At 64.6% G+C, this 54456-nt stretch carries 48 protein-coding genes; 23 read left to right on the top strand and 25 right to left on the bottom strand.

Going from position 1 to position 54456, the window contains the following annotated elements:
- Positions 1-59 precede the first annotated feature (59 nt).
- Complete coding sequence (gene rarD, locus BBA01S_RS34545; protein ID WP_027820417.1) at positions 60-953, bottom strand: EamA family transporter RarD; 894 nt, start codon at positions 951-953, stop codon at positions 60-62.
- 441 nt (positions 954-1394) lie between these two features.
- On the opposite strand from rarD, the gene egtD reads away from it, so the two are divergent.
- A complete protein-coding gene (gene egtD / locus BBA01S_RS34540; RefSeq protein ID WP_027820416.1) occupies positions 1395-2375 on the top strand; it encodes an L-histidine N(alpha)-methyltransferase in 981 nt (326 codons plus the stop codon).
- Positions 2376-2485: 110 nt separating this feature from the next.
- Here egtD and BBA01S_RS34535 read toward each other — a convergent pair whose 3' ends face one another.
- Positions 2486-2782, bottom strand: coding sequence for an acylphosphatase (locus tag BBA01S_RS34535; protein ID WP_027820415.1), 297 nt, complete (start codon positions 2780-2782; stop codon positions 2486-2488).
- A 188-nt stretch (positions 2783-2970) separates the two neighbouring features.
- On the opposite strand from BBA01S_RS34535, the gene hpnA reads away from it, so the two are divergent.
- The 4 genes from hpnA (at position 2971) to BBA01S_RS34515 (ending at position 6150) form a co-directional block, all read left to right on the top strand.
- On the top strand, positions 2971-3993 hold the full coding sequence (gene hpnA, locus BBA01S_RS34530) for a hopanoid-associated sugar epimerase (protein WP_027820414.1): 1023 nt from the start codon (positions 2971-2973) through the stop codon (positions 3991-3993).
- 178 nt (positions 3994-4171) lie between these two features.
- Positions 4172-4786, top strand: a complete 615-nt coding sequence (locus tag BBA01S_RS34525) for a hypothetical protein (protein ID WP_027820413.1) — start codon at positions 4172-4174, stop codon at positions 4784-4786.
- A 327-nt stretch (positions 4787-5113) separates the two neighbouring features.
- Positions 5114-5563: a mobile mystery protein A gene (locus BBA01S_RS34520; RefSeq protein WP_245641678.1), complete on the top strand. Its 450-nt coding sequence runs from the start codon at positions 5114-5116 to the stop codon at positions 5561-5563.
- Positions 5554-6150 (top strand): mobile mystery protein B, encoded by a 597-nt coding sequence (locus BBA01S_RS34515; RefSeq protein ID WP_027820411.1) that lies wholly within the window; start codon positions 5554-5556, stop codon positions 6148-6150. Before BBA01S_RS34520 ends, BBA01S_RS34515 begins: the two co-directional genes overlap by 10 nt.
- 56 nt (positions 6151-6206) lie before the next feature.
- Here the strand turns inward: BBA01S_RS34515 and BBA01S_RS34510 are convergent, their stop codons facing one another.
- Entirely contained in the window at positions 6207-7382 is a 1176-nt protein-coding gene (locus BBA01S_RS34510; protein ID WP_407668360.1) for a glycosyltransferase, read from the bottom strand.
- The gene (gene hpnC, locus BBA01S_RS34505; RefSeq protein WP_027820409.1) at positions 7382-8251 is read right to left on the bottom strand and encodes a squalene synthase HpnC; all 870 of its coding nucleotides are present in this window, start codon (positions 8249-8251) and stop codon (positions 7382-7384) included. The genes BBA01S_RS34510 and hpnC overlap by 1 nt, the downstream gene beginning before the upstream one ends.
- 530 nt (positions 8252-8781) lie before the next feature.
- Between hpnC and ispH the strand changes: the two genes are divergently transcribed.
- From ispH to BBA01S_RS44095, 3 genes are all read left to right on the top strand, one after another.
- Positions 8782-9726 (top strand): 4-hydroxy-3-methylbut-2-enyl diphosphate reductase, encoded by a 945-nt coding sequence (gene ispH / locus BBA01S_RS34500; RefSeq protein WP_027820408.1) that lies wholly within the window; start codon positions 8782-8784, stop codon positions 9724-9726.
- Positions 9727-9737: 11 nt separating this feature from the next.
- Positions 9738-10889, top strand: a complete 1152-nt coding sequence (gene hpnH, locus BBA01S_RS34495; protein WP_027820407.1) for an adenosyl-hopene transferase HpnH — start codon at positions 9738-9740, stop codon at positions 10887-10889.
- Between the two features lie 172 nt (positions 10890-11061).
- Positions 11062-13392 carry an O-linked N-acetylglucosamine transferase family protein gene (locus tag BBA01S_RS44095; RefSeq protein ID WP_084162722.1) on the top strand — a complete coding sequence of 777 codons (2331 nt, stop codon included), beginning with the start codon at positions 11062-11064 and terminating at the stop codon, positions 13390-13392.
- 64 nt (positions 13393-13456) lie between these two features.
- On the opposite strand, the gene BBA01S_RS34485 is transcribed toward BBA01S_RS44095, so the two are convergent.
- The 3 genes from BBA01S_RS34485 to BBA01S_RS34475 all read right to left on the bottom strand — a co-directional run bounded on the left by BBA01S_RS34485 (position 13457) and on the right by BBA01S_RS34475 (position 16913).
- On the bottom strand, positions 13457-13663 hold the full coding sequence (locus BBA01S_RS34485) for a YbdD/YjiX family protein (RefSeq protein ID WP_027820406.1): 207 nt from the start codon (positions 13661-13663) through the stop codon (positions 13457-13459).
- A gap of 37 nt (positions 13664-13700) precedes the next feature.
- Positions 13701-15788, bottom strand: a complete 2088-nt coding sequence (locus BBA01S_RS34480; RefSeq protein WP_027820405.1) for a carbon starvation CstA family protein — start codon at positions 15786-15788, stop codon at positions 13701-13703.
- Between the two features lie 174 nt (positions 15789-15962).
- Positions 15963-16913, bottom strand: coding sequence for a glycerophosphodiester phosphodiesterase family protein (locus BBA01S_RS34475; RefSeq protein WP_156966183.1), 951 nt, complete (start codon positions 16911-16913; stop codon positions 15963-15965).
- A 151-nt stretch (positions 16914-17064) separates the two neighbouring features.
- Here BBA01S_RS34475 and BBA01S_RS44090 point away from each other — a divergent pair, with 151 nt between their 5' ends.
- Both BBA01S_RS44090 and BBA01S_RS34465 read left to right on the top strand, forming a co-directional pair.
- Positions 17065-18558, top strand: a complete 1494-nt coding sequence (locus tag BBA01S_RS44090; protein ID WP_042298380.1) for a cache domain-containing protein — start codon at positions 17065-17067, stop codon at positions 18556-18558.
- Positions 18555-19244, top strand: coding sequence for a response regulator (locus BBA01S_RS34465; protein WP_084162721.1), 690 nt, complete (start codon positions 18555-18557; stop codon positions 19242-19244). The genes BBA01S_RS44090 and BBA01S_RS34465 overlap by 4 nt, the downstream gene beginning before the upstream one ends.
- 100 nt (positions 19245-19344) lie before the next feature.
- Here the strand turns inward: BBA01S_RS34465 and BBA01S_RS34460 are convergent, their stop codons facing one another.
- Entirely contained in the window at positions 19345-19953 is a 609-nt protein-coding gene (locus tag BBA01S_RS34460; RefSeq protein WP_027820402.1) for an MlaC/ttg2D family ABC transporter substrate-binding protein, read from the bottom strand.
- A gap of 208 nt (positions 19954-20161) precedes the next feature.
- On the opposite strand from BBA01S_RS34460, the gene hpnN reads away from it, so the two are divergent.
- Positions 20162-22792: a hopanoid transporter HpnN gene (gene hpnN / locus BBA01S_RS34455; protein ID WP_027820401.1), complete on the top strand. Its 2631-nt coding sequence runs from the start codon at positions 20162-20164 to the stop codon at positions 22790-22792.
- Positions 22789-23895: an MlaA family lipoprotein gene (locus tag BBA01S_RS34450; protein ID WP_027820400.1), complete on the top strand. Its 1107-nt coding sequence runs from the start codon at positions 22789-22791 to the stop codon at positions 23893-23895. Before hpnN ends, BBA01S_RS34450 begins: the two co-directional genes overlap by 4 nt.
- A 111-nt stretch (positions 23896-24006) precedes the next feature.
- Here BBA01S_RS34450 and BBA01S_RS34445 read toward each other — a convergent pair whose 3' ends face one another.
- The 9 genes from BBA01S_RS34445 to BBA01S_RS34405 all read right to left on the bottom strand — a co-directional run bounded on the left by BBA01S_RS34445 (position 24007) and on the right by BBA01S_RS34405 (position 33061).
- Complete coding sequence (locus BBA01S_RS34445) at positions 24007-24492, bottom strand: acyl-CoA thioesterase (protein WP_027820399.1); 486 nt, start codon at positions 24490-24492, stop codon at positions 24007-24009.
- A gap of 550 nt (positions 24493-25042) precedes the next feature.
- A complete protein-coding gene (locus tag BBA01S_RS45375; protein ID WP_052392023.1) occupies positions 25043-25633 on the bottom strand; it encodes a hypothetical protein in 591 nt (196 codons plus the stop codon).
- Between the two features lie 263 nt (positions 25634-25896).
- Positions 25897-26607, bottom strand: coding sequence for a phosphorylase (locus tag BBA01S_RS34435; protein ID WP_245641677.1), 711 nt, complete (start codon positions 26605-26607; stop codon positions 25897-25899).
- Between the two features lie 17 nt (positions 26608-26624).
- The gene (gene shc, locus BBA01S_RS34430) at positions 26625-28670 is read right to left on the bottom strand and encodes a squalene--hopene cyclase (RefSeq protein WP_027820397.1); all 2046 of its coding nucleotides are present in this window, start codon (positions 28668-28670) and stop codon (positions 26625-26627) included.
- Between the two features lie 15 nt (positions 28671-28685).
- On the bottom strand, positions 28686-29936 hold the full coding sequence (hpnE, locus tag BBA01S_RS34425) for a hydroxysqualene dehydroxylase HpnE (RefSeq protein ID WP_027820396.1): 1251 nt from the start codon (positions 29934-29936) through the stop codon (positions 28686-28688).
- Complete coding sequence (gene hpnD, locus BBA01S_RS34420; RefSeq protein WP_027820395.1) at positions 29936-30787, bottom strand: presqualene diphosphate synthase HpnD; 852 nt, start codon at positions 30785-30787, stop codon at positions 29936-29938. The genes hpnE and hpnD overlap by 1 nt, the downstream gene beginning before the upstream one ends.
- Before the next feature lie 336 nt (positions 30788-31123).
- Positions 31124-32080, bottom strand: coding sequence for a sensor domain-containing diguanylate cyclase (locus tag BBA01S_RS34415; RefSeq protein WP_027820394.1), 957 nt, complete (start codon positions 32078-32080; stop codon positions 31124-31126).
- Positions 32077-32700, bottom strand: coding sequence for a chemotaxis protein CheC (locus tag BBA01S_RS34410; protein ID WP_027820393.1), 624 nt, complete (start codon positions 32698-32700; stop codon positions 32077-32079). Before BBA01S_RS34410 ends, BBA01S_RS34415 begins: the two co-directional genes overlap by 4 nt.
- The gene (locus tag BBA01S_RS34405; RefSeq protein WP_027820392.1) at positions 32693-33061 is read right to left on the bottom strand and encodes a response regulator; all 369 of its coding nucleotides are present in this window, start codon (positions 33059-33061) and stop codon (positions 32693-32695) included. Before BBA01S_RS34405 ends, BBA01S_RS34410 begins: the two co-directional genes overlap by 8 nt.
- Positions 33062-33683: 622 nt before the next feature.
- On the opposite strand from BBA01S_RS34405, the gene BBA01S_RS34400 reads away from it, so the two are divergent.
- Together BBA01S_RS34400 and BBA01S_RS34395 are read left to right on the top strand one after the other, a co-directional pair.
- Positions 33684-36047 (top strand): hybrid sensor histidine kinase/response regulator, encoded by a 2364-nt coding sequence (locus tag BBA01S_RS34400; protein WP_027820391.1) that lies wholly within the window; start codon positions 33684-33686, stop codon positions 36045-36047.
- Positions 36048-36148: 101 nt separating this feature from the next.
- Complete coding sequence (locus BBA01S_RS34395; RefSeq protein ID WP_027820390.1) at positions 36149-36943, top strand: hypothetical protein; 795 nt, start codon at positions 36149-36151, stop codon at positions 36941-36943.
- Positions 36944-37014: 71 nt separating this feature from the next.
- Here BBA01S_RS34395 and BBA01S_RS34390 read toward each other — a convergent pair whose 3' ends face one another.
- The 3 genes from BBA01S_RS34390 to arsC all read right to left on the bottom strand — a co-directional run bounded on the left by BBA01S_RS34390 (position 37015) and on the right by arsC (position 39737).
- The gene (locus BBA01S_RS34390; RefSeq protein WP_027820389.1) at positions 37015-37569 is read right to left on the bottom strand and encodes an NADPH-dependent FMN reductase; all 555 of its coding nucleotides are present in this window, start codon (positions 37567-37569) and stop codon (positions 37015-37017) included.
- 340 nt (positions 37570-37909) lie between these two features.
- Positions 37910-39286, bottom strand: coding sequence for a GntT/GntP/DsdX family permease (locus tag BBA01S_RS34385; RefSeq protein ID WP_042298378.1), 1377 nt, complete (start codon positions 39284-39286; stop codon positions 37910-37912).
- 97 nt (positions 39287-39383) lie between these two features.
- Positions 39384-39737 carry an arsenate reductase (glutaredoxin) gene (gene arsC / locus BBA01S_RS34380; protein ID WP_027820387.1) on the bottom strand — a complete coding sequence of 118 codons (354 nt, stop codon included), beginning with the start codon at positions 39735-39737 and terminating at the stop codon, positions 39384-39386.
- Between the two features lie 622 nt (positions 39738-40359).
- Here arsC and parA point away from each other — a divergent pair.
- Together parA and BBA01S_RS34370 are read left to right on the top strand one after the other, a co-directional pair.
- Positions 40360-41022 (top strand): ParA family partition ATPase, encoded by a 663-nt coding sequence (gene parA, locus BBA01S_RS34375; RefSeq protein ID WP_027820386.1) that lies wholly within the window; start codon positions 40360-40362, stop codon positions 41020-41022.
- 24 nt (positions 41023-41046) lie between these two features.
- Positions 41047-42108 carry a ParB/RepB/Spo0J family partition protein gene (locus BBA01S_RS34370; protein ID WP_027820385.1) on the top strand — a complete coding sequence of 354 codons (1062 nt, stop codon included), beginning with the start codon at positions 41047-41049 and terminating at the stop codon, positions 42106-42108.
- 110 nt (positions 42109-42218) lie between these two features.
- Here the strand turns inward: BBA01S_RS34370 and BBA01S_RS34365 are convergent, their stop codons facing one another.
- Complete coding sequence (locus BBA01S_RS34365) at positions 42219-43574, bottom strand: replication initiation protein (RefSeq protein WP_027820384.1); 1356 nt, start codon at positions 43572-43574, stop codon at positions 42219-42221.
- 632 nt (positions 43575-44206) lie between these two features.
- Here BBA01S_RS34365 and BBA01S_RS47220 point away from each other — a divergent pair.
- Together BBA01S_RS47220 and BBA01S_RS34355 are read left to right on the top strand one after the other, a co-directional pair.
- Positions 44207-44488 carry a hypothetical protein gene (locus tag BBA01S_RS47220; RefSeq protein ID WP_156966182.1) on the top strand — a complete coding sequence of 94 codons (282 nt, stop codon included), beginning with the start codon at positions 44207-44209 and terminating at the stop codon, positions 44486-44488.
- Between the two features lie 928 nt (positions 44489-45416).
- Entirely contained in the window at positions 45417-46622 is a 1206-nt protein-coding gene (locus BBA01S_RS34355; protein ID WP_027820382.1) for a DNA-binding protein, read from the top strand.
- 96 nt (positions 46623-46718) lie between these two features.
- On the opposite strand, the gene BBA01S_RS44080 is transcribed toward BBA01S_RS34355, so the two are convergent.
- From BBA01S_RS44080 to BBA01S_RS34340, 3 genes are all read right to left on the bottom strand, one after another.
- Positions 46719-47729, bottom strand: a complete 1011-nt coding sequence (locus BBA01S_RS44080) for a tyrosine-type recombinase/integrase (protein ID WP_042298377.1) — start codon at positions 47727-47729, stop codon at positions 46719-46721.
- 94 nt (positions 47730-47823) lie between these two features.
- On the bottom strand, positions 47824-48228 hold the full coding sequence (locus tag BBA01S_RS34345; protein ID WP_027820381.1) for a DUF2471 family protein: 405 nt from the start codon (positions 48226-48228) through the stop codon (positions 47824-47826).
- 118 nt (positions 48229-48346) lie between these two features.
- Positions 48347-49069, bottom strand: a complete 723-nt coding sequence (locus BBA01S_RS34340) for a helix-turn-helix domain-containing protein (RefSeq protein WP_084162720.1) — start codon at positions 49067-49069, stop codon at positions 48347-48349.
- Positions 49070-49194: 125 nt separating this feature from the next.
- On the opposite strand from BBA01S_RS34340, the gene BBA01S_RS34335 reads away from it, so the two are divergent.
- Together BBA01S_RS34335 and tdh are read left to right on the top strand one after the other, a co-directional pair.
- Positions 49195-50394 (top strand): glycine C-acetyltransferase, encoded by a 1200-nt coding sequence (locus BBA01S_RS34335; RefSeq protein WP_027820379.1) that lies wholly within the window; start codon positions 49195-49197, stop codon positions 50392-50394.
- Positions 50395-50424: 30 nt separating this feature from the next.
- Positions 50425-51456: an L-threonine 3-dehydrogenase gene (gene tdh, locus BBA01S_RS34330; protein ID WP_027820378.1), complete on the top strand. Its 1032-nt coding sequence runs from the start codon at positions 50425-50427 to the stop codon at positions 51454-51456.
- Between the two features lie 13 nt (positions 51457-51469).
- Here the strand turns inward: tdh and BBA01S_RS34325 are convergent, their stop codons facing one another.
- A complete protein-coding gene (locus BBA01S_RS34325) occupies positions 51470-52126 on the bottom strand; it encodes a YceI family protein (RefSeq protein ID WP_042298376.1) in 657 nt (218 codons plus the stop codon).
- Positions 52127-52341: 215 nt separating this feature from the next.
- On the opposite strand from BBA01S_RS34325, the gene BBA01S_RS34320 reads away from it, so the two are divergent.
- The 3 genes from BBA01S_RS34320 (at position 52342) to BBA01S_RS34310 (ending at position 54355) form a co-directional block, all read left to right on the top strand.
- Entirely contained in the window at positions 52342-53016 is a 675-nt protein-coding gene (locus BBA01S_RS34320) for a TetR/AcrR family transcriptional regulator (protein ID WP_084162719.1), read from the top strand.
- 79 nt (positions 53017-53095) lie between these two features.
- The gene (locus tag BBA01S_RS34315) at positions 53096-53587 is read left to right on the top strand and encodes a nuclear transport factor 2 family protein (RefSeq protein WP_027820375.1); all 492 of its coding nucleotides are present in this window, start codon (positions 53096-53098) and stop codon (positions 53585-53587) included.
- Between the two features lie 312 nt (positions 53588-53899).
- Positions 53900-54355, top strand: coding sequence for a hypothetical protein (locus BBA01S_RS34310; RefSeq protein WP_245641679.1), 456 nt, complete (start codon positions 53900-53902; stop codon positions 54353-54355).
- Positions 54356-54456: the final 101 nt, after the last annotated feature.

Raw genomic sequence — 54456 nt, 5'->3', positions numbered from 1 at the left:
GCGCCTGGCCGGCCGCGCCTGGCCGGCCGCGCCTGACCGGCCGTGCCGACTGGCCGCGCCTAGCGGGAGTGGCGCACGAGCCGCGCGCCATGCAGCGCCGTCAACGCGACGGCAATCCAGATCGGCACGTAAGTCGCAAGCTCGCGCAGCCCCAGATGCTCGCCGAGCAGCGTGACGGAGACGACTACCAGCAAGACCGGCTCGACATAGCCAAGGATGCCGAACAGCGCCATCGGCAGCAAACGGCTGGACTTCAGGTAACTCGCGAGCGCCACCGTGCTGATCACGCCCAGCCCCGGCAGCAGCACCCACGCTACCAGCGCATGCTGGCTGAGCAGCGCGAGCGAGCCGCCCGCGTGCACTTCGATGAAGGCCACCGGCAGCAGCAGCACCATTTCGACCGCAAAGGTCACGAGCGAATCCGCCTGGATCTTGCGGCGCAGCACGAAATACGGGGGGTAGCCCAGCGCCGTGAGCAGCGTCGGCCACGAAAACGCGTGCGTGGCCCAGAGTTCGTGCGCCACGCCCACCGCCGCGCAGGCGACCGCGAGCCATTGCAGCGGCTCCAGGCGCTCGTGGTAGTAATAGCGCCCGACCAGCACCATCACGAGCGGCAGCATGAAGTAGCCGAGCGACACTTCGAGCATGCGTCCGTGCAGCGGCGCCCACAGGAACACCCACAACTGCACGCCGAGCAAAGCGGCGCTCGTCACCAGCATCAGCGCGACGCGCGGGTTGCGGATCGCGCGCGTCACCAGTTCCAGCAATTGCGGCAGGCGCTTGCGCAGCACCAGCAGCGCGAGCGCGCCGGGCGCCGTCCAGATCACGCGCCACGCGAAAATGTCGAGTCCGCCGAGCGGCGCGAGCAACAAGGTGTACGCCGGGAGCAGCGTGAACAGCGCCGAAGCGCCCACGGAAAGCGTGAGGCCGCGCTTGAGATCGTGATGGTTCATCGAAGGATTGCGGCGCGGGCCGTTTGAGAAGTCTGCACGTCGTGCAACGCGTGCGAGCGCGACAAAAATCGGGACGAAGCGTCCCGGCGCGCGGCCATGCCAACCACGGGCGGCGCGGGAAAAAACGTTGTCATGTGAATCGGCTATTGAATTAGGCGTGCTGTCTGCCACTGCGCGCCAGCGGGCATTCTAATGCGCCGCAAGCTCGCTGCAAGCCCCGCCGGTGCGGCGGGCACGGCCGATGCGCCCGCTGCTCAAGCAGCGAATTCCGCGATTTAGTCCGTGAATTGCCCGCCGCGATGGACTAGAACGGAAGTCTTTGCTGGAGAACCGCCCTTCGTCCGGCGCGCGCATTGATCGGAACATTCGCCAGCGAATTCGCCGATCGATGCATCGATACCGCGCCCCGGCCGCCTGCCGTCCCATGCATCAGGAGCCCGCATGACCCTGCCCGCCTCCCGTCCCGAACCGCTCAATCCCGCCCACGCGAGCTTCGCCGCCGATGTCCGCAGCGGCCTCATGCACGCACCGCAGAAAGAATTGCCGTCGATGTACCTGTATGACGAAGTCGGCTCGGCGCTGTTCGAAGTCATCACGGTGCTGCCCGAATACGGCGTCACGCGCTCGGAAGAGCGGCTGCTCACGCGCTACGCCAACGAGATCGTCGAAGCGCTGCCCGCCGACGTCACCGTCGCCGAACTCGGCAGCGGCAGCGGCCGCAAGACGCGCCGCATCCTCGAAGCGCTGTGCCGCAAGCGCCCCACCTCCTACTGCCCGATCGAGATTTCGCGCACCGCCTTGCAGCTATGCCGGCGCGAACTGGCCGATATCGAGCGCATTTCCATCGTCGGCTACGAGCGCGACTATCTGGCCGGTCTCGCCGAAGTCAGCCGCCAGCGCAAGAACGGCGAGCGCCTGCTGGTGCTGTTTCTCGGCAGCACGATCGGCAACTTTGCGCGCCTCGCGGCCACGCGCTTCCTGCGCGAGATCCGCGCGATGCTGCGCCCCGGCGACACGCTGCTGCTGGGCACCGATCTCGTGAAGCCCGTCGCCACGCTGATCGCCGCCTACGACGATGCCATCGGCGCGACCGCCGCGTTCAACCTCAACCTGCTCTCGCGCATCAACCGCGAGCTGGACGCGGACTTCGACCTGCACGACTTCGAACATGTCGCGCGCTTCAATCCCGATGCGCGCAGCGTCGAGATGCACCTGCGCGCGAAGCGTCACCTCCATGCGCACGTGGGCGCGGCGCGGCTCGACATCGAGATGCAAGCCGGCGAGACGATCTGGACGGAGAGCAGCCACAAGTACCACGCCGACGAGATCCCGGCGATCGCCGCCGATGCCGGTTTCACCTGCGCGCGGCAGTGGGTCGAGAAGGAATGGGGATTCGCGGAGAGCCTGCTGGCCGTGGCTTGAAGTCGCTTGAAGTCGCTTGACGCGGCCTGACGTGGCTTAACGCCATAAAAACGAAAAAGCGGTGCGCTTTTCAGGGCGCACCGCTTTTTTCTTGCATCAGGGCGGCGTTATCAGTGCTGCTCGAAACGCTCGTAACGCTTTTCGGTGTAGCGCTCCTCGCTTTCCACCGACTTCACGCGCGCGGCGGGCGGCCCGTGGCGCAGCCACGAGAGCATGCGGTCGACCTGGTTCGCCGAGCCCTGGATCACGGCTTCGACCGAGCCGTCCTCCAGATTGGCGACATAGCCGCGAATGCGCAGCGCGTGCGCCTGACGCACCGTCGCGTGACGAAAACCCACGCCCTGCACCGTTCCGCGCACGCGCACGTAGTAGGTTTCAACGCGCGCATCCAGATCCGGTTCGCTCATGTTTCGATCTCCTGTTTCACCTGCGTACGGCATACGGTCGGCATTGTAGACGCGATTTCCGCGCGCCTGCGCCGGCGCGCGTGAGACCCGCGGTGCACGCGCGCCACGTACAATCCGTGCCACTGCGGCACCCGGGCAGGCCAATCCCCGGCCCGGCGCCCATCATCGAACCCGAATGCGAAACCAGAATGACCGACACTTCCCGCGCTAACAAAGACCTCGTGCTGATCACCGGCGCGTCCGGCTTCGTCGGCTCGGCCGTCGCCCGCATCGCGCTGGAGAAAGGCTTTGCCGTGCGCCTGCTGGTGCGCGCAACGAGCCCGCGCAAGAACCTCGAATCGCTCGACGTCGAAATCGTGACCGGCGACATGCGCGACGAAGCCTCGATGCGCAAGGCCCTGGACGGCGTGCGCTACCTGTTCCACGTGGCCGCCGACTACCGCCTGTGGGCGCCCGATCCGCTCGAAATCGAGCGCGCCAACCTGGAAGGCGCCGAAGCCACCATGCGCGCCGCGCTCGCCGCGGGCGTGGAGCGCATCGTCTACACCAGCAGCGTGGCCACGCTCAAGGTCACGAGCTCGGGCAATTCCGCCGACGAAACCTCGCCGCTCAAGGCCGATCAGGCGATCGGCGTGTACAAGCGCAGCAAGGTGATCGCCGAGCGCGCCGTCGAGCGCATGATCGAGCAGGACGGCCTGCCCGCCGTGATCGTCAATCCGTCCACGCCCATCGGCCCGCGCGACGTGAAGCCCACACCCACGGGCCGCATCATCGTCGAGGCGGCGACCGGCAAGATGCCCGCGTTCGTCGATACAGGCCTGAACCTCGTGCACGTCGACGACGTGGCGAACGGGCACTTCCTCGCGCTGGAGCGCGGGCGCATTGGCGAGCGCTACATCCTCGGCGGCGAGAACCTGCCGCTGCAACAGATGCTCGCCGATATCGCCGGGATGGTCGGGCGCAAGCCGCCGACCATTGCGTTGCCGCGCTGGCCGCTGTACCCGCTCGCGATGGGCGCGGAGGCCGTGGCGCGCATCACGAAGCGCGAGCCGTTCGTGACCGTCGACGCGCTCAAGATGTCGAAGAACAAGATGTATTTCACCTCGGCGAAGGCAGAACGCGAGCTGGGTTACCGCGCGCGGCCCTATCGCGAAGGCCTGAAGGACGCGCTCGCATGGTTCGGCGAAGCGGGTTATCTGGGTGCGAAATAAGGCTTGAATCGAAGCTTGATTCGAAGCTTGAATCGAGGCCCGATACAAGGCTTCTCGCGGCGCAAAAGCGGGACGCACCATCATTTGTTACAACTTTTGTTGCGACCTCCTTACAACGACCGCCGACCTGTTCCCGCGCTCTGTGGGTAAAATCGCGGGTCTTACCAGAGAAGCTCGCATGAATCTTCAAGACCAGATCGGCGCGATCGACGTGGGCGTCGATCAACTCATTCAGGCCGCCAGCGCCGCGCACGCGCCGGTTGCGGCCGACGCAGCGGCCCCGCAACCGGGCGGATCGGACACGCCGCACACCGCCGCGGATATCGAACCGCAAGCGCCCGCCGACGCTGCTGACACTGCTGAAGCTGACGCCGCCGTGGAGCCGACGCAGCCCGAGCCAGCCACGCTCGTCACGCAGGACGCCGCAAGCGAAGCCGGCGAGACCGCCGAAGCGCCGGCTGCAGACGCGCGCGCCACGCTGGAAGTGGGCCGTCCCTCGCAGAACGAAATCACCATGACCATCAACGGTCAGACGGTGTCACTGCATCCGATGCAGGTGAGCCAGCTGATCGAAGAACTCGCGAACGTGCGAGCGTCGATGCAGCCCGAGCCGCCGCCTGGCATCCCGCCCGGCTGGCGCTTCGCCTCGACGAAGAATCCGATGATGGCCGTGCAGAAGCAGACCAACGGCGATCGCCTGCTGGTGATGCGCCACACCGGCCACGGCTGGGTGCCGTTCACGTTCTCGCCGGACATGGTCGTGCAGATGTACATGATGCTGACGCAGCGCTGAGCGGCCATCGGCATCGTTCCGGCCGATAAAGGCCGCCGCGTGGAGCAACAAGCTGCATCGCAACAAGACTGGTTTTTGAGCTGAATGACGCCAGACCCGCAATCCCATCAGGGATTGCGGGTCTTTTTCTTGACGACGCGCAAAGCGGATTACTTCATATTTGCTAGCCTGAAAGGCAGCAAATTACGGATTTTCACTTCATCATAGAGAAGCAAAATTTCACATCATGCTTCTCTATAGTGAAGCACATGATTGGAACCTGCTTCACTATAGGCTATTATTTCGTCACTTCTTGATAGCCTATAGTGAAGCGAGATGGACTCTAAAATGAGACAGCTTCGGCTTGAGCAGATTCAGGCAGCAGCCGCGGCGTACAAGGATCTGACAAGCCGACGTCCCCCACAACGCGGATGGCTAAAGGCCATCCGGGAATCGCTAGGGCTCACCGAGCGGCAGCAAGCCGCCAGGTTGGGTATTACCGGTTCGAGCCTTCACAAGTCGGAGTTGGCGGAAGCAGAAGAGCGAATCACGCTCGGACAACTACGCAAGCTGGCTGAGGGACTGGACTGCGAGTTGGTCTATGCACTGGTTCCTAGAAAACCGCTGACTCAAGTGGTCGAAGACCAGGCCCGCTCAATCGCCCTCCAGGAAGTCAGTAGCGTCGCGCACACCATGAGTCTGGAAGATCAGCGTCCGGCAACGGAACGGCTGCGCAAACAGGTCGAACAGAGAACGGCGGAACTACTCCGGGGCCGCTGGTCGGATCTATGGCGATAAATCCGGATGAACAGGACGGTCAAACACCGCTCGATCCTGACGAACTGGCAGGGCTAATACCTGCTCACCTGTCGACCCACGGCGACCTGAATGACTGGGAGCAGGAGAACATCTTACGGGCCGTGCAATGGGCACGGCGTCAACGCAAGGCCGAGGTTCTCAGCGAAGCGTTCTGTCGCAACCTTCACAAGAAGATGTTCGACGCGACCTGGTCGTGGGCAGGTACATTCCGTAAGTCCGACAAGAACCTCGGATGCGACTGGACGCAGATCAGCGTCAAACTAAGAAACCTCTTCGACAACACACAGTGGTGGATCGAAAACGGTACCTTCCCGGCCGATGAGATTGCCGCACGATTTCATCGCGATCTGGTCTGGATTCACCCTTTCCCAAACGGCAACGGCCGGCACGCGCGCATGATGGCTGATGCGCTACTGCGCAGCCTGAAGCAGGAGCCATTTTCGTGGGGCAGCGGCGGGACGCTGGTTAAAGCCGACAACGCCCGGGCGGAGTACTTAACCGCCTTGCGGGCAGCAGACAAAGGCGATTACGCGCTGCTGCTGGTCTTCGTGCGAAGCACGACGTAGCCGGCTTTTTTCATTCTTGCGCAGCGCGCCCTGCGACGCGCTACGCGGCTTTTACCTCAACGTCCCTGCACCGGCGCCTGCACGCGCGCCTTCCACTGGCCGCCCTTGCCGCGCCAGAAGCGCCACGCCGACGCGAAGGTCGCGCCCACGTAAAACAGCGCGACGAGCGGCAGGAACGGCGCCCACAGCGGCGAGCGACGATAGTAGGCCAGCATCGGCGAGTACGCGCAGCACATCAGCGCCCACGCAAGCCACGCGGGCCAGCCCTTCGCGCCCAGCACGAGCGCCACGACCGGCGGCGCCAGGTAGATCACCGTCATGCCGACGATCGTGCCCAGCAACTGCCACGCCGAGTAATGCAGCTGCGTGAACGCGGTGCGCGCGATCATGTTCCAGATGTCCTTCCACGAATCGTAGGGGCGCAGCGACACGCTCTTTGCGGCCACGTCCAGACGGATCGGGTGATGCCCTTCGCCGCGATGCTTGATGCGTGCGGCCAGGCTGCAATCGTCGATGAGTTCGGCGCGGATCGACTCGATGCCGCCCGCTTCTTCCAGCGCCTTGCGGCGCACCAGCATGCAGCCGCCCGCAGCGGCCGCGGTCTTGTTGCGCGCGTCGTTGACCCACGCGAACGGATAGAGCTTGGCGAAGAAGAACACAAAGGCCGGAATCAGCGCCTTTTCCCAGACCGAGTCGCAGCGCAGACGCACCATCAGCGAAACGAGGTCGCGCTTTTCGGCCTGCGCGCGCACGACGAGTTGCGCCAGCGCATCGGCGGGATGGCCGATGTCGGCGTCGGTGAGCAGCAGGTAGTCGGCGTCCAGGCCCAGCGTGCGCACGGCTTCGATGCCCTGCGACTGCGCCCAGACCTTGCCCGACCAGCCCGCGGGCAGCGGCTTCGCGGTGATGACGGTGAGCTTTTCCGGGCACTGGAGCGCAAGCGCCGCGGCGCGCGCGGCTTCGGCGGTGCCGTCGGTGCTGTGGTCGTCGATGACGATGACATGGAAGTCGCCGCCGTACTCCTGGCGCAGCAGCGAAGTGACGGCCTCGCCGATCGCATCGGCTTCATTGCGCGCGGGCACCACGGCGCACGCCGACGGCCAGCCCGACGCAGGCTCGATCACGGGCAGCGGATCGGCGGGCCGCGAGCGCCAGAAACCGCCGCGGCCGAGCAGCAGCACCAGCCAGATCAGCAGCGAAAGACAGGAAACGGCGAAGAGAGTCGTGGTCATCATGCGTTGTTACTCTTGATCGAAGGCGCGCGCACGCCGACGCGGCGCGACAGCCACATGGCCGCCGTGCGTATCAGCACCCCGGCCCAGTCGGAAGCGCGCAGCGCTGGCCGCGCGCGAAATACGTCATAGTCGGCTCGCTCGATCACGTCGAGCATGCGCAGCCCGCCGTGAACCACGCTGCACAGTTCGAGGCTGAAGCGCCCCGGCACGCGCAGCGCCAGCGGCGCGCCGCTGAGCATCAGCGCGCGCACCTGGGCAATTTCGTGCCGCATCAGCGCGCGCCAGGCGTCGTCCACCACGCCTGCCGCGATCTGCGCCTCGGTCACGTTCAGGCGCTCGCGGTCGGCCTGTGGCAGATAGACGCGCCCGCGCCGCCAGTCGGCCGGCACGTCCTGCAAGAAGGTGATGAGCTGCAAGGCGGTGCAGATCGCATCGGAATCGGCGAGGTTCTCAGGCGTCGCTTCGTCGATCAGATGCAGCATCAGGTGCCCGACCGGGTTCGCCGAGCGCCGGCAGAAGTCCATCAGTTCCAGACGATCGGCATACCGCGTGGTGTCGATGTCCTGATCGAACGCCGACACCAGATCATAGAACGGCTGCAGCGGCAGGCGGCAGCGGCGCACCACGTCCGCGAGCTTCGCGAACAGCGTCGGATGCACCGGCGCGGTGCGCCCTTCGGCCACGGCGTCCAGGCCATCGCGGAAATCGGCCAGCCGCGTGTGACGCTCCTCGCGGCTCCAGTCTCCTTCGTCGGCGATGTCGTCGAGCGTGCGCGCGACGTGGTAGATCACGCCGACAGGCGCTCGCAGCGCCTTCGGCAGCAACAGGCTCGCTACCGGAAAATCGTCGTAGTGGTCGGGTTCCATCCAGGCGTCCTGATTGGGGTCGGGCCCGCATCGCGCCGGGCGCTCCGGCAGCGGGGACGTTAGTTTAAGGGTTCCCGCCTCATGTTGCACCGCGCCAACCCTCGTCTGGCCCTCGTTAAGAAAAATTGCACGACGATTACTTTCACAAGTCTTTCAGTTGAAGACGTGCTGCGTGACCGTCATCCCGCCGTCACCGGCTTGCCGCGGGGCTGTCATCGCGCTGCCACGCGGCCGCACGGGGGCTCGGGCGGGGTCACGGGTGAGGCCAATACGGCAGCGAAATCGGGGCAAAAGCACCGTCCGAATCGGGGCAAAAGCGAATGAAAGGCGATTATCGTCGCGTGCGCGCCGCACCTTCTCGTGCGCCACGCAGCAAAGGTGCGGCGATGGGGTTAAAATGCGCGTCTGGTTTTTCCGCCCTCCCCCAGGCGGACGTACGCATTCATTAGCACCTTATTAATATGATCGCCGCGGCGAGCAGGCCTGACAGGGTTTGCACGTAATTCGCGGCAGTCGGAGTTCGCCACCCTATGCGAGTCATCCTTGCCCAACCCCGCGGCTTTTGTGCGGGGGTTGTCCGCGCTATCGAGATTGTCGATCGCGCATTGCAGAAGCACGGCGCGCCGGTCTACGTGCGCCATGAGATCGTCCACAACCGTCACGTGGTCGAGAACCTGCGTAACAAGGGCGCGCGTTTCGTGGAAGAACTCGACGAAGTGCCCGAAGGCGCCGTCGCGATTTTCAGCGCGCACGGCGTTGCCAAGACGGTCGAACGTGCTGCCGAAGAACGCGAACTCGACGTGCTGGACGCCACCTGCCCGCTCGTCACCAAGGTTCACGTGCAAGGCCGCCAGTACGTCGCGGCGGGCCGCACGCTCATCCTGATCGGTCATGCCGGTCACCCCGAAGTCGAAGGCACGATCGGCCAGATTCCCGGCACCGTGCTGCTGGTGCAAAGCGAAGCGGACGTGCAGAAGCTGGATCTGCCGCTCGACGCGCCGCTCGCGTACGTGACGCAGACCACGCTGTCGGTGGACGATACGCGCGGCATTATCGATGCGCTCGTCAAGCGGTTCTCCGACATCGTCGGCCCGGACACGCGCGACATCTGCTACGCGACGCAAAACCGTCAGGCCGCCGTGCGCGATCTGTCGTCGCAAGTGGACGTGCTGCTGGTCGTAGGCGCCACGAACAGCTCGAACTCGAACCGTCTGCGCGAAATCGGCAGCGAATCGGGTCTGCCGAGCTACCTCGTGGCGGACGGCTCGGAAGTGAAGGCCGAGTGGTTCGCAGGCGCGCAGACGGTCGGCATCACTGCCGGTGCGTCGGCGCCTGAAGAAATGGTGGAAAACGTGATCGACGCGCTGCGCGCGTTGGGGCCTGTCGAGGTGTCGACGATGGCGGGCCGTGAAGAAAAAGTCGAATTCAAGCTGCCGTCGAAGCTGTTGCAACCGCTCGTCGCGCGCGAAGTTTAAGGAGGACACTCTTGTCTATTCCGCTGCTCCAAAAAGTCCGCGTTGGCTCCTACATCTTCCGCCAGCATTTCAGCGGCAATAAGCGTTATCCGCTCGCGCTCATGCTCGAGCCGCTGTTCCGCTGCAACCTGGCCTGCAACGGCTGCGGCAAGATCGACTATCCGGATCCCATCCTGAACCAGCGTCTGTCGCTTGAGGAATGCCTCGAAGCCGTGGACGAATGCGGTGCGCCGGTCGTCTCGATCGCCGGTGGCGAGCCGCTGCTGCACAAGGAAATGCCCCAGATCGTCAAGGGCATCATGGCGCGCAAGAAGTTCGTGTATCTCTGCACGAACGCGCTGCTCATGGAAAAGAAGATGGACGACTACCAGCCGAATCCGTACTTCGTCTGGTCGGTTCACCTGGACGGCGACCGCGAAGCGCACGATCACTCGGTGTCGCAGGAAGGCGTCTACGACAAGGCCGTCGCGGCCATCAAGGAAGCCAAGCGTCGCGGCTTCCGCGTGAACATCAACTGCACGCTGTTCAACGACGCGGTGCCCGAGCGCGTGGCGAAGTTCTTCGACACGGTCGGCGAAATCGGCGTGGACGGCATCACGGTGTCGCCGGGCTATGCCTATGAGCGCGCGCCGGATCAGCAGCACTTCCTGAACCGCGACAAGACCAAGAACCTGTTCCGCGAGATCTTCAAGCGCGGCAACAACGGCAAGAAGTGGTCGTTCAGCCAGTCGAGCCTGTTCCTCGACTTCCTGGCGGGCAACCAGACCTACGAATGCACGCCCTGGGGCAACCCGGCGCGTACGGTGTTCGGCTGGCAAAAGCCGTGCTATCTGGTCGGCGAAGGTTATGTGAAGACCTTCAAGGAACTGATGGAAACGACCGACTGGGACAAGTACGGTACGGGCAAGTACGAGAAGTGCGCGGACTGCATGGTTCACTGTGGCTTCGAGGCTACCGCCGTGATGGACACGGTCGCGCACCCGCTCAAGGCACTGAAGGTCGCGCTGAGCGGCCCGAAGACCGAAGGCGCATTCGTGAAGGACATCCCGCTGGATACGCAACGTCCGGCTGAATACGTGTTCTCGCGTCACGTCGAAATCAAGCTCGAAGAGATCAAGAACTCGGCGAAGACGAAGAAGCCGGTGACGGTCGCAGCTAGCTAAGTTTTGCTTCGGCGCTTTCAGGGCGCTGGAAGTTGAGAAGGGCGCAACGGTGCAAGCCGTTGCGCCCTTTGTGTTTTTGTTGCGGCAGATCGCGGCGGCGCAGTGGTGAGAATTTTCAGGATAGCCAGGGATCCAGAATAGACGGCTCCCGACGACACTCCGAACGCTCGCCATGGACTCCACCGATACCCAAACTGAGGCCGCTCCTTCAGCCATCCGGCCAGCCATCGATGCGTTGGCGCTCATCGATCGCGCGCTGGCGTTGCGCGCGCAAGGGCGCATCGACGACACGCGCGCCGCCTTGCGCGAAGCGCTCGCGCTCGATCCCACGCTGGCCGCCGCGCATTTCTATCTGGCCCAGACCTTCGCCGACGACGCAGAGCAAGCCGAACAGCACCTGCGTGTCGCCATCGCGCTCGATCCTGCGCTTGCCGAAGCGCACAACAACCTCGGCAACCTGCTGCGCAGGACACGGCCCGTCGAAGCCCGCGCGCTGCTTGAACGCGCTATCGCCTTGCAGCCGGATTTCATGCACGCGCATTTCAACCTGGGCGCGCTGTTGCTATCGAACGCCCCCCAAAGCGCCGAGGCCGCGCTACGGCGTGCGCTGGCGCTGGATCCCGGGTTCGCACCTGCGTGGAACAGCCTCGGCCTGCTGCTAGGCGCATCGCGCCCCGACGAGGCCGAAGCGGCGCTGCGTCGGGCCATCGCGCTGGATCCGGCGCTTGCGGTCGCGCATTTCAATCTCGGCAACCTGCTGTGCGACTGCGACTGGGAAGCGGCCGCCGCGGCGTTGCGCCAGGCGGTATCGCTCAAGCCCGACTTCGCGCTCGCCTGGAGCAATCTCGCGCACGCACTGTCGAAGCTGCATCCCGCCGAGGCGCAAGCCGCCGCACGTACCGCCATCGCAATCGACCCCACGCTCGCCGACGCGCACTACAACCTGGCGACACTGATCGGCGTGCGCGAGCCGCTGGAAGCGATCGAGGCCCTGCAGCGCGCGGTCGCCTTGCAGCCCGCGCATCACGAAGCCTGGTATCACCTGGGCGGCCTGCTGACGGGCCAGCGTCTGCAAGACGCCGAAGCCGCGTTGCAGCGATCGATCGCCCTCAACCCCGCGTTCCCCGATGCGCACGCCACGCTGGGCAATGCGCTGCTCGACATGGGACGACTCGACGATGCCGTGGCGTCGTACCGCCGCGCGCTCGCCCTTGCTTCCCCTGACGACCGCACGAGTCCCAATGTCTACATCGCGCACGGCGACCTGATCTTCGCGCTGGCTTTTCAGAGCGACGACCCACAGGTGCTGCTCGATGAATGCCGGCGCTTCGCGGCCCGCTTCGAGGCGCCGCTCACCACTGCCGCGACGCCTCACGACAACGACTGCACGCCGCAGCGGCGCTTGCGCATAGGCTATGTATCGCCCGATTTTCGTTCGCATTGCCAGGCGCTTTTCATGCTGCCATTGCTGCGCAATCACGATCACCGGGCATTCGAGATCTTCTGCTATGCGAGCGTCGCGAAACCTGATGCCATCACCCGGCAGTTCATGCCGCTCGCCGATGTCTGGCGCAATGTCCATACGCTCGACGACGCCGCGCTCGCAGACTTGATCCGCTCGGATCGCATCGACATCCTCGTCGATATCACCATGCATATGGCGGGCCACCGGCGCCTGCTGTTCGCGCGCCGCCCCGCGCCGGTGCAGGTCGCGTGGCTCGCCTATCCCGGCACGACGGGCAGTCCGGCGATGGACTACCGGCTCACCGACCCGTGGCTCGATCCCGTCGACGAAACGAACCGCGACGCACTGTACGCCGAACGCTCGATCCGCCTGCCCGATGCGTTCTGGTGCTTCGAGGCGCAGGTCGACGGCATAGCGGTCAATGCGCTGCCCGCAGCCGCATCGGCCGATGCGGCCTTTACGTTCGGATGCCTGAACAACCCGGCCAAGATCAGCGATCATGCACTCCGTCTGTGGAGCGCCGTGCTGGCTCGCGTGCCGCGCGCGCGTCTGCTTCTGCTCGCTCCGGAAGGTGCGCCGCGCGACGCGCTGCTCGCTCGGGCGCAAAAGCAGGGAATCGACCCAGCGCGTGTCTCGTTCGTCGCGCATCAGACGCGGGGCGCGTACCTGGAAACCTGGCGATGCGTCGATCTCGCGCTCGACACGTTCCCCTACAACGGCCACACCACGAGCCTCGACGCCTTCTGGATGGGCGTGCCGGTGGTTACGCGCACGGGGCGTTCAGCGGCAAGTCGCGGCGGCTGGAGCATCGCGGCGAACCTCGGCATGCTCGACCTGGTCGCGCATAGCGACGACGACTTCGTGCGCATCGCCGTCGAGCTGGCAAGCAATCTGCCGCGTCTTGCAGCCATGCGCGCGGGACTGCGCGCGCGTATGGAAGCGTCGCCGCTGATGGATGCGCCGCGTTTCGCCCGCCATATCGAGAACGCCTGGCGACTCATGTGGCGCGAGCACTGCGCCGCACAGGCGACGGTTTGAGCATAAAAAAAGCGCGATGACTTCCGTCATCGCGCCTTCTGTCCTCGGACGAGTGTCTTCGCCCTCAGCAGCACTTCCCCGCGCCCGAGCCATACCGCGCGTTCTGCCGCTCGCGGAAGAACTCCTCGTAGGTCATGACCGGACGGTCGGGATGGGTCGCGCGCATGTGCGCGACGTAGCCGTCGTAGTCCGGCAGGCCGACCATCAGCCGCATGGCCTGGCCGAGATAGCGCCCGGCCGTCTGCACGTTGTCGCGAAGTTCAGAGAACATGGTTCGCTCCGTTGCGTCGATGTCTATGCCGATGCGATCAGTGCGCGCCGTGACGCGCCGCAATCGTCGCGCCAGCCGGCAGCGCTTCGTACGGCGTCTCCTGCACGGTCGGACGCTCCGTGCGGCGAGCGCGTGCAATCGCGATCAGGCCGTACACCACGATGCTCACCACCACGAAGATGAACAGGCCCGACAGCGCCGCGTCCACGTAGTCGTTGAAGATCATGCGCTGCATCTGTTCCGCCGACTTCGCGGGCGCCAGGATCTTGCCCGCATCCAGTGCCGCCTGCAGTTTCTGCGCATGCGCCACGAAGCTCACCTTCGGGTTGCTGTCGAAGATCTTCTGCAGGCCTGCCGTCAGCGTGCAGATCAGCAGCCACAGCGTCGGCAGGGCAGTGACCCACGCGAACTTCTCGCGCTTCATCTTGAACAGCACGACCGTGGCGAGCATCAGCGCGATACCAGCGAGCATCTGGTTCGAGATGCCGAAGAGCGGCCACAGCGTGTTGATGCCGCCGAGCGGATCGACCACGCCCTGATACAGGAAGTAGCCCCACGCCGCCACGCACAGCGCCGTGGCGATCAGGTTCGCGGGCAGCGATTCCGTGCGCTTGAGCGCGGGGTGGAACGTGCCCAGCAGATCCTGCAGCATGAAGCGGCCCGCGCGCGTGCCTGCATCGACAGCGGTCAGGATGAAGAGCGCTTCGAACAGGATCGCGAAGTGATACCAGAACGCCATCATCGCTTCGCCGCCGATCACCTGGTGCAGGATCTGCGCCATGCCGACCGCCAGTGTCGGAGCGCCACCAGCGCGCGCGACGATGGTGGTCTCGCCCACGGCGTGAGCCGTCTGCGTGAGCATGTCCGGCGTGAGCACGAAGCCCCACTGGCCGACCGTGTGCGCAACCGCATCCGGCGACGTGCCGAGCACCGCGAGCGGCGCGTTCATCGCGAAGTACACGCCCGGCTCGATCACCGAAGCAGCCACCAGCGCCATGATCGCGACGAACGATTCCATCAGCATCGCGCCGTAACCGATGAAGCGCGCGTTGGTTTCGTTATCGAGCAGTTTGGGCGTGGTGCCCGACGAGATCAGCGCATGGAAGCCCGAGACCGAACCGCACGCGATCGTGATGAAGAGGAACGGGAACAGGTTGCCCGACCACACCGGCCCCGTGCCGTCGATGAACTTCGTGAACGCCGGCATCTTGAGTTCCGGCGCGACGATCAGAATGCCGATCGCGAGCGCGAGGATCGTGCCGATCTTCAGGAACGTCGACAGGTAGTCGCGCGGCGCGAGCAGCAGCCACACCGGCAGCACCGAGGCGACAAAACCGTAGCCAATCAGGATCCACGTGAGCTGGGTGCCCGTGAACGTGAACCATGCGGCCAGCGTCGGCGAATCGTGCACGTGCTGGCCGAAGGCGATCGACGCCATCAGCAGCACGAAGCCGATGATCGAAATTTCGCCGATCTTGCCGGGGCGGATATAGCGCACGTAGAGGCCCATGAAGATCGCAATGGGAATCGTCGCGGCCACGGTGAACGTGCCCCACGGCGAGTTCGTCAGCGCCTTCACCACGATCAGCGCGAGCACCGCGAGAATGATGATCATGATGAGGAAAGTGCCGAACAGCGCGATCACGCCCGGAATCGGCCCGAGTTCCATCTTCACGAGATCGCCCAGCGAGCGGCCGTCGCGACGCGTGGACAGGAACAGGACGACGAAGTCCTGCACCGCCCCCGCGAACACCACGCCCGCGAGAATCCACAGCATGCCGGGCATGTAGCCCATCTGCGCAGCCAGCACCGGGCCGACCAGCGGGCCCGCGCCCGCGATCGCCGCGAAGTGGTGGCCAAACAGCACGTACTTGTTGGTGGGCACGTAGTCGAGCCCGTCGTTGTGGCGCACGGCCGGCGTCATGCGCAGGCCGTCGAGTTGCAGCACCGTCGACGCAATGAAGCGCGAGTAGAAGCGGTAAGCGATCAGATAAACGCAGACCGCGCAAATCACGATCCACAGTGCGGAAATGCGTTCGCCGTGCGCGAGCGCGATGGTGCCGAACGCGAACGCGCCAAGCAGCGCGACTAGCGTCCAGACGACAAAACTGGAAGTCCGACTCATTGCGTCTCCTGTTTGATTTTTTTAATGGGTGGTCTTTGTTGCCGCGTTCTTCATACTAGACAAAGAAACGGCGCAACGTGGCGCACAGTATTCGCTTTCAACGCGCGGCCCACAACCGGACAACTACGTAAGGCGCCTACGTAGTATTACGTAGCCTGTCGCGTGATTTCGCATTTATGGGCAGCGCCAGCCTGCTTTGCGCAGCGCATCGCGCACCGGCGTCATCTGGCGCGGCGAATCGGCCAGCACGGCATCCACGCCCGCGCATGCGGCCGCTTTGTAGTCCGCCGCATTGTTCACGCCAATCGCGACGATCTGCACACCGGCGTTCGTTCGAAAACACTGCACGGCTTGCGGCGACCAGAGTTGTGCATCGGCGACGGTGGAGTGCGCTTCGCCCAGCGTGAAACGCTCGGTCAGTTCGATCGGGCGACGCCATTCGAAGGCTGCCCAGGCGTTGGCTGGCGGCGGCGCTTCGCACGTATGCGCGAGCGCGACGCTTGCGAGACGTCCCCGCGTCGCATCGCGCGATTCAAAGACACGCGCGCGCGGCCACCCAGCAAAAGCCTGCTGATAGGCCGCTTCGGTCGAGTAGAGCAGCACGCGATTCCATGCACCGGCGTCATCGAGCACGCGCGCCACGGCTGCGGCCTGCGGCGCTGCGGGCAGCGCTTTCATATCGAGTATCACGGGGATATCGGCGGGAATCGCGGCTAGTGCCTCAGCAAGCGTCGGAATGCCCACCGGCGTCTGCCGGTACGGCCACGCGTCTTGCGACCTGAACTGCCAGCCCGCGTTGACGTGTGCAAGTTCTGCTGCGGTCTTTGCGGCGACTGGCCCTTGCGCATCGGTTAGCGCAGCGAGATCCGTGGGCCGATAAAGCACCGGCACGCCGTCTCGACTCAACTGGACGGTGAGCCAGATTGCGTCGGCGCGATTCGCCAGCGCTGAGCGAATCGCAACAAGCGTGTTCTCCGGCGCGTCGCCCGTGCCTGCGCGATGCGCGATCACGAGCGGCATCGTTTGTGCAACGCGCGTCGATGCAGGGCCGCCAGCGCACGCAGCAAGCAACAGCGCCATCGCGATAGCAGAAGCCGGCACGCGCAAAGTCATCGTTCGAATCATGTTCCACTCATAGGGAAACGCGCCTTTACGGCAAACGCGAAATCGTTGTGCACGCATCTATCTCGCGAGACCCAGGACAGCAAACGGGAAATGGCACCATCCCCGCGAGCGCGCCCGGTTATGCTTGCACACTCTGCTCCCGAACGTCGCCATGCCCGCCCCATTTTTCTTCAACGACCGCCTGAAGACAAAAATCTTCCTGCTCGCGGTCGTGCCGTTTCTCGCGGCCATCGCCAGCATCGGCATTGGCGTGCGGCAGCAGGCCACCGCGCTCGCCCGCACGCAGCACGCCACCATGCAGGCCGCCTATCTGTCGAGCAAGGAAATCGAGCTGCGCCATTACGTCGAACTCGCCACCAGCGCGATCGAGCCGCTCTACGCGCCCAATGCCGCCACAACTAGCGCCACGACCAGCGCCGCGCCTGCCGACGATGCCGCCCGCCAGCGCGCCGCGCTCGCCGTGCTGCAAAAGATGGACTTCGGCCCCGACGGCTATTTCTTCGTCTACGACATGCATGGCCGCTCGCTGATGCATCCGCGCGAGCCCAGTCTGGTCGGCCAGGATCTGTGGAACCTGCGCGATCCGCAAGGCTCGCTCACGATCCAGCAACTCGTCAGCGCAGCGCAGCACGGCGGCGGCTACGTGCGCTACATGTGGCACCGGCCCTCGACGGGCAAGCTCGCGCCCAAGCTCGGCTATGTGGTCGCGCTGCCGCGCTGGGGCTGGATGGTCGGCACGGGGATCTATCTCGACGATGTCGATTCGACGCTCGCCCATATCGACGAGCGCGCCTCGGCGAATATCGAGCGCACGCTGCAATGGCTCGGCGTGATCGCGCTCGCGGGCGTGGGGGTGTTCGCGCTCGGCGCGCTGGTGCTCAACGTGAGCGAGTACCGCAGCACCGACGCCAAGCTCAAGCGCCTCGCGCAGCAGGTCGTCGAATCGCAGGAGCAGGAGCGCGCACGCCTGTCGCGCGAGTTGCACGACGGCATCAGCCAGATGCTGGTTTCGGCGAAACTGCTGCTCGAATCGGCGCTCGCGCGTTTCGAGCGCGGCGAGACGCGCGTGAGCGCCGCCGAGGCGTCGCTGTCCACCGGGCTCACGCGCCTGTCCGACACGTTGCGCGAAGTGCGCCGCATCTCGCACGCGCTGCGCCCGGCGATGCTCGACGATCTGGGTCTGGCTGCCGCGCTGGAGCAGCTCACGCGCGAACTCGCCGAAGAATCGTCGATGGAAATCGGCTTCACGCAGGCAGGCGAGGGCGGCGCGAACCTGAGCGCGTCGGCCGCGCCGTTGCCCGACGCCGTCAACACGGCGCTGTTCCGCATCGCGCAGGAAGCGCTCACCAACATCGTGAAGCACGCCCATGCGCGCCGCGCGGCGCTCACCCTCGATATCGCGCAGGATGGCGTGACGCTCGCCATCGCCGACAACGGCTGCGGCTTCGACGTCGCGCTCGCGCAGGCCGATCCGCGCGCGGGCACGGGGCTGCGCAACATGCGCGAGCGCCTGGAACCGCTGGGCGGCCGTCTGACCATCCATTCAAAACCGGGGCATACGGTGCTGACCGCGTGGGCGCCGATCCGGGCGAACAACGCCCGCAACGAACACGACGCAACGAAGAAGCACACAGAGACACCATGAACGAACCAGCCAAAGAGCCAGCGAAGGAGCCAACGAATGAGCCCGCGAAAGCGCAGGCGGCGAAGGCCGCGCGCCTCGTGCTCGTCGACGATCACCCGCTCGTGCGCGACGGCTTGCGCGCGCGGCTCGAAGCCGTGCCGGGCCTCGAAGTCGCCGGGGAAGCCGGCAACGCCGATGAAGCCATTGCGCTCGCCGCCGCGCTCGAACCCGATCTCGCGCTGATGGACGTCGGCATGGCCGGCATCAATGGCATCGCGCTCGCGGGGATTTTTCACGAACGCTTTCCGGCAATCCGCGTGCTGATGCTGTCGATGCACGACAACGTCGAATACGTCACCCAGGCGCTGCGTGCGGGCGCGAGCGGTTACGTGCTCAAGGATTCGCCGGGCGCGGAAATCGTGCGCGCGATCGAGGCGGTGCTGGCCGGGCAGACGTTTTTCAGCGCGGGGCTGGGCGCGCGCATGATCCAGGCGTCGCTCAAGGAAACGCCGATCGAGCGCCTGACGCCGCGCGAGCGCGACATCCTGGATGCGCTCGCCGAAGGTCTATCGAGCAAACAGATCGCGCAGCGCGCTGGGCTGTCGGTGCGCACGGTCGAGACACATCGGCTCAATCTCAAGCGCAAGCTCGATATCGACGGTCAGGCGGAATTGATCAAGTTTGCGGTGGAGAACCGCCGGAAGTAAGCAAGCAGGTCAACTCGCCAAAACACACACGGCGCGTCTCTTTCGAGCACGCGCCGTGCGAAAACTTCCTGAACGCCTAAGCTGTTCTAACGATGCGGGATCAGCTGCGAGCGTTGTGATCGATGAGGAACTTGATGAGACCGTCGATGCCGCCCTTGGCGATCTGGTCGGCGAACTGGGTCTGATAGACCTGGATCAGCCATGCACCCATCATGTTGATGTCATAGATCTTCCAGCCGTTGCCGGAACGCTCAAGACGATAGTCGATGGCGTCGTCGCCGCCGTTGCTCAGCACATGCGACTGCACGACGGTGTCCTTCGCGGCCGCGCCCGTGTTCGACGGTGCGAACTTGAAGTTGACCTGGGTGTCACGCAGTTGCGCGAGCGACGACGCATAGGTCTTCACGAGCAGGAGTTGAAATTGCTCATACAACTTTTGCTGCTGGTCGGGCGTAGCCGTCGTCCAGGCCTTGCCGATGGCGATACGCGTGGTGCGCTGGAAGTCGGTAGCGGGCACGAAATGGGTCTCGACCACCTTGGTGATCTGGGCCATGTCGCCGCCGCGAGCTTGCGGATCGGCCTGCATCGCCTTCACGGTGCCTTCCACGGCGGCCTTGACGACGGCGTCCGGCGACGACTGGGCAAAAGCGGCGCCCGACACGCCCGACAGGAAGGCGGCGGCGATAAATGCGGTCAGATAACGTTTCATACGCGTTTTTTGGAGCAGTGAATTACGGATGCCGGTGGGATGGGGCAAGGTTGCGGCACACACCACGCTGCGATCCCGCCCCGGCTGACCCAGTATAACGGCTTTACCGCCTGCGCTCGTGTGCGCAAGCCACGCCTCCTTGGGCCAGGCCGGTATACTTGAGCGCTTCACATCAAGAATAGTTAAACGACAAGGCCCCCTCGCCTTTATGCTGAAGCCATTCATCATCCACCTCGTCGCCTGGTCTGTGCGCCGCGCGGCGTGGGTCATCACACTCGCGCTCGTGCTCGCCGTCCTCGGCGGCGTGTACGTTGCGAAGCATTTCAAGATCAACACGGACATCAGCGGCCTCGTCGAGAACAACGCCGAATGGGCCGCGCTCGGCGAAGCCAAGGATCGTGCGTTCCCGCAGCGCAGCGGCTCGCTGCTGGTGGTGGTCGAAGCACAGGTGCCCGAACTCGCGGACGCCGCCGCCGACAAGCTCGCCGGCGCCCTCATGCAGGACAAGAACGAATTCAGCGCCGTCACGCAGCCCGCGGGCGGCCCGTTCTTCGAGCACAACGGCCTGCTGTTCCCGTCGACGCCAACCGTGCTGTCCACCACCGGCCAGCTCGTGCAGGCGCGCCCGCTGATCAACCAGCTCGCGAAGGATCCTAGCCTCGCGGGCCTCGCGGGCACGCTCACGACCACGCTGCAATTGCCGCTCACGATCGGTCAGGTCAAGCTGCCGCAAATGGCAAGCCTGCTCGGCAGCGCGGCCGATACCGTCGATCAGGTGCTCGCGGGCAAGCCCGCCGCGTTCTCGTGGCGCGCGCTGGTGGACAAGGACGCCGCAACCAGGCCCGCGTTCGCGTTCGTCACCGTTCAGCCGGTGCTGAATTTCGCCGCACTCAAGGCGGGCGCGAGCGCCTCGCAGGCGATCCGCGACACCGCCGCGTCGCTGCACCTCGACACCGAATACGGCGCGCGCGTGCGCCTGACCGGCGAACAGCCGCTCGCCGACGACGAATTCGCCTCGGTGCAGGACGGCGCCGCGCTCAACGGCGCGATCACGGCCATCGTCGTGCTCCTGATCCTGTGGCTCGCGCTGCGCTCGGGCCGCCTGATCGGCGCGGTGCTCATCACGCTGGTGGTGGGCCTGATCGCCACGGCGGCGCTGGGTCTGGCCATGATCGGCTCGCTCAACATGCTGTCGGTGGCCTTCATGGTGCTGTTCGTGGGGCTCGGCGTGGACTTCGGCGTGCAGTTCGGCGTGAAGTATCGCGAGGAGCGCTTTCAGGACGACCGGCTCGACGTCGCGCTCCTCAAGACCGCGCGGCTGATCGGCGTGCCGCTCACGCTCGCGGCGATTGCCGTGGCGGAAAGCTTCTTCTCGTTCCTGCCGACCGCCTACAAGGGGCTGTCCGAACTCGGCCAGATTGCGGGCGTGGGCATGTTCGTCGCGTACATCCTGAACATGACGCTGCTGCCTGCGCTCATCAGCGTGTTCAAGCCGAAGGGCGAGCGCGCTTCGCCGGGTTTCGCGTTTCTCGCGCCGGTGGACAAGTGGCTCGCCGAACACCGCAAGCCGGTGCTGATCGGCACGCTGATCGTGGTGGTGGGCGCGTCGCCGCTGCTGTATTTCCTGCGCTTCGACTTCAATCCGCTGCACCTGAAGGATCCGCATACAGAGTCGATGGCGACGCTGATCGCGCTGAAGAATTCGCCTGTCATTTCGATCAACGACGTGAGCGTGCTCGCGCCCACGCTTGCAGACGCCGACAAGATCGCCGCAAAGCTGTCGAAGCTGCCCGAAGTCGGGCGCGCGACCACGCTCAGCTCGCTGATCCCGACCGACCAGCAGCAAAAGCTCATGCTGATCGCGAGCGCCTCGCAGCAGCTGATGCCCGCGCTCACGCAACAGCCTTCGTCGCCGGTCACGGACGCGGTGCGCGTCGACACGCTCAAGCGCGCCGCCAATCAGCTCGCGCTCGCGGCGGGCGACCATCCGGGCCCGGGCGCCGCCGAGGCCAAACATCTGTCGGATGGCCTCATGAAGCTTGCGGCCGCCAGCCCGGCCGTGCGCGACAAGGCCGAAACCGCCTTCAGCCAGCCGCTCAAGCTCGCCTTCGCGCAGCTCGAACGCCTGCTGCAGCCGTCGGAAATCACGCGCGAGAACCTGCCGCCGGCGATGGTCGGCGACTGGGTGTCGTCGGTCACGGGCCAGGCGATCGTCGATGTCGCGCCGCGCGTGCCCGCGGGCGTCGATCCGAACGACGACGTCATGCTCGCGCGCTTCTCGCACGCCGTGAAGGCGGCGGAGCCAGGCGCAATCGGCGGCCCGATCTCGATCCTGCATTCGGCCAACGTCATCATCCTCGCGTTCCTGCAGGCGGCGGGCTGGTCGGTGCTGCTCATCACGGCGCTGCTGTGGATCACGCTGCGCCATTTCGGCGACGTGCTGCGCACGCTGATTCCTCTGCTGGTATCGGCGCTCGTGACACTTGAGTTGTGCGTTGTGTTCGGTATCCAACTCAATTTCGCCAACATCATCGCGCTTCCCCTGATGCTGGGTGTCGGCGTCGCGTTCAAAATCTATTTCGTGATGGCATGGCGCGCGGGGCAGACCGGCCTCCTGCATTCGAGCCTCACACATGCGGTGCTGTTCTCGGCCGCAACCACCGCCACGGCGTTCGGCAGCCTGTGGCTTTCGCACCATCCGGGCACGTCGAGCATGGGCAAGCTGCTCGCGCTGTCCTTGTTATGTACGCTGATTGGCGCCGTGGTGTTCCAGCCGGTGCTGATGGGCAAGCCGCGCGCGAAGCGCGCACGATCGCAAATGCAGGGGATCGATCAATGAAGAAGAAACAAGCCGCGCTCACCATGGCGGCGGCGAGCCTGGCGCTCCTCGTGACGTCAGGTTGCGCAACCGGTCCTGACCGCAAGCCGGGCGACCCGTTCGAGCCGGCCAACCGGGCGATCTTTACGTTCAACGACGCGCTCGACACCCATATCGCGCAGCCGATCGCGAAGGGTTACCAGAAAGTCACGCCGCAGCCGATGCGCCAGGCGATTTCCAACTTCTTCTCGAATCTCGGCGACATCAGCAACTTCGCCAACGATCTGTTGCAGTTGAAGATCACCGACGCGACCGAAGACCTGATGCGTCTCGCGATGAACACGACCTTCGGCCTGGGCGGCCTGATCGACTTCGCGACGCCTGCGGGCCTGCCGAAGCACCATCAGGACTTCGGCCTGACGATGGGCCACTACGGCGTGCCGGCGGGCCCCTATCTCGTGCTGCCGGTGTTCGGGCCGAGTTCGATTCGCGACGGCATCGGCATGGGTGTGGACGTGAAGTTCAACCTGCTCAACTACATCGAGCCGGCCGTGCGCAATCCGATGTATATCGCGCAGTTCGTCAGCACGCGCGCAGACCTGCTGGGCGCGACCGACCTGCTGCAACAGGCGGCGCTCGACAAGTATTCGTTCGTGCGCGACGCGTACCGCCAGCAGCGTCAGTCGATGATCCGCGGCTCGCAGAGCAACAACGCGCCGCTGCCGGATTACGGCGATCCAGGCGCAACGGATGACAACGGCGGCGGGGCGGGTACGACGAACAAGTCGAACAACGGGCTGCCGAATTATGAGGATCCGGGCGCGCCGAGCGATTCGGGTGCCGCTGGCGGGGCCGGCTCGGGCAAGGCGAATGACAACGGCCTGCCGAACTACGAAGATCCGGGCGAGGGCAGTGCAGCGACGCCTGCCGCCGGTGCGGCGGGCGCCGGGGCCGGGGCTGCTGCGGCAGCGGGCACGGCGGGTATCGCTGCGGGTGCAGCGGCGTCTGCGCCGGTTCCTGCTTCGGCGGCCAAGGCGGCTTCTGGGGCGGTTGCGGCGAAAGCGGCTTCGGCACCAGCGCCCGCTTCGGCTGCGGCTCCTGCCGTTCCGGCATCGGCGCCTTAAGCGCGATTTGATCGGCTCGCCTGCTGAGGTGGGCGACGCGTAGATGCGAAAAACCCGGCAAGGTCATCGACCTTGCCGGGTTTTTTATCGTTCAGCGCAACGAGGCGCGACTCAATGCACCGCTTCGTCTTCCGGCTGCTCAGCACGAGTGGCCTGGTTCGCCGCGGCCATTGCCGTCGCGTCCGCTGCCGTCTGCACGGTCTGGCGGTAACGCTCGTAGGCTTCCTCGGCGTAACGGATGCGCTCGCGGCCATGGGGAGCCGGCTTGCCGTCGGCGCCCATGTTCACGAACACCATCTTCTCGATCGTCAGGATGCTCTTGCGCGTGACCTTGTTGCGGACTTCGCAGCGCAGCGTGATCGACGTGCGGCCGAAGTCGGTCGCCGTAATACCCAGTTCGATGATGTCGCCCTGGCGCGCTGAACTCACGAAGTTCACTTCGGAGATCAGCTTCGTCACCACGCGCTGATTGTCGAGCTGGCAGATTGCGTAGATGGCCGCTTCTTCGTCGATCCAGCGCAGCAGGCTGCCGCCGAACAAGGTGCCATTAGGGTTGAGGTCTTCCGGCTTGACCCACTTGCGGGTATGAAAATTCATGTCTGGTACTCCCATGCTTGATCCGCCCCCAGACCTTATGGATTCAGACCTAGGGTTAACGCTGAGATAGTACCAGAGATAGGGGTTTTCCCTAGGATTTCAATATTCCGATCAGATCGAGACCCAAAAATCACAGGGTGTGATTTTTTGCTCGCCCCGGATACGGCGGTTCCTGGCTTGGGGAAACGTGGGGGAATTTTAAGTTGTGTACAGTTGCGAAACGAAACTTCTCCCACACCGACCGCAAAGCCTTGTCGGGCGGCCTCGGAAAGCGCGGACTGGATTATCCACAGATTTTGTTCACAAAGCTGTGGATAAAATCACAGCGACCGTTTATCCTCTGGGCCAAGTGGATCTGACGAGGTTTCGCAAGTTTTGACCTGCGGGACGTCCACCACACCGCCTGAGAGATCAGGTTCCGGCCGTGCCGGTTCCACCTGGTTGTTGGTAACGATGACCAGGCAAGCGTACTCGAGATTTATTGGGGCTCCTTCGGGAGCCCCGCCCATTTCAGGTAGCGAAATCTTCGCGACCTGCCTCGATTGCCGGTCTACGCGCTATCGGGATGACGTATGGCATCACCACGCAAGGTCTTGGCCGCAATGATCTTGAATCGCATCTTGCTCTTGCGATTCTTCGGCATACCAGGCGACGGTTTTCCCGCACCGCGTTCGTATGCGCTCTCGATCACCATGCGTAGCGTGCCAGCCGCGTCCCCCTTGCGCATACGAAAGTAGATGCTGTACTGCACCTCTTTTCCCTCATCGTCGATAACGCGCACGACCAGCCAGTTCGCGTGTTTTCCGAAGTAGCAGACCTCATCGTTCAAGCTCGCTATGACCGCAGGCAATTGCTTCGACCAGCGATAGCGGTCAAGGCAAAAGGCTCGCTCTTGACGTTGATGGTCGATCATCCGGCGGGAATGCCCGAGCACTTCGAAATCAAGTGGCTCGTCTTTAGACCTGGCGCCGACGTTGACGCAGTGGGAAAGGTACTCAACATGCATCGTGATCTTACGCGCGGGGAATCCTCCATTTCCGTCGATGTTGATTTCGACATTCGCAGCAAGCAGGTGGCTCAGATCGTAGAGCTGTCCCTGCACAACGATATGCCCCTGTCTCAGATAGTCTTGCCACCGCATTTTGTTTTTCTATGAAAGTGGGCGATACACCGCCAAGCCATTGGAAACTGCGTGTACCGCAGTGAGCTTGTGAGCGTATCCGACAGGTCGCGCGGGGCGTTAGATGGCACTGCTGACGAATGCGCCCTATGCGCCATCGAGTTGACGCATGTCAGCAGACTTCCGAGATACGGAAACTAGCGTTGCCGCAAGAGAGATATCGAAAACGGGAAGAATAGCGCGCGCGGTCGCGCGTATCTCCCCGTCACGCGCCAGAAGAACACTCAGCGAGGAAAAAACGCGCCAGAAGCCGTCAGCACGCGCCGCGCGCCGGTCAGCGCCTTGCGCGCCGCCCCAGCATCCGCCGCCACGCGCAGCAGGCCGCCCAGTTGCAGCGGGTCACGCGCCAGTTCGCGCAGGATCGGCAGCACCGCCGTCGATCCATCATCGCGCAGCCCCGCCATCGCAGCCTTCGGCAAGCTGCGCCACGCCGGGTCGACCACCGCGCGGCACACCGCGAACGGCAACCCGCGCGCGGCCGCCGCAGCGGCTGCCAGATGCGATTCCATATCGACGGCCAGCGCACCGCCGCTCGACTGATGCAGCGCGGCTTTGTCCGCCGCACCCGTGAGCGGCGCGGCCACGGCCGCTTCCACGCCGCGACGCGTCTGCGCAGCCATCGGCGAGGCCAGCAGCGCCGCCGCCATACGGTCGCTCCACGCCTTGTCACAAACGACGCCGCCGAACGGCCCCTCGACAGCCTCTGCGATCACCAGCGTGCCCGGCTCCAGATCGGGCCCCAGCCCGCCCGCCGTGCCGAAGCTGATCACGCCCGCCGCACCCCGATCCAGCGCCGCCGTCAACGCGCGCTCAAGCAGATCGGCGCGCGCGGCATAGACCGCTTCGATACCGTCGCGTCCCTTGCCCGCCGCGATACTCGCCTCGAACGCCATGCCGGTCACGGCGATCACGGGCAGCCCGCCACGGGTTTGCATCGATGCCACGGCCGCCATCACAGACCGACCTTCACGAGCGTCGTGCCTTCGCGCTTCAGGTTGCGGTAGCGCGCGAGCGCCCACAGCGGGAAGAACTTGCGATAGCCGTGATAGCGCAGATAGAACACGCGCGGGAAGCCCGTTGCCGTGAAGCGCGTTTCGTCCCACAGGCCGTGTTCGCGCTGCGTCTCCTGGAGCCACGCGATGCCGCGCGCGACCGCCGGATGGTTCACTTCGCCCACGGCCATCAGGCCGAGCAGCGCCCACGCGGTCTGCGAGGCCGTGCTCGCCGCGCGTTCGTAGCCGCGATAGTCGAGCTTGTAGCTGGTGCCGTCTTCGCCCCAGCCGCCGTCGTCGTTCTGGATCGCGATGAGCCACTGCGCCGCACGCCGCATGCGTGCGTCGTGGTGCTCCAGGCCCGCCGCGTTGAGCGCGCACAGCGCCGTCCACGTGCCGTAGATGTAGTTCATGCCCCAGCGGCCGTACCAGCTGCCATCGGCTTCCTGCTCGGCGAGGATGTAGTTGTAGGCGCGTCGCGCGGGTTCGCTGGTGGCGGGCGTTTCGCCCAGTTGGGCGAGCATCGACAGGCAGCGGCCCGAGACATCGGCGGTCGGCGGATCGAGCAGCGCGCCGTGATCCGAGAACGGAATGTTGTTCAGGTACTCGTGCGTGTTTTCCGGCTCGAACGCGCCCCAGCCGCCGTTGCTGCTCTGCATGCCGACGACCCATTCGCGCGCACGCGCCATCGGCTCGTCGAAGTTACGGGTCTTATCGAGCTTGTCCACGCGCTCCATCGCGGCCACGACCACGGCCGTGTCGTCCACGTCCGGGTAGTGCGGGTTCGCGTACTGGAAGGCCCAGCCGCCCGGGCGCACGTCAGGACGGCGCGAGATCCAGTCGCCGCGCACGTCGAGAATCTGCAGCGGCAGCAGCCATTCGAGGCCGCGACGCGCCGCCTCGCGCGCGCGCGCGTCGCCGGTTTCGATCAGCGCATGCGCCGCCAGCGACGTATCCCAGATCGGCGACAGGCAGGGCTGCACGTAGGCTTCGTCGGCGTGGATCGTGACGAGCTTTTCGACCGACTGGCGCGCGATTGCACGGTGCGGGTGGTCGGCCGGATAGCCGAGCACGTCGTACATCATCACGGCGTTCGCCATGGCCGGGAAAATCGCGCCCAGACCATCTTCGCCGTTCAGGCGCTCATCGACGAACGCCACGGCGGCGTCGATCGCGCGCTGGCGCAGGTAGGACGGGAAGAGGGGATCGGCCACGCGCAGCACGCCGTCGATGGCGCGGAAGAAACCGAACCAGCCGGGGCTTTGATGCGGTGCGCGCTCGTTCAGCCCGGTGCTCACGGGCGCGCTGCGGAACAGTTCGTCGATGCGCACGCCGCGCGGGTTCTTCGCGACCGGGCGCTTCGCGTTCAGCACGAGCAGCGGCACGATCACGGTGCGCGCCCAGTACGACACCTTCGAGAGATGGAAGGGGAACCACTTGGGCAGCAGCATGATCTCGACGGGCATCATCGGCACGGCGTACCAGGTCACCACGCCGAACAGCGCCAGCAGGATGCGCGTGAAGACGTTGGCCTTTTCCGCGCCGCCCGCCGCCAGGATCGCTTCGCGCGCGCGCACCATGTGCTCCGCGTCCTCGGCGTCGCCGATCATCTTCAGCGCGAAGTACGCCTTGATGCTCGCGCTCACGTCCATGTCGCCGTCGGTGAAGAGCGGCCAGCCGCCGCCCGGCAGCTGGATGCGGCGCAGGTAACGCGCGATCTTGCCTTCGAGTTCGAGGTTCGCTTGCTCGCCGAGGTAGTGAACCAGCAGCACGTATTCGGCGGGAATCGTCGCGTCGGCTTCGAGTTCGTAGACCCAGTGGCCGTCGGCGCGCTGGTCGGCGAGGATCGCCTCGGTCGCGCGGGCGACGGCGGCGTCCAGACCCGCGGCGAGGCCGGCATCATGCGCCAGCTCGGCGGCGGACACGGGCGCGCTTTCAGGCGCGGGCGCGGCGGCGCGCGCGTGTGCGGGGTCGTCGGCCGGCATGGCCTGGGAAAGATCGTTCATCGGTACATCCTGGTGTCAAGACAGGAGCAGATCCGCGGCCGTGCGGCCCGAGCGGATTGCGCCTTCGATCGACGCGGGCAGACCGGTAGCCGTCCAGTCGCCCGCGAGCGTCAAATTGTTCCAGCGGGTGCGCGCCGACGAGCGGCGCAGTTCCTCTTGCGGCGTGGCGGCAAAGACCGCCTGCGCATCGCTTGCGATCTGCCACGCGGGCAGCGGCTCGACGGGCAGCGACGCGGCGGCCGCCACGTCGGCCCAGACGCGCCGCGCAAGTTCGTCGCTCGCGAGGCGCAGCAGTGAACCGGCGTCGTGAATCGTCGCGCTCAGTCGGCCGGCTGTCGCATTGAGCCAGCCCGCCGTGCCGTTGACGAGCACCATCGGCGTGGCCAGTCCGGGCGGCGGCTCGACCGCGTAATGCAGCGTGATGATCGCCGTGTGTTGCTGCGGCGCCTGGAGTTCCGGCACGAGCGAAGCGGCAGCGGCGGACGGCACCGCCAGCACAACGGCTTCGTCGGCGCCCAGCAGCACACGGCCACTGTCGAAATCGAGCGACACCGCGCGGCGCGCTGCATCGTCGTACGCAATCCCCCGCAGCGGCGAATCGAGACGGATCGCCGCGCCGCCATGCTGCAGCATGCGTAGCGCCGGATCGATGAACGCGCTCGACAGGCCGTTGCGCGCCGTCAGCGGGCGGAATGCCTCGCCGCCGATCGACAGCGCCTCGCGCAGCATCGCGCCCGCCAGTTCCGCACTGGCTTCGTGCGGCTCGATATTGAGCGCGCAGAGGTAGAGCGGGCGCAGCAGCCGCTCCCAGAGCGGCCCCACGCACGGCATGGTCTGCGCAACCGTGCGGCCAGGCTTGGCGAACAGAAGCGGCAGCACGTTCAGGTAATCGAGCAGGCGCGTATCGGGCACGCGCGCGTTGGCATCGGCGATCCACCACGGCAGGCGCGAGCGCGAAAAACGCACGCTCCAGCGCGAGCGCGCCGCCAGGTCCATGAACGCGAAACCGGGTTCGTCGGGGCCGCTGAACGCGTCGGCGGCGCCGATGGCACGCGCATAGTCGAGCGTCTCGCCATGGCCCGACAGCACCACGTGGTTGCCGGTATCGAGCGTGGCCGCCAGCGTGCGGTCATAGTACGAACGGCATCGTCCACCTGCCTGCCCGGCGGCTTCGTGCAGTGCGATCTGCACTCCACGCCGCTGCAACCGGACGGCCGCCGCGAGACCCGCGAGCCCCGCGCCGATCACGTGGACGAGCCGGGGCATCAGAACAGCGCGTAGCGCGCCACGATCCACATGAGTCGTGCGCGCGGTTTGGCGACTTTCGTGCGCGGCAGGTCGAAGCCGCGATCCACGGTGCGCTCCAGCAGCACGCGGTAGACGCCCGACATGATGCGCGGCGCCTTGACCTGCACGCGCGGCGTGCGATCCATGATCGCGTCGGCTTCGGCGAAATGCTTGAGCGCGCGCTCCACCAGCGTCGCGCACACGCGCGGCAGGGAAGGGTCGGCGGCGATCTGGTGCGGCGTCGTCGCAGCAATGCCTTCGCGCGCTAGCAACTCGCGCGGCAGGTAGCAGCGGTTGATGTCCGCGTCTTCGTCGATGTCGCGCAGGATGTTAGTCAGTTGCAGCGCGCGCCCGAGGTGATGCGAGAGCAGGCGGCCAGGCTCGTCGTCCATCCCGAAAATTCTCACCGACAGGCGGCCCGCCGCGCTTGCGACGCGGTCGCAGTACAGGTCGAGCGTGTCCTCGTCGGGTGCGCAGATGTCTTCGGCGGCGTCCATGGCCATGCCGTCGATCATCGCGTGGAAATCCTCGCGCTTCAGGCCGAAGGTATGGATGTGACGCGTGAGCGCGGCAAGCGAGGCGCGCGGGGTGCCGGCATAGCACGCGTCGATGTCGGCGCGCCATTGGTCGAGCCCCGCCGCACGCTCGGCGCGCGGCAGGTCGCTGTCCGCGATGTCGTCGACAGCGCGGCAAAAGGCGTAGACCTGATACATGGCGTCGCGCTGCGCCGCAGGCAGGATCCGCATTGCCAGATAAAACGAGCTGCCCGACGAAGCGGCGGCGGCATCGGTCTGAAGTGTATCGTCCACGACGAGGTTGGAAACGGCCAAGACGATCTCCGCTGGGGGGCGCCCTCGACGGGGCGTTACAGATATTCGGGCCCGCATGTCGCGGGTCGCCCGCGCGCGCGGACACGCGCGAGGCACCGGCCCTGTCGGAACGCCGTTCAGGGTCCGAGGCCGGAAACGGGCAAAAGTATATCAACCTTTGCCTGCTGCCGCAGTCGAGGGCTTTCAGGAAACCTGCAGGAAATAGGGGCAGGGACTGACAGAATGCACCGTCAGTCCGTGATTTCGCGCATTGCACGCGAATACTTCCCCCAACATCGCCCAACTTCGCCGATTAGCACAGCAATCGCCCCCAGAACAGGCATCCCCGTCGAGGAGCTAATTCAGCTCGTGCAGCAGCACCACCGAGCGGTTGCGGCCCTGGCGCTTGGCGCTGTAGAGCGCGGCGTCGGCCTCGTTGATCATGACCTCGTAATCGTTCGAGCCCGGCCGCGCCGAAGCCGCGCCCACGCTCGCCGTCACGGCCACGATATCGCCCTGCACATCGACAGGCGTATCGCCGATCGTATGGCGGATCTTTTCGGCCACGTGCATCGCGTCGTCTAGCGGCGTACACGGCAGCAGCAGTGCGAATTCCTCGCCGCCGAACCGGCCGAAGATGTCTTCCTTGCGCACCACACCCGCCACGCGCTGCGCCATCGTGCGCAGCACCGTATCGCCGGCGACGTGGCCAAACTCGTCGTTGATCTTCTTGAAGTGGTCGAGATCGAACAGCAGCACCGACATCTCGCCGCCATAACGCTGCCAGCGCGAGAATTCCTCGGCCAGCCGCGTTTCGAAATAACGCCGATTGCCGATGCCGGTCAGGCCGTCGCGGTCGGCGTATTCGCGCAGCTTGGCGACGGCTTCTTCGCGCTCGCGCTGCATCACGCTCACGTGCGTCACGTCGGTGATCGTCACGCAGACGGCGATCACTTCGCGCTCGCGCATGAGCGGCATGAAGGTGCAGTCCTGCTGCATGTAATCGACGCCGCCCGTGATGGGCCGGTCGTGATCGAAGCGGAACAGGTAAGGGCGCTGCTCCCACGAGCTGAACGCGAAGCTGCCGAGCTGGAACACGCTTTCGACCTTGCGGGCGAGCCAGGCGCGCGGCAGTTCGGGAAAGCGCTCGAAAACCGGGCGGCCGATCACATCTTCAGCCGCCACGCCGCTGTGGTCCTGCATGAAGCGGTTCCACATCAGCACGTTCATCTCGCGGTCGAGCACGAAGATGCCGAAGCCGACACGCTCCGCAACGAGGTCAGAGAGCGAGGGCGATGAAGCAGGGGTAGTCATAGGCTATGGAGCATGGCGTCAATGGCGCGGCTCACATGATAAATCGACTCCTCGGCCATCAGCATGACGAGATGCGCGCGAAAGCGCTGGTCTTCCAGCGCGAAATTGACCTCGACGAGCAGCGCCAGGTCCCAGGCGAGCAGCCCGGGCTGGAACACTTCGTCGAGCGTGACGGCTTCGCCGAGCAGCCCCGGCTGCGAAAACACCGGCAGCCGCCCAAGCTGGTCGAGCATCGACGACACGCACGCGCCGGTCAGCACGTTCGCCACGTCGAAAATCAGTTCCTGCTCCGTGAGCGCGTCCCACGCCGATTCCGCGAACGGGCCGCCCACCAGCGCGCCCAGCTCGCCGATCTCGCCGCTGCGGCAGATCACCAGCGCCTCGCCCTTGATCTCGGAGCGAAAGCCCTGGCGCACCGCCGTGACCGGGCCGTCGATGCCCGTCATCTCGCGCAACGCCTGGGCCGCCTCGCGCACCGCGACCACGCGCACGCGCGGCACCGACAGTTCGATGAACGCGTTGAGCAAGCCAGACAGCCGCGTGGCCGCCTGTCCCATGCCGAGATTGGCGATCTCTTGCAGGGCGTCGCGCTGCAGTTCCGTGAACACTCGATCAGGCATACAACCCGTACTCCTTCAGGATGGGTAGCAGCGCTTCCTGGGTGACCGGCTTCGGCACAAACGCCATCGCGCCAAGCGCCAGCGCGCGCTCCTGGGCGCGCGGCTGGACATCGGCGGAAACGACGATCACGAAGGTGTTCAAGTCCTCGTGCTGGAGCGCTTCGAGAACCTGGAAGCCCGTCATGTCGGGCATCGTGAGGTCGAGAAACATGACCGGTGCACGCCCGGCGCGATAGTGCGCCAGCGCTTCTTTACCGTTCGACGCGTAGGAAATCTCGACGTCCCAGTCCTCGGGGAGCGCCTTCGTGAGCACCTTGCGGGCCAGCAGCGAATCGTCGGCGATCACGATGGGTAAGGACATGGATATGCGAATTGAGTGTGCGTTGGACGGAATGCGTTAAGACGGATTAACGGCGGCGCGCGCAAAACCTTTAGGGCATGCGCGCGTTTTTATGCGTAAGGCCTGAAATCGTCCGCGTATCGGCCGCTCGGCGCGGCTCGACCGACGGCGGCGGCAAAGGCCGCCAGCGTCCGGACGGCGCGGGAAACGTGCGGTAAACATCACCCATTTTCTGGAGTGTTATTTATCGTGTTCGCGATTCTCGAAGCAAACGGAAACAAATGCAACTCGACGATAATCATTCAGCGAACGAAAACGACTTATTTTCACCGCTTTCGGGAAATAATCGATCGTTCCCTTTATTAAAGTCCGACGAATATCCTTTTGTGTACGTTTGCGCTACATGGATTTTCGCGCAATCGACTCATCTGGCGGAAAAATCGCCTTACTTCGTGCGTGCCAGTTGTCGTGGGCACAATTGCATGCGATCGGCATGATCGTACGGGCGAAGCACAATGATTGAAAGGATCTGCACTGATGCCACCCTGAACGCGGCGACGCCTGCGCGGTCGTTTATCATGTCGTCAGCGATCTCAAAAGCGATGTCAAACGCTCCGCAGCGTCTTCCAGCCTTCTCCGTACGATGATTCCCGACCGGCCCGCAGGGCCAGACGACCGTTTGCTGCCGTCCCCGCGCACCGACGAGGCACCTTTTCCGGCGGCGCCCAGCCACGACTTCACGGTGCGCCGGCGCACCCTGATCGCGCTGCTGCTCGCCGCGATCGTGCTGCCGTGCGTCTATGTGGCGACGATGGCGTGGAGCGACCTGCGCACGCGCGAAGCCGACGCCACCGACGTCACGCTGCGCACCGTGCGCGTGGCCGAGGAACACGCGCTCAAGGTGTTCGACATGAACGATGCGCTCGATGCGCGCATCGTCGATGGCGTGGAAGAGCTCGACGACGAGGGCATTCGCGCGAACGAAGCGCAGATTCACGAAAAGCTCGACGCGATCGGCGGCGGCTATCCGCAGGTGGCGGCCGTGTCGATCTTCGGGCGCAATGGCGCACTGCTCGCGAGCAGCCGCTATTCGCCGCCGCCACCCGTTTCGATCGCCACACGCGACGACTTCGTCGGCATTCGCGACGGGCGCGTGCTCGATCATGTCTCGCGCGTGATGGTGGGGCAGGTGAGCGGCGAAACCGTTTTCAATACCGGCATCGCGCGCCGCGACGCGGCAGGGCAGTTCGCAGGCCTAGTCTCGGTCGCGCTGCGTCCGCACTACTTCAACAAGTTCTACAGCGAACTGCTGGGCGACGATTCGCCGATGGCGCTCGGCCTCGTGCGCAGTGACGGCGCGATCCTCGCGTTCGAGCCGCCGCCGCGCGCCACGGGGCCTGCTGCCGTGGCGCGGCCGGCTTCGGGCGCGGCCGGCGCGGCAGGCAATACGGCTGACGGCGCTGCAGCCTCAGGCGCGAAAGTGCCCGAAGCCATCACGCCCGGCACGCCGTTCGCCGCCGCGCTCGCGCTCGGCAAGGATTCGGGCGTCGTGCGCATGCACTCGCAGTTGCTCGGCGGCAATGCGATCGTGGCGTTCCGCCGCGTGGGCGCGTATCCCGTCTATGTCACCTGCGCCTATCGCGCCTCGGCGATCTGGGCCGGGTGGTACCGGCACTTGAGCGTGCTCCTGATCTCGATGTTCACGCCGTCGATTGCGCTGTGGTGCGTGATCTGGCTGTCGCTGCGCAGACTGGCCGCCGAAGAGGAAGCGTGGGAGCGCTGGCAGGCCGAAGCATCCATGCGCCGCTCGATCGAATCGGCTTACCGGCAGTCGCGCAAGATGGAGGCGCTCGGCAACCTGGTCGGCAGCGTCGCGCACGACTTCAACAATCTGCTGATGATCGTGTCCGCCAACGTGCAGATCGCGCGCCGGCGTGGCACGCCGGGGCTGGAGCGCGAGCTGTCCGCCGTCGAGCGCGCGCTCAAGAGCGGGCAGTCGCTCACGCGCCAGTTGCTGGGCGTTGCGCGCAAGCAGCCGCTGCGCAACGAGACGATTCATGTCGGCCGCTGGCTGCCCGCGTGCCGCGAGTTGTTGCGCGCGTCGCTCGGCGCGAAGGTGTCGCTCGTCGTCGATCTCGACGAGGACGTCTGGCCGGTGCTGGTCGACGTCGCCGAGTTCGAGCTCGCGCTCATCAATCTCGCCGTCAACGCGCGCGACGCCATGCCCAACGGCGGACGCTTCACCGTGCACGCGCACAACATGGCGTTCCGGCCGGGGGAGGGCTTCCCGCTCGACGGCGATTTCGTGCATGTCTCGCTTGAGGACACGGGCGTCGGCATGTCGCCCGATGTACTCGCGCGCGCTTTCGAGCCGCTCTACACGACCAAGCCGAAGGGCATGGGCACGGGTCTCGGGCTGCCGCAGGTGTTTGCGTTCTGCGAGCGCTCGGGCGGTCTCGCCGCTATCGACAGCGCGATTGGCGCGGGCACGTCCGTGCATCTGTATCTGCCGCGCGCCGCTGCCGTGGCCGCGCCCAAACGCGAGCCCGCACCGCGCGAGGAAAGCACGAATCCGCCGCAAGGCCTGCGCGTGCTGCTCGTCGAGGACAACGACGAAGTCGCGGCGGGCACCGAGGCGCTGTTGCAGATGATGGATCATCACGTCACCTGCGCGAGCGACGCGGCCAGCGCGCTTACGCTCGTCGATGCGGCGCGGGCTGACCGCCTCGACGATGCCGACGCGCCGTACTTCGATCTCGTGCTCTCGGACATCCACATGCCCGGCGAGATGAACGGCATCGACCTGGCTGAAGCGCTCCAGGCGCGCGATCCGGCGCTGCCCGTGATTCTCGTGACCGGTTACGCGGAAGAACTCGAACGCGCGCGTCACGTGGACGTTCGGGTACTGTCGAAACCGTTCGACATTGCTTTGCTAGAGAAAATGCTCGAAGCGATCCAGCGCGAGCGCCAGGCGCGCGCACGGCGGGAACGGGACGCGACGCTCTAGGTCGAACCGGCGCGGGATGCCTTCGAATGTGCGGACGGCCATCGTCCGCGGCATGCCGATTGCTGCACCATTGCCCAGTAAAGACGAGGAGTGAGTGAGCCATGAGACAAACCGTGACCGGTCTGTTCGAGACCTACGACGCCGCTCAGCATGCGCAGCAAGCGCTGCTCCAACGCGGCTTTGCGGCAAGCGACATCGAATTGCCCGTGCATGAGGCGGGCGTGCTGGCCGGCATCGAACGGCTGGTGTCGAGCTTCTTCTCCACGACCGGCGATGTGCGCGCCAATGCGGGCGCCGTGCCCGAACCCGCGCCGCACGCGCCCGGCGCCGCACCGGCACCGCAAGGCAATGTGCTGATCGGCGTGCGGGTGAGCGACGAGGCGCGCGCCGATCTCGCCCGCGACACGCTGCGTGACGAGCACGCGCTCGAAGTCGCGATACGCGGCGGCAGCTGGACGTGGCCATCGGCAGAAGCCGACCCGGCCGTGCGCGAACATTCCGCGCTGGAGGAACTGGGCCTTGCCGGTATCGCCGAGGCGATGCGGCGGCGTTCGGCGCCAGGCGATGTCGCCGATTCCGTGCCGCCCGCCGCGGTCAGTCCAGAGCATATGGCAGCCGAAGGGCGTCCCGTCAACGAAGCAGAAGTGACGGTGCTCGCTTCGGCAAGCGCACCCGGCGCGGGCGCGATCATGGGCACGCCGGCAGCGGCGCAGGAACCGCAGGTCAGGCACGTCAACGTCGACGTGCCGGGCGCGCCTCAGGCGACACCGGCGACCAGCACGAGCGCGGCGCGCATCCCCGACGAATTCATCGAATACGAAGAAGATTCGCACGATCATCGCGCGTCGGACGCGCCCGATCGGCCTGTGACGGGAACGCCGCCGACGCTGCACTAAGTGCACTAAGGCTATGTAATGCAAAGGCGCGTGCTGTTCGGACACGCGCTTTTTTTCGTGCCTGCCCAGCGTCAGCGGCCCAATTGCTTCTTCACCCACTGCACGTAGAGGTCGACGAACGTTTGCAGGAACTTGCGCGTGTCGTCGTTCACGATCTCGCCTTTCTCATTGATGCGGCTGGCGTCGTGCTTGATGAACATCTCGGGCTGGCCGAGCGTCGCGACGTCGAGATACGCGAGCACGTTGCGCAGATGCGCCTGGGCAAGCGCGGTGCCAATCGCACCCGGCGACGTGCCGAGCACCGCGCCCGGTTTGCCCGTCCATGAATTCTTGCCCCACGGACGCGAACCCCAGTCGATCGCATTCTTCAGCACACCCGGAATCGAGCGGTTGTATTCGGGCGTCACGAACAGCAGCGCATCGGCGGCTTCGATTTTCTGCTTGAACTGGCGCGCGACTTCGGGGAAATCGGCGTCGTAATCCTGGCTGTAGAGCGGCAGCACGCCGATGTCGAGAAACTCGAACGAAAAATCGGCCGGCGCCAGCGACGTCACGGCGTGCGCGAGCTGACGGTTGAACGATTCCTTGCGCAGACTGCCAACCACGACCGCAACTTGATAGGCCATCTCAGTGTCCTCCTCGGGGATACCGAAAGCGCGCGCGAAGCGCAGGGGAGAGAACCGACATCATAGGCGCGGGCGCGCAGTCGCATAGGTCACGGTGTCCGCATGCGCAGAAGGGGGGATGTGGACAAGTCGGGCGACCGCGGATTTATCCACAGTTTTTGTCGATAACCTTGTGCACAACTTCACGCGAAGGCCGGTGGCATCGGCGATGCGTCGGGATACGGAATGCGGAGGAGGGCGCCTGTGTTTTGAGCACGTCGTCGCGGCGCGTGATTCGCGCGCCGCGACGTCAGCGGCAGGGGAGGGGCTGCGGCGGGTTATGCGTGCGTTAAGCCTGCGATCAGGTGAGCAGGCTCCAGAGCACGAGCGTGAGAACGAGGCCAACGACCGACACGATGGTCTGCAGGATCGACCAGACAAACACCGTCTGCTTGAGCTTCAGGCCGAAGTACTCGCGCACCATCCAGAAGCCCGCGTCGTTCACGTGGCAGAAGAACACTGACCCTGCGCCAATGGCGAGCGCCATCAGCGAATTGTGCGTGGCGCTCAAGCCGCTGACGACGGGCGCGACGATGCCCGCCGTCGCCGTGGTCGCCACGGTGGCCGAGCCCGTCGCCTGACGCAGCGCGACGGCGATCAGCCAGGCGAGCAACAGCAGCGGCAGATGCGCGCCGACGGCGATCTTGCTGATCGTCGTGCTAATGCCGGCCAGCACGAGCGTCTGCTTGAGGCCGCCGCCCGCGCCGATGGTCAGCAGCAGACCGGCGATCGGCGGCAGGCTCTTGCGCAGGATAGTGCCAACACGATCGCGCGCCATGCCGCGCGACCAGCCGAGCGCGACGATTGCAAACAAAACGGTGAGTCCAAGTGCGATCAACGGCTCACCGAGGAAGTTGAGCACATTGAAGGCGACGGTATCGGGATGCAGTGCGAGTTTCGCGACCGTGCGACAGAGCATCAGCATCGCGGGCAGCAGGATCGTCAGCAGCGAGACGCCGAAGCCTGGCGCAGCCAGTTGTGGATCGTGACTCGTAAAGAGCTTGCCGAGATCTTCCGGTTCGGCCACCTGCATGCGGCGCGAGAGCCACGAACCGTAGAGCGGCCCCGCGAGAATGACCGCCGGAATTGCCACAAGAATGCCGAAGCCGAGCGTGATGCCAAGATCCGCGTGCAATGCGCTGACCGCGATCAGCGGGCCCGGGTGCGGCGGCAACAGCGCGTGCAGGGTCGTCATGCCCGCAAGCGCCGGAATGGCGATGCGCAGGATCGGCTGCTGCGAGCGCCGCGCCATGACGAAAATGATCGGCACCATCATCACAAGGCCGACTTCGAAAAAGAGCGGCAGGCCGATGATGACTGCGACGAGCGACATCATCCACGGCAAGGTGCGCGGCGTCGAGTGATCGAGCAGAGTGGAGACGAGGCGGTCGGCCGCCCCCGACTCGGCCATCAGCGCACCGAGCATGGCTCCTAGCGCGATGATGATGCCGACATCGCCGAGCAGCGCGCCCGCACCTTTGCTGAAAGCGCTCGCTACGCCCTCTAGCGGCACGCCGGCGGCAAACCCCGCCGCGAAAGTACCCACGAGGATCGACAGGAACGGGGCGAGTTTGAGCACGCTAATCAGAATGATGATCAGCACGAGGCCGAGCGCGCAGGAAAGGATCAGGCGTGTGTCGTGAAACGACCACGCGGATAAGTTGGCAAGGGACTCCACAGGATTCTCGATGGTCGGTCAGGTGGCGCTGCGGTTAGGGAAGGGGCCGTGTGCGGCTGTCGGCGCGGGAGCGGTATCGCTGCTGCCGCGTCCTGTCTCAGACGAACAATGCGGCGACGTTCTCGGGCGGACGGCCAATCACAGCGCGGCCATTGCGCACGACGATCGGGCGCTGGAGCAGGATGGGGTGCTTTGCGATGGCTTCATAGAGTTGATCGTCGCTGGTGCTTGCATCGAGACCAAGCTCGGCGTACTCGGTCTCGTTCGTGCGCATCATGTCCCGCAGCGGCCCACCAAGCAGGGCGTGCAGCGACTTCAATTGCTCGACGGTAAGCGGCGTCTTCAGGTATTCGATGACCTCGACGGGCTCGTTGGCCGCGTTGGAGGACGTCACCAGTTCGCAAGACGCGCGGGATTTCGAGCAGCGAGGGTTGTGATAAATCGTGATCATGGCTTGGGAGGGAAGTCGATAAGAGGTGATTCGGCGGAGCACCGCCAGAGTGCGATCCTGGCGGGACTGATTTTACCGGCGGGGTCGAGAAGGGGATACCGCGCGGGGATCGCTGCCATCCATCGAAGCAGGGCGCTTTATGCGCATAAAGAATCGATGCGCCTGGAGAGTGGAGGTACCACGAGAGGGCAGTGGGCGTTTGCGTCCACGATGGCTGCGTTGATGAGGGTGCCACTCCTGCTTTATGCGCATAAAGATTCCCCCGCGTGCCTGGCGAGTGCGCTTTCGTTGCGGTAGCCATTCTGTTGCCTCCGACCCACTGACGAGCATGCGTCGTTGAGTGCTGCCGGCTTTATGCGCATAAACCTGCCGCGAGTCGCAGACCTCTGCCTGGCCCAATAGCGCCTAGTAGCCCCCCACCAGCCCCGACCGTTCAGAGCCGCGCGTTGGTCGATCCCATTCAACGCTCGCTTCCCGCCGCCACCTCAGACAGCTTTATGCGCATAAACCTCTGCCAAACGGCCAGCGATGCACCTTCATCCGACGAAAATCAGGAGACTGCCGTTGAATCACAACTTAATCCAGGTAAAATCCAAAACAATTAGCAAAAGGAGAAAATCAATTGGCAGCAGAGATAATCGCAGTCACGCAGCAGAAGGGCGGGGTCGGCAAGAGCACGATCGCGATGCATCTCGGCGCAGCATTCCATGAACGGGGAAAGCGTGTACTCGTGGTCGATGCCGACGGCCAGAACACGCTGGTTCACTGGGCAAGTGCGTCCGCTGACGGAGACGTCGGCATTCCCTTCCCGGTGGTCAATCTCTCTGAAGCCGGTGGCCAGATCCACCGCGAAATCAAGAAGTTCATCGGGGACTACGACATCATCGTGGTCGACTGCCCGCCGTCGATCACCGAAAAAGTCTCAGGCGTCGTCCTCCTCGCCGCATCGATCGCCGTCATTCCCACATCGTCATCGCCGGCCGACTACTGGTCGAGCGTCGGCCTTGTGAAGCTGGTGCAGCAGGCGCAGGTCATGAACGAAGACCTCAAGGCTGTCTTCCTGCTGAACAAGACCGAAGAGAAACGTATGCTGACGCGCGAACTCAAGCGCGCGCTGGAAGAACTCGGTTTTCCTTTGCTCAAGACGCAGATCCCCACCCGCGAAGCGTACAAGCAGGCCATGGCCCTCGGCCAGACGGTGCTGCAAATGAATGATCGCGGAGCGCGGCTCGCCGCGGTCGAAGTGCGCGCCGTCGCCGACGAGATCGCGGAGATGCTCTCCTGACTTTATGCGCATAAAGGAACCTGAATGAAGTCCTCACAATTTGCCAAGGGTTTCCAGGCTCGGCCCGATACGACGAGCAGCGAAAAGCGTACGGCGCTCGATCGCCTCAACGCCATCGACGGTCTCGTCCAGGACAAGCCCAAGACGCGCGAGCCAGTGGGCCGGGCGAGCCAACCGGAATCGGACATTGAAGCCGCAGTCGATGGCCTCGACGCAGCCGAACACGAATCCGCCGAATACCGCGAGTGGCGCATTGATCAGGGCTACCGGCCCGGCCAGATCATCGAGCTGCCGCTCAAGGCCATCAAGCCCAGTCCCTTCAATCCGCGCCACTTCTATCTGAAGTCGTCGATTGCGGAACTGGCAGTCAACCTTGCGAAGCAGGGCCAGCAGCAGGCGATCCACGTGATCCCCGACTATGCGGCGCCGGGCAGCTACTTCGTGAGCGATGGCGGGCGACGCGTACGCGCGCTCAAGGAAGCCAACAAGGAAGTCGTCAAGGCGATCGTCGTCGATCTGCCGATTGGTCTTCAGAGCTACAAGCTCGGTTACGACCTCAACGTGCAGCGCGACTCGCAGACGGTGTTCGACAACGCCGTGGTCTGGAAGCGCTTCATCGACGACAAGTACTTCCAGAGCCAGCGTGAGCTGGCCGAGCACCTCGGCCTCGACGAGTCGACGGTGGCCGTCGCGCTGTCCATCGGCAAGCTGCCTGAGACGGTGATGCAAGAAATGGTCGCACGCCCGGATCGCTTCGGCTCGAACATGGCGTACCAGGTCGGCCGCTATCACGGCGCGCGCGGCACGGATGCAACGTTGCGACTCATCAACCGGATCCTTGCGGACGATCTCAGCACGCGTCAGGTCGCCGATATCGTCAAGGGCCGCGCCACGCCGCAGGAGAGTCCCAAGCCGGCAGGGCGCCAACGTTACGCCCAGCGTCTTGAGATCAAGTTCGACGGCGTTTCCGTCGGCGACCTGAAGTCGTACGGCGACGACCGCCTAGAGCTGCGGCTCAAAGGACTGGCGAAGGATAAGCGCGACGCGATCCTTCACCAGATCGAAGAAATGCTCAAGGCAAAGTAAGCCAGCCTGGAAATGAAAAAGCGGTCTTCACGTGTGATACGTGAAGACCGCTTTCATTTGTGCATCCCGTTGTAGCGCCACCGTCCAGGCGGCGCTACCGGATCCGTCGATCAGGCTGCGCGCGACTGGCTCAGCGTGAAGGCGAGCAGGTCGCCATCGGTGGGCTCGCCCCAGGTCTTGCGGGCCAGCCAGTCAAAGAAGGCCGTTTCGCCCAGTTTCGATTCGAGCCCGCGACGGCGCCAGTCGTCGCGCAAATGCGCACCCAGCCCCGGCAGTTCGTCGTTCTCGAACGAGGTGCGCGCGATCTCGCGTTCGAGGTCGCCTTGCTCCTCGTAGAGCGCGCGGGCCTCCTTGCGACGATAGGCGGCGTACTCGTCCATCAGACGCGCCTTGGGATCGTCCGCGGCAACCGCACCCGCGATCGCGCGTCCGGAATTTGCCGCACCTGCCGCGTCCTCGACCGGCGGCGCATAGCCCTTCTTCAGCGCATCCTTGAAGAGCGCCGCAGCGCTGCGCACCGGCGGCAGGCTCGTGCTGCGCATACGCTGCTCGGTGAGTTGCAGCGCGGCGCGAATACGATTCTCTTCGCTATCGGCGTAGAGCGATTGCGCTTCCTTGAGCGGAATGCCGATCTTCACCATACGATCCACAAGCGTGCTGTCGAACACATTCGGGTGCTCGTCGAGCGCCAGCATCGGCTGCTTGCGCTCGGTGACACGGAACTGGATTTCGGCGACGCGTCGACCCTCGCGATGCTCGATGAGCTCGACGAAGATGTTGGTGACCGCGTTGACTTCGGCGATAGCCGGACGCAGGTAGTCGCGCTTGAAGTACTTGTACTCGCGCTTGGCCTCGTCGCCGGCTTCGGTGTCCGGCGTACCCGAGAGGATCGGCCGCCACCATTCCCACGTCTCGCGCATCGTCAGATGACTCGGGTTCGTGAGATAGCGCACGCAGATTTCGTAGAGCGCGAGACCCGCGCTGCTGCGCAGCTGGCTCTGAAACTGAAGGCTCAGGCGGGCGTACTGGACAGGATCCAGCAGCTTCTTCTTGATCTTGGGCGCGAACGAGAATTCGACCCACACACGGCGCGTGGTCGGGTCTTCCAGAATTTCGGCGTCGGCGATCAGCGTGGAGATCCCCCACTTGCGGCCCGGCTTCTGGCTCGAGGTGCCCTGGCTCCATTCGACCTGCACCGACACCATGCGGCGCAGATGCTCCTTCACGAGCGCCGTATCGTTCGAATCGAATGCGGAGTTCGCAACGATGTCGGACAGCAGCGCCCGGTAAGTATCGCCAGCCTCGTCCGCCTGCTGCGCGACGGCGAGCAGGACATTGAAGAGCTTGCGGGTGAGGAGGGTGATCTTGCCGCTTTTCGGCTGAATTGCGATCGCCTCGACGGCCTTACGCAGTTCGGCCGAGCTGGGGCTCACCACATCGGTTTTTTTCACGCGCTTCGTGGCCATGCGTCGGGTCAAGGTGAGATTTCGCGAAAGGATACCGTCTGGGGTGAAACGCGTCTATAGGGCGCCTCTCACCATTGCCGGTGATGGCGGCTTCGGCCGCACACCTCACCGCGAACTGCTCCCGGAAAGCCTCACCTTTGCGCAACTCGCCTGGCGGCGGGCCTCCAGACAGCTATTGGGGTGCGCCGGAGAGCACTTGTTCCGGCTCATTTCGCAGGGTGTCGATTGAATCCCGAAAATGCTCACCTTAAAAATTTCCTGGCGTGGATGCAACATCGTCTGATGCGGGTGGGATCTTGCATCTCGCTCGAACAACTCCGGGTTCACTCTGGAAAACCGCCTCAGATACGGCGTCACACCCGCTCGAATCGGCCGTAAATCGGCCATATTTCTGGCAAAGAGACTCGTCAGGGCAGTTCGTAACCGCCTTTACGCCGATCGGTTCCCGAAAAGTCTCACCAATGGCATCAACCGCCGCCCGGTCATGCGGCCTTCGAGGTCTTTCTGGCTGTGCAATGGAGAGAGAACCCCTCCTGAAAAACCTCACCTTTGTCCCGTACCGATGACCGCTTCAACGCCCCTTTTATCTCCCCGAAAAAGCTCACCTTTTGAGCAGCCTGGAGAAAAAGCTAATGAATTCTGGGGGTTATCCACAAGCGTCGCGACTGGGCAAGCCACGACAGGCGTCCCGAAAAGGCTCACCTTTGCAGGCTTCGACAGCCATGCGCGGCATTCAAGATCATCCAGAGCCGATCCCGAAAATTCTCACCTTCACTGGCCGAAACGGCTATCAACAGAATTCCAGCTCCGTTATTTTTCAAGCTTTTGGCGTCAGTGAATACCAACTAGCTCCTGAAAAACCTCACCTGGGCGCGCAAAACGACAAAATAAGGCTCCCGAATAACCTCACCTGAAGCCTTTGCGGCGCTCTCGAACCGTCCTTTTCCCTGCAGCGCCATAAACTCCCGGAAATTCTCACCTCAAGCCTTAGTTTCCGCGCTCGCCCGCCTGTGGCGACGCAACTCGCAGGCCAGGCCGCCAATTTTTGCCCTCCCGTAAAAGCTCACTTGACGCTCCGAATGGGCCGGATTCGGTCGAAATGGGCCTTCGGCTCCCGGAAAGCATCACCTTCGCAGGGCGTTTTTTCCCGATATCCCTCACCACAGCCTTTTTGCCCCCCAGATTGGCGTCAAAAACCGCTGCGATCTGCGGCCCTGAATCCGCTCACCGTTGCATTTCGTGTAACAGAGCCCCGTTGCCCGGCGTATACGCGCACTGCGCCCGATCAGCTCCCGTAATCGCTCACCCTTGCCGGAGAATCAAGAATGGGGCGCTCCCTGAATCCGCTCACGTTCTGTCCCGCAGGCCCTCACCGGCCTCCCCGAAGCCCATCACCCGCGCGTCCTGTAGAGCCTCACCATCTGTCCCGTAAAGCTTCACCCATTCGGTCTGTAAACCACGCCAGGTAAGGGTTTGCCGTGGCGTTAACGTTTTTAACGGCTATCAATGGTGTTTACTTTTATTACTCTCTAGCCTCTTTTACCCCGCGAGCCTCTGGAGATATCCACAATCTCACCCCCTCATCACCGCTCGCGAAATAGATCCCGCTCCCGTGAAACATTGTCTATAAATGGCTCGTCACTAGAAAGCCAAACGTTTACAATTACTTAGACGGTAAACTTCGCTTTGTTTCACGAGGCGTTAACGCCAGACGCATACCGAGACGCGATTTTTACGTCCTTTGCTGACCCACGCTGTGACGCCGAAACGACGAGCTGGAAATTCGTATCGAACAATACGTAATTTGTTATTATTCGATCCATTCCCCTCGCCGAGACGACCATGATCCGAGACGAAGAACGTCAGGCCCTGCGCGAAGAACTCGAAAACCTGCGCAAAGACGGCACACGGAGACAGGAGCTTTCGCTCCACGCATGCAAACGGCTGTTTTTCGATTTCGGCATTCGCCCGTCGATGGCCACGGTTCGCGATCTGACGCAGACCGGCAGCGCCAGCGATATCCCCAAAGACATTGAACTGTTCTGGCAACGCATCCGAACCGCATCGAAAGTGCGTGTCGGTGGCGGAGCAATTCCACCGGCGCTCGAAGAACGTGCCGGTGAGTTGCTTGGCGCGCTATTCGAAGAAGCACGCGTGCTGGCGAAACAGACACTGGAAACGGAACGCGAAGCCATCGACGCCAGCCGCGAGGATGCCGAACAGGCATTGCGCGATGCGGAAGCCCGGCGACTCGCAGCCGACGAAATGTTGCAACGCAGCGAAACCCGTACGGAAGCCGCGTGGGTTCGTGTCCGCGAACTCGAAAGTCAGCTCGCGGTGTCATCTGCGCATGGCGCCTCGCATCATGACAATCTTCAGGCGACGGTGCGTCGCCTGGAGGCCGAAAACGAATCGCTGCAAAAGCGCATCGACACCGAGCAAGCCACCAATGCAGGCCTGCGCGACCGGATCGACGGACTGCACGAGGAAATGCGCCGCAGCACCGAGCATTACGCCCAGCAGATCAAGGATGCGCTGGCCGAAGCCGAGCGCCGTGTGAAGCCGATGCTGGTCGAACTCGATTCGCTGCGGACGATGTCGTCGACGTGGCAAGCGGCACAGCGCGATGCCAGCCGCAAGGAATTCGATTTCATCCAGCAACTGGCCACGGCCAAGGCGCGCGCCGACCGGCTCGACGCGGTATTGCGCGAGCGTTCCGATGAAGTCGATGGATTGACGCGACAGGTTGCGACGCTGCGCGCGCAACAGGGGATCGATGGCGCGGTGGCCAGTGTGTTGTGTGAGCTAGCCCGGACGGGAAGGCTCACGGAGGCGGAACTGTCCCAGCTTGGCACCGTTGTGGATGGTCACGTCGGTCTGCCGGCGCAATGTCCGAATTGCGAGGAAGGCGAGCCGGAGCTGTCGCAGGTGGACGGCCGATTCGAGCTTTCCTGCCCCGAATGCGATTACACGTCGGGGGCAGGCGTTTCGCGGCTGGAGGCTGTTGCGCGTTTCGGAGCGGGAAAACAACGCTCCGCGACGCGCTAAGGTGAGTGTTTACGGGAATTCTCGCGCTACTCGCCAGTGAGGTTTTGCGGGAGACGTAACGCGTGAAAGGCCCGCCAGGCTTCGCGGGCCCGATCCTTAACCGGCCGCTGCGGTACGCAGCGCGGCTTCACGATCGGCCCAGACGCGCCATGATCGATGCAGTCGACCGGCGGAAATCGGCTGCATGAAGCCAAGCCACTGGCCGACCTGATCGGCGTCCACGCCACGCTCGAACAGATCGGCGGCGAAACTGTTGCGCAGCGTTTGCGGACTGGCGCGCTCCGCGCGCGTCTGCGCGACGCCTGCGGCTTCCATCAATGCGTCGATCGCACGCAGCACCGTGGCCTTGTGCATCGGCCGCCCGCTGGGCGAGCCCGGAAACACGAGCTGGCCAGGCAGCCCCGCCAGGCGCCGCGCCTCGAGCCACGCCCCCATCACGTCGACGGCGAACGGCGCAAGCTTCGTGCTGTGCGTGAAAGCCGGATTGGCGGCTTCAATCGTGATCCATTCCGAACCGATCGCGGTGGCGTCCAGCCGCAGCGCGATCGCGTCGCCCGTTTTCAGCCCGCCGCCGAGAAACACCGCGACGAGCGCGCGGTCGCGCCGCTCGCGCCAGCGCCTGGCCGCCGATTGTTCGGTGAGCGGGGCGAACAGACGCGCGATCACCGCGGCGCGTTCGGTGGCCGTGAGAAAACCCGTGGGCTCGTTTTCGCGCGCATTGCGCCAGGCGGCTTCGCCGTCCTGGGCGATGAAGCGCGCGGGGTTCGTGGACGCCAGTTCGATCTGCCGGACGTGATCGAGCACGCGCTCGATCAGGCGCAGGTAGCGCAGCCGCTGCGGCTTCTTCACCTCCAGCCCGGCGACGAATTCGGCGATCGTGCCCGTATCCACGGAAACGATGGTCTTGCGCTTGAGCGCGAGCCATTCAAGAAAGCGGCCCCATTGCACGCGGTAGATATCCGCCGACGAACGGCGCAGATCCTGGGCGGCTAGCCACGCGTCGAAGGCGGCAGCAGGATCCTGTTGCCAGTCCTTGCGCTGCTGGTCGAAGAGATCGCGGGAAGGATGCGACGCGCTGGACGAGTGGGACAAATCGGAGGTGGTCATCACTGTCCTTCCGTTAGTTGCAACGCAGAAGGGAATTCTAGCGAAGGCGGGATACCGGCGGCATCCCGCGTGAGATCGATATGGGCTGTCATGGTCAGCCGCCCCATGCGCGCGAGCGCTTCACGGCAGCCTTCAGGCGTGCTTCGCGTTGCGCTTCTTCGGCACTGCGCGCGGCGTATTCATAGGCGCTCACCGCAAAGGCGAATACGGCGGGCAGCGCATTGGACTGACCGAAATCGACGGTTTCGTCGGTTTCCGGATAGGCGAGATCGCCCGGGCGCTGGAACAGGCCGAGCATGAGTGCGTCGTGACGGCTTGCGAAACCGAGATCGGCGAGCGCTTCTGCTTCGATCGCATGCAGCAGGCGCCAGGTTAGCGGCACCTGCTGGGCGATGTAGCGATGCGCGATGTTGCGCACGATCTGCTCAAGGTCGCGCGCGGCCGCCTGGAAACGCAAGGCGGCCAGATCCTGCTCGTTCGGGGTGCGCGAAGTGTGCATGGGCGGCTCCGGTCGTTCTTTTTACTGTATGAATATACAGTACTTGGAGCGATCGTGCAGCCTGCAATGTGGGGATTAGCCGTTCGGCCAGTCGTATTAGTCCTGCATGGCCACTGGATCAGCCGTGGATCACGACCAGCAGCGCCCGCGCTTCGCCCTTGCCGAGGTTGCGGATCGCATGAGGCTGATCGGCGATATAGCGCGCAGTGTCGGCGGCCTTCAGGCGCTCGACGGTGCCCGCCGCCTCGACCTCGATCGCGCCTTGCAGCACGGTGAGGTGCTCGCGCGTACCGGGCTCATGCGCGTTCGAGACCAGCGCGCCGCCGGGTTTGAGCGTCAGCTCGTACCATTCGAAATGACCGGCCAGCTCGATCGGCCCCCACACGCGCAGCTGATAACCCGCGTCATGACCGAGCAAGGTGGGAATGTCGTGCGGCCCGGCCACGGCGATGGCATCGGGCGCCCTGGGCGCGGCGAACAGCGAATCGAGCTTCACGCCCAGCGCATTGGTGAGCCGCCAGGCGACGGCGATGGTCGGATTGGCCTTGTCGCGCTCGATCTCCGAGAGCATCGACTTCGACACGCCAGCCGCGCGCGACAGCTCGTCAAGCGTCATCTTGCGCTCGCTGCGCAGCTTCTGGATCTGCTCGCCCACGCGCGGCGGCGCGGCGGGCGCCGGCTTGCCGGGCAGGTCAGGGAGCTCCGCCGCAGCGCTGGCCGCCTTGGCGCGGGACTTGCGCGCGACGGGCTTCGCGGCGGCGGCGGTGGCCGCTGCAGTCTCGTCGTCGGCCGGTTTCTTTACCTGCGTGCTCGCGCGCGCGCCTGAGCCGGTGCTTGCCATTCCCTGCCTCATCGTTTAGAGTTTGTTCGATATACCGAACTTGAGTTCGAAAAAACGAATAAATTCGCTTAAAGCTGACGGCGACTATAACAGCCGCGGCTTGCCCTGTCAGGAGCACGATTGCCATGAGCCATCCCTACTTCGACCACCTGCGCGCGACACTCGACCAGATCCGCGCCGATGGTTTCTACAAGAGCGAGCGCGTGATCGCGACGCCGCAGTCGTCCGCCATTGGCCTTGCCGACGGCAGCAACGTGCTGAACTTCTGCGCCAACAACTATCTGGGCCTCGCCAACGACGCGCGCCTGGTCGCCGCCGCGAAGGACGGGCTCGACCGCGACGGCTTCGGCATGGCGTCGGTGCGCTTCATCTGTGGCACGCAGACGGTGCACAAGCAGCTCGAAAGCGCGCTCGCCGCTTTCCTGGGCACTGAGGACAGCATCCTCTATTCGAGCTGTTTCGACGCGAACGGTGGTTTGTTCGAAACGCTGCTCGGCGACGAAGACGCGATCATCAGCGACGAACTCAACCACGCAAGCATCATCGACGGCGTGCGGCTTTCGAAGGCGCGCCGCTACCGCTACAAGAACAACGATCTCGCCGACCTCGAAGCGAAGCTGCGCGAAGCCGATGCGGGCGGCGCACGCTTCAAGCTCATCGCCACCGATGGCGTGTTCTCGATGGACGGCATCATCGCCGACCTCAAGGGCATCTGCGACCTGGCCGATCGCTACAACGCACTCGTGATGGTGGACGACTCGCACGCGGTCGGCTTCATTGGCGCGAACGGCCGTGGCACGCCCGAGCATTGCGGCGTCGCGCAGCGCGTGGACATCATTACGGGCACGCTCGGCAAGGCGCTAGGCGGCGCGTCGGGCGGCTACGTCGCGGCGAAAAAGGAAGTGATCGAGTTGCTGCGCCAGCGCTCGCGCCCGTACCTGTTCTCGAACACGCTCGCGCCCAGCATCGCCGCGGCGTCGCTGGCGGTGCTCGAACTGATCGCAAGCGACGAAGGCGCGAACCTGCGCGCCCGCGTGCAGGCCAATGGGGCGCATTTCCGCCGCGAGATGAGCGCGCTCGGCTTCACGCTCGTGCCGGGCGAGCACCCCATCATTCCGGTGATGCTCGGCGACGCGCAGGTGGCCTCGAAAATGGCCGACGCCTTGCTGCATGAAGGCGTCTACGTGATTGGCTTCTCCTACCCCGTGGTGCCGAAGGGCCGCGCGCGCATCCGTACGCAGATGAGCGCGGCGCACACGCCCGAGCAGGTCGAGCGCGCCGTGGCGGCATTTGCCCGCGTCGGCAAGCAGCTTGGCGTGATCTGAGTGGCGATTTGAACAGGATGACGAAATAAAATGAAAGCACTCGCCAAACTCGAACGCGGCCCCGGCCTGACGCTGACCGACGTGCCGAAGCCCGAAGTCGGCCACAACGACGTGATGATCAAGATTCATCGCACGGCAATCTGCGGCACCGACATTCACATCTGGAAATGGGACGACTGGGCGCAGAAGACGATTCCCGTGCCGATGCACGTGGGCCACGAATATGTCGGCGAAATCGTCGAAATGGGCCAGGAAGTGCGCGGATTCTCCATCGGCGACCGTGTCTCCGGCGAAGGTCACATCACCTGCGGTTTCTGCCGCAACTGTCGGGCGGGCCGCCGCCATCTGTGCCGCAACACCACGGGCGTGGGCGTGAACCGTGAAGGCGCGTTCGCAGAATATCTCGTGATTCCAGCCTTCAATGCGTTCAAGATCCCGCCGGAAATCTCCGATGATCTCGCCGCGATCTTCGATCCGTTCGGCAATGCCACGCACACGGCGCTGTCGTTCAATCTGGTCGGCGAAGACGTGCTGATCACGGGCGCGGGGCCGATCGGCATCATGGCCGTCGCGATCGCGAAGCATGTGGGCGCGCGCAACGTGGTCATCACCGACGTCAACGACTATCGGCTCGAACTCGCGCGCAAGATGGGCGCAACGCGCGCGGTGAACGTCGGGCGCGAATCGCTGCGCGACGTGATGGCCGACCTGCACATGACCGAAGGCTTTGACGTGGGGCTGGAAATGTCGGGCGTGCCGAGCGCATTCACGGCGCTGCTCGAATCGATGAACCATGGCGGCAAGGTCGCGCTGCTTGGCATTCCGCCTGCGCAGACCGCCATCGACTGGAACCAGGTGATCTTCAAGGGCCTTGAAATCAAGGGCATTTATGGCCGGGAGATGTTCGAGACCTGGTACAAGATGGTCGCGATGCTGCAAAGCGGGCTCGATCTTTCGCCGATCATCACGCACCGCTTCAGCGTTGACGATTACGAAAAGGGCTTCGCGGCCATGCTCTCGGGCGAGAGCGGCAAGGTGATCCTCGACTGGAGCGCTGCCTGAGTTTTTGTGCTGTTTATTGAACCGCCGCCGCGCTCGCTGGCGGCGGTTGCTCGAACTCCGCCTCGATGCGCACGTCGATCGCATCGCCCACCGCCGGATACCACGTCGTCAACCCGAACGCCGAGCGGCTGAACGTGCCGTGCGCGGAAAAGCCCAGTGTCGGCTGCTTCGTGAGCGGATTCGGCGCATAGCCGTTGAACGTCGCGTCGAGCGTCACCGGCTGCGTCGCGCCGCGTATCGTCAGGTTGCCTGTCAATTTCCCCGTCAGCTTGCCATTTGCCTCGCCGGTGCGCTCAAAACGCGTGCTCACGAAGCGGATCTGCGGATAACGCTGCGCATCGAGCATCTGCTCCCCCTTGACCATGCGATTGAGCACGTCCACGTTGGTGTCGAGGCTGGCGGCGTCGATATCGACTTGCACGCTTGCCTCTTCCAGCGTGTGCGCGCGCCAGTCGAGTTGCGCGCTCGCGCGATCGAAGCGCATCACGAAGCGCGTGTAGTGCAGATGGTCGACATCGAAGACGATGCTCCAGTGGTGGGGATCGAGCGTGTACTGGCCGACGGGGACGGCCGCTTCGGCCGGGCTGACGCTATGCGTCACCACGCGCAACGGCGTGCAGCCGAGCAATCCGGCGCACAGCAAGGCGGTCAGGATGCGGCGTCGATTCATGATCTCTCCGTGATGGAAGGCGCAAGCGCGGCATATCGGTAGAACGATTCAGGCCGCGTTTTTCTTCCATTGTCCGCCGTACCGCGTTTCTTCCGTTGAAACGGCAGCAAATGCCGTGCGCGACGCCGCGTAAAATCGCCGCTTGACTTGGGAGAATGATCGTTCTACATTGCGCGTCATGGAGAACGATCGTTCCACCTCAAATCGATAATGTCATGAGCAAGAGTGCTATTTCCGCTGAAGAATCGCTGTCTGCGTCGTCGCCTGCCGTGGCGCAGGTCGAGCCGTCGCTTGATGCGCGCGAGCGCCTGCTCGAAGCCGCCGAAGCGCTGATCTACGCGGGCGGTATCCACGCCACGGGCGTCGATGCGATCGTTCGCGCGGCAGGTGCTGCGCGCAAGAGCTTCTATACACATTTCGAATCGAAAGACGCGCTTGTCGCCGCCGCACTCACGCGACGCGACGAGCGCTGGATGCGCTGGTTCATCGACGGCACGCTTAAACGCGGCCGCACGCCGCGTACGCGCCTGCTGGCGATGTTCGACGTGCTGCGCGAGTGGTTTGCGTCGGATGGCTTTCACGGCTGTGCGTTCCTCAACGCGGCGGGCGAAACGGCTTCCCCCGACGATCCCGTGCGTGAGGTTGCGCGGATGCACAAGGCGCGTGTGCTCGCCTTCGTCGTCGAGCAATGCGACGCGTGGCGTCTGGCCAGCGGCGCAGATCGCCGCGTCGCCGCGCGGCTGGCGCGCCAATGGCTCGTCCTGATCGATGGTGCGATTGGCGTGGCGCTCGTGAGCGGTGACGCCGATGCGGCGCTCGATGCGCGGGCTGCGGGGCTGCTCGTGCTCGACGCACTCGCGCCAGCCGAAGGCCCGCGTCCGCGCCGCTGACGAACGCATTTCCCGCTTTGTTTGAATCAGGCGCGCCACGCCGGTGCGCCACCCTGTCGCTACAGAAAGGAGCACGACCATGACCGATGCGAAGACGACTTCCGTAGAAGCCCGCCCGCCGCTGCCGCCGTTCACGCGCGAAACCGCGATCCAGAAGGTGCGTGGCGCGGAAGACGGCTGGAATACACGGGATCCGCAGCGCGTGTCGCTCGCCTATACGCCGCAAAGCGTCTGGCGCAACCGGGCGGAGTTCGTGACGGGGCGTGAAGCGATCGTCGGCTTTCTCACGCGCAAATGGGCGCGTGAGCTCGATTACCGGCTCATCAAGGAGCTGTGGGCCTATACGGACAACCGCATCGCCGTGCGCTTCGCCTACGAGTGGCACGACGATTCGGGCAACTGGTTCCGCTCGTACGGCAACGAGAACTGGGAGTTCGACGCGAACGGGCTGATGGCGCATCGTCACGCCTGTATCAACGACCTGCCGATCCGCGAAGCCGACCGTCTCTATCACTGGCCGCTTGGCCGCCGGCCCGACGATCATCCGGGACTCAGCGACCTCGGACTCTGAGCGCCGCGTTCATCGCCGCGACGCACTGCGCTGGCATGATGGTCTGAGCCTCAGGTGAAGCAAGCGACAACGCAAACACAGTCGATGTGCCCGCCACGATCCGAGCAAAACCTCGGTACGCGCGCGGGCACGCTTGCTGTACAGTTTGCAGTCACCTGAAGGCAGAACAACAGCAAACCATAAATAGACCCAGCAGCAGACGCCCCGAAGCGATTCGGCGAGCGCGAGGACGGAGAGCCCATGCGGTTTTGGCAAGTGCGCGGTGGCAGGACAGGGAGAAAGACGATTGCGGGCGCGGCGCTCACGCTGCTGATGCTCGGCGCAGCAACGGGCGCACGCGCGGCCGACTGGTGCGGCGCAGGCTTATGGGTCGACGCGATGGTCGGCTCGTACCACATCCATCCCGACAAAGACTTCGAGCAGTTCAATCCCGGCCTCGGCATCGAATGCTGGCCGAGCGACCAATGGGGCGTCACGGTGGGCGGCTTCCGCAATTCGCTGCGCCGGCCTTCCTTCTATGGCGGCGGCGTGTGGGCGCCGGAATTCCTCCATTGGGGCTATGTGCGCCTCGCCGCCATGGGCGGCATCATCTCCGGCTACAACTACGGCAACTGGGGTCTTGGCCACAATCACACGATTGGCCCCGTGGCCGCACCGATCGTGATGGTTGCGTACAAGCGCGTGGGCGTGAACTTCATCGTCATTCCGCCGATTCCTTCCGACGATTTGCCCTTCACGGTCGGGTTCCAGTTACGCGTGAAGTTCTGAGCGTTTTTTAAAAGAATCTGGCTCGTTGAAATAATTTTTTCAAATTCGCTTGACGAGCTGTTCTGCGCCCTGCATAATTCGCCTCCTCCTGCTGATGCAGC

It is taken from the genome of Paraburkholderia bannensis NBRC 103871 (assembly GCF_000685015.1).
Classification (GTDB): domain Bacteria; phylum Pseudomonadota; class Gammaproteobacteria; order Burkholderiales; family Burkholderiaceae; genus Paraburkholderia; species Paraburkholderia bannensis.
This window is presented reverse-complemented; position numbering and strand designations above follow the sequence as displayed.

Excerpts from the sequence above, each read along its gene's own strand:
- BBA01S_RS34400 (WP_027820391.1), top strand. The coding sequence starts at position 33,684 with ATGATTCCCGACCGGCCCGCAGGGCCAGACGACCGTTTGCTGCCGTCC.
- arsC (WP_027820387.1), bottom strand. The coding sequence starts at position 39,737 with ATGATCACGATTTATCACAACCCTCGCTGCTCGAAATCCCGCGCGTCT.
- BBA01S_RS34325 (WP_042298376.1), bottom strand. The coding sequence starts at position 52,126 with ATGAATCGACGCCGCATCCTGACCGCCTTGCTGTGCGCCGGATTGCTC.
- BBA01S_RS34340 (WP_084162720.1), bottom strand. The coding sequence starts at position 49,069 with ATGGCAAGCACCGGCTCAGGCGCGCGCGCGAGCACGCAGGTAAAGAAA.
- BBA01S_RS34445 (WP_027820399.1), bottom strand. The coding sequence starts at position 24,492 with ATGAATTTTCATACCCGCAAGTGGGTCAAGCCGGAAGACCTCAACCCT.
- BBA01S_RS34355 (WP_027820382.1), top strand. The coding sequence starts at position 45,417 with ATGATCCGAGACGAAGAACGTCAGGCCCTGCGCGAAGAACTCGAAAAC.
- BBA01S_RS44095 (WP_084162722.1), top strand. The coding sequence starts at position 11,062 with ATGGACTCCACCGATACCCAAACTGAGGCCGCTCCTTCAGCCATCCGG.
- BBA01S_RS34450 (WP_027820400.1), top strand. The coding sequence starts at position 22,789 with ATGAAGAAGAAACAAGCCGCGCTCACCATGGCGGCGGCGAGCCTGGCG.
- BBA01S_RS34435 (WP_245641677.1), bottom strand. The coding sequence starts at position 26,607 with ATGCAAACCCGTGGCGGGCTGCCCGTGATCGCCGTGACCGGCATGGCG.
- BBA01S_RS34475 (WP_156966183.1), bottom strand. The coding sequence starts at position 16,913 with ATGATTCGAACGATGACTTTGCGCGTGCCGGCTTCTGCTATCGCGATG.
- rarD (WP_027820417.1), bottom strand. The coding sequence starts at position 953 with ATGAACCATCACGATCTCAAGCGCGGCCTCACGCTTTCCGTGGGCGCT.
- egtD (WP_027820416.1), top strand. The coding sequence starts at position 1,395 with ATGACCCTGCCCGCCTCCCGTCCCGAACCGCTCAATCCCGCCCACGCG.
- BBA01S_RS34485 (WP_027820406.1), bottom strand. The coding sequence starts at position 13,663 with ATGTTCTCTGAACTTCGCGACAACGTGCAGACGGCCGGGCGCTATCTC.
- hpnN (WP_027820401.1), top strand. The coding sequence starts at position 20,162 with ATGCTGAAGCCATTCATCATCCACCTCGTCGCCTGGTCTGTGCGCCGC.
- BBA01S_RS44080 (WP_042298377.1), bottom strand. The coding sequence starts at position 47,729 with ATGACCACCTCCGATTTGTCCCACTCGTCCAGCGCGTCGCATCCTTCC.
- BBA01S_RS34460 (WP_027820402.1), bottom strand. The coding sequence starts at position 19,953 with ATGAAACGTTATCTGACCGCATTTATCGCCGCCGCCTTCCTGTCGGGC.
- BBA01S_RS34320 (WP_084162719.1), top strand. The coding sequence starts at position 52,342 with ATGAGCAAGAGTGCTATTTCCGCTGAAGAATCGCTGTCTGCGTCGTCG.
- BBA01S_RS34365 (WP_027820384.1), bottom strand. The coding sequence starts at position 43,574 with ATGGCCACGAAGCGCGTGAAAAAAACCGATGTGGTGAGCCCCAGCTCG.
- BBA01S_RS34515 (WP_027820411.1), top strand. The coding sequence starts at position 5,554 with ATGGCGATAAATCCGGATGAACAGGACGGTCAAACACCGCTCGATCCT.
- BBA01S_RS34335 (WP_027820379.1), top strand. The coding sequence starts at position 49,195 with ATGAGCCATCCCTACTTCGACCACCTGCGCGCGACACTCGACCAGATC.
- hpnE (WP_027820396.1), bottom strand. The coding sequence starts at position 29,936 with ATGCCCCGGCTCGTCCACGTGATCGGCGCGGGGCTCGCGGGTCTCGCG.
- BBA01S_RS34310 (WP_245641679.1), top strand. The coding sequence starts at position 53,900 with ATGCTCGGCGCAGCAACGGGCGCACGCGCGGCCGACTGGTGCGGCGCA.
- ispH (WP_027820408.1), top strand. The coding sequence starts at position 8,782 with ATGCGAGTCATCCTTGCCCAACCCCGCGGCTTTTGTGCGGGGGTTGTC.
- BBA01S_RS34315 (WP_027820375.1), top strand. The coding sequence starts at position 53,096 with ATGACCGATGCGAAGACGACTTCCGTAGAAGCCCGCCCGCCGCTGCCG.
- BBA01S_RS34525 (WP_027820413.1), top strand. The coding sequence starts at position 4,172 with ATGAATCTTCAAGACCAGATCGGCGCGATCGACGTGGGCGTCGATCAA.
- BBA01S_RS34390 (WP_027820389.1), bottom strand. The coding sequence starts at position 37,569 with ATGGCCTATCAAGTTGCGGTCGTGGTTGGCAGTCTGCGCAAGGAATCG.
- BBA01S_RS34405 (WP_027820392.1), bottom strand. The coding sequence starts at position 33,061 with ATGTCCTTACCCATCGTGATCGCCGACGATTCGCTGCTGGCCCGCAAG.
- BBA01S_RS34345 (WP_027820381.1), bottom strand. The coding sequence starts at position 48,228 with ATGCACACTTCGCGCACCCCGAACGAGCAGGATCTGGCCGCCTTGCGT.
- BBA01S_RS34520 (WP_245641678.1), top strand. The coding sequence starts at position 5,114 with ATGAGACAGCTTCGGCTTGAGCAGATTCAGGCAGCAGCCGCGGCGTAC.
- BBA01S_RS47220 (WP_156966182.1), top strand. The coding sequence starts at position 44,207 with ATGAATTCTGGGGGTTATCCACAAGCGTCGCGACTGGGCAAGCCACGA.
- BBA01S_RS45375 (WP_052392023.1), bottom strand. The coding sequence starts at position 25,633 with ATGCGGTGGCAAGACTATCTGAGACAGGGGCATATCGTTGTGCAGGGA.
- BBA01S_RS34465 (WP_084162721.1), top strand. The coding sequence starts at position 18,555 with ATGAACGAACCAGCCAAAGAGCCAGCGAAGGAGCCAACGAATGAGCCC.
- hpnA (WP_027820414.1), top strand. The coding sequence starts at position 2,971 with ATGACCGACACTTCCCGCGCTAACAAAGACCTCGTGCTGATCACCGGC.
- shc (WP_027820397.1), bottom strand. The coding sequence starts at position 28,670 with ATGAACGATCTTTCCCAGGCCATGCCGGCCGACGACCCCGCACACGCG.
- BBA01S_RS44090 (WP_042298380.1), top strand. The coding sequence starts at position 17,065 with ATGCCCGCCCCATTTTTCTTCAACGACCGCCTGAAGACAAAAATCTTC.
- hpnC (WP_027820409.1), bottom strand. The coding sequence starts at position 8,251 with ATGGAACCCGACCACTACGACGATTTTCCGGTAGCGAGCCTGTTGCTG.
- BBA01S_RS34410 (WP_027820393.1), bottom strand. The coding sequence starts at position 32,700 with ATGCCTGATCGAGTGTTCACGGAACTGCAGCGCGACGCCCTGCAAGAG.
- BBA01S_RS34535 (WP_027820415.1), bottom strand. The coding sequence starts at position 2,782 with ATGAGCGAACCGGATCTGGATGCGCGCGTTGAAACCTACTACGTGCGC.
- BBA01S_RS34415 (WP_027820394.1), bottom strand. The coding sequence starts at position 32,080 with ATGACTACCCCTGCTTCATCGCCCTCGCTCTCTGACCTCGTTGCGGAG.
- tdh (WP_027820378.1), top strand. The coding sequence starts at position 50,425 with ATGAAAGCACTCGCCAAACTCGAACGCGGCCCCGGCCTGACGCTGACC.
- BBA01S_RS34395 (WP_027820390.1), top strand. The coding sequence starts at position 36,149 with ATGAGACAAACCGTGACCGGTCTGTTCGAGACCTACGACGCCGCTCAG.
- BBA01S_RS34370 (WP_027820385.1), top strand. The coding sequence starts at position 41,047 with ATGAAGTCCTCACAATTTGCCAAGGGTTTCCAGGCTCGGCCCGATACG.
- BBA01S_RS34510 (WP_407668360.1), bottom strand. The coding sequence starts at position 7,382 with ATGACCACGACTCTCTTCGCCGTTTCCTGTCTTTCGCTGCTGATCTGG.
- BBA01S_RS34480 (WP_027820405.1), bottom strand. The coding sequence starts at position 15,788 with ATGAGTCGGACTTCCAGTTTTGTCGTCTGGACGCTAGTCGCGCTGCTT.